Here is a 57,671-nt window from a genome sequence, read left to right on the forward strand (position 1 = left end):
ATGCTTTCGTGAAGCTCTTTAACCTTGCCACTTCTAAGAAATATGTTAAATGTCTAATGTCCACATGCTTCATCCTTCCTATAGACAAAAGGAATAATTACTATTCGATATATGTATTTTACCTATAACTAAACGTGCTGTACACTTTAAAGTAAGCTCATCAATTGGAACGTTGTCATGTTTTTGTGAAATAGTGAACAATTTATATAGAAAAAGGAGTGAACAGAAAGTGAAATTGCTCAAAAAGCCGCTGATTGCTGCCCTTCAGATTATGGTCTTGTTTATTTTTGCGAAATTCATGAATGTGCTGGCGGCCTTTTTGCATTTAAGAATCCCGGGCACGATCTTAGGCATTCTTGTCATTTTCTTATTACTTCATTTTAAGATCATTCAATTAAAATGGATAGAACTTGGCGCCGTATGGCTGCTCGGAGAACTGCTGCTTTTCTTTATTCCATCAGCAGTTGGTGTCATTGATTATGGAAAACTGCTTTCTCAATCTGGCACAAGTATTATCCTTGTCGTCTTAATTAGTACGTTTGTGGTCATGCTCTCAACTGGTATCATGACGCAAATGATTGCGAAACGAAAGGAGCGAAAAAAGCTATGTTAGTTGGCGGACTATTTCTGATCTTAACAGTTCTTTTATATCTCGGATCAAAAGCGGTGTACAAACGGCATCCAAAGGTTTATGTCTCACCATTACTTGTCACTCCGCTTGTTCTTGTCGTCTTGCTGTTAATCGTCAACATTCCTTACGATGCTTACAATCAAGGCGGGAAATGGCTCACGAATATGCTGCAGCCTGCGACTGTTGCTTTTGCCATTCCTTTATATAAGTATTTTCATATCCTGAAGAAGCATGCAGTGGAAATTCTTTTGAATGTGGCTTGCGGCTCTATCATTGCGATTTTATCAACGGCATTTATCGCCAAGTTATTTCATCTGGACACAGGCCTTATTGAGAGCCTTGTCCCAAGATCGGTCACAACACCTGTAGCAATGAGTGTGTCAGAAATGATCGGCGGCATGCCGTCCGTTACGGCTGTCTTTGTCATTTTAACCGCACTGTTTGGATCGATTATCGGTCCAATGGTGATCCGTTACTTCCGCATCGATAATGACATTGCCATGGGCGTCCTGCTTGGAACAGGTGCACACGGTGCAGGAACATCGAAAGCCTTTGAAATGAGCTCCGTCTCAGGGACGATCTCAAGTGTATCGATGATTATTTCAGCCATTATTACATTATGTGCAGCGCCGATCCTCATGTCGTTTGCCTTATAAAAAAAGCTATTTCCCTTATAGGAAATAGCTTTTAGATTGTTGACAAAATGCTAAAATGTTCTTTATTTTAGCACTTTGTCTTCTTTTCAGCATGATAGAAAACCTTTGCAGCCCTAGGAAGGACGAGTACCGGAGCGCAGACCTGCGGGCGAATGCGAGGGTTTGTCTACACGCTGAAAGCCATTTCCCTTATTGGAAAGTGGCTTTTTCTTATGCTTGTATGAAGACAACCTTTAAATAGTTCCCTTCAGGATAATTCTTCGTTGTACGGAAATCCTCAGGAAGAGAATATTCTTCAAGTATCCGATAGCTTTGCCCTGATTCTTTAAAGGCCTGCGCAATAAATCCTTTGAACTTCTTCATGCCAAATGCACTGCTATTCGTTGATGCCACAATGACGCCGTTCTCAGCTGTGATTTGGATGGCTTCTTTTAATAGCTTCTTATAATCCTTTGCCGCACTGAATGTGTGCTTTTTCGTTCGTGCAAAGGATGGCGGATCTAAGATAACGAGATCATAGGTCCAGCCTTTTTTCGCTGCAAACGGAAAATATTTAAAGACATCCATGACTTTGATATCCTGCCCGTCCACATCAATATCATTGACTTCAAACTGCTCAGATGTTTTTTTCAAGCTGCGGTTTGCAACATCCACACTTGTCGTACGGCTCGCTCCACCAAGCGCAGCTGCTACTGAGAAAGCACCTGTGTAAGAAAACGTATTGAGCACAGTCTTTCCCTTTGCATAACGATCTCGAATCGCTTTTCTCACATGACGCTGATCAAGGAAAATGCCCGTCATCGCACCATCATTTAAGTAAACTGCTACGTTCATGCCATTTTCTTTCACGATGAGAGGAAATTCACCTTTCTCTCCCTTCACAAAATCATCATCTTCTATATACTGTCCAGACGTATCAAACCGTTTCTTTTCATAAATACCTTTATAGTCTGGATATACTTGCTCAAGTGCAGCCAATACTTCTGCCTTTAATGTATAGACTCCTTCGCTATACCATTGGATGAGGTAGAATCCGTCATAATGATCAATCGTGACGCCGCCAATTCCATCCCCTTCTCCGTTGAACACACGAAAAGCAGTCGTCTGTGCATCACGAAATAAATGCGTTCTGCTTTTTGCTGCCTGCTCAAGCCTAGAGACAAAAAAAGCTTGATCTATTTTTTCGTTTGCATCAAAGGTTAGTACCCAGCCAATTCCTTTGTTTTGCACACCATAATACCCTTTTCCTAAAAAAGCGCCCCGCTCATCCACCCATTCAATGAGCTCGCCTTCCCGTACACCGTTCACATGCGATACTGCATCTTTGGAAATGAGCGGATATCCCTTTTTCACTTGTTCCGCAAATGTTTGTTTTAATGAGATTTTTTTCATTTGTGTCATCCTTATCCTAAATTGACTCTCTCTATCCTACCATATGAATGTATACGTTACTTCTATTATGATAAGATGAGGAGAAAAATATCAACATGACATAGAGGAGGCACTTCTTTTGACGACATTACGCTTAGATCATACAGGTATTATGGTTTCGAATATTGATCAATCGATTGATTTTTATGAAAAAGTGGTGGGGATGAAATTAAAGGACCGCATCACTCATACAAATGGAGTGATTGAGCTTGCATTTCTCGGTTTTAAAGATGAAGCAGAAACGGAAATTGAGCTCATACAAGGCTACAGCAGTGACCTGCCATCTGAAGGGAAGGTCCATCATCTCGCCTTCACAACAGACAATATTCATGCTGAATTCAATCGTATTCAAAAGCTGCAAATTGAATTAATCGATGAAGAAATCACGACATTACCAAATGGATATTGCTACTTCTTTTTCAGAGGACCAGATCAAGAATGGATCGAATTCTTCCAGCGCTAATATTTCCTAGGAAATCGTGCCGCTAAATCTATCTTCCATTTATTCATAAAGAAAAGAGTAAGAGCATATACATGCCCTTACTCTTTTTTATAACACCTTACTAAGAAATGATTTTGTACGCTCATGCTGTGGGTTTCCAAAGAGGGCTTCCGGTTTGTCTTCCTCAACAATATATCCGCCATCCATAAAGATGACACGGTCTCCCACCTCTCTTGCAAAGCCCATTTCATGTGTCACCACAATCATGGTCATGCCTTCGACAGCTAATTGTTTCATTACAGCTAATACATCCCCTACAACTTCAGGATCAAGAGCTGATGTCGGCTCATCGAATAATAGTACTTTCGGGTCCATTGCCAAGGCTCTTGCAATGGCAACACGCTGTTTTTGTCCACCGGATAATTGGTTAGGGTAGCTTTGGGCTTTGTCTTTTAAGCCGACTTTTTCAAGCAAGTCTAGCGCTTTTTCGGCCGCTGCCTTCTTTTCAATGCCTTTTACCTTTATCGGTGCGATCGTAATGTTTTCTAAAACAGTTTTATGAGGAAATAAATTAAAGTGCTGAAACACCATGCCTACTTCTTGTCGTACTTTATTGATATTCACCTTTGGGTCTGTAATCGTGTGTCCGTGGACAACGACTTCTCCAGCAGTGATATCTTCTAATTTATTGAGGCATCTAAGAAACGTGCTTTTCCCTGATCCAGAAGGACCAATGACACACACTACTTCCTTTTCCTCGATGACTGCATTAATATCCTTTAAGACTTCGTGATCGCCAAAGGATTTCTTTAAGTTTTTTACCGTAATCATACTCATTTGATATCAAATCTCCTTTCTGCGTAGCTAGCCAGTAGAGAAAGTAAATAAATGATCACGAAATAAATGACACCGACAATGAGCCAGACATTCAATGGATCAAATGTAGCCGATGCTTGAACTTGTCCTCGCTGCATAATATCGGCAATCCCGATAATAGATAAGAGAGATGTATCTTTCAAGCTGATGATGGCTTGGTTTGTAATCGCTGGAAGCATGCGGCGGAAGGCTTGCGGAAGGACGATAAAGCGCATGTTTTGTCCCCCTGTAAAGCCTAATGAGCGCGCAGCTTCTGTTTGCCCTTTATCAATGGACTGAATCCCTGCACGAATAATTTCTGAGAAATAAGCCCCTGCATTAATTGCTACTGTTATAATCCCTGCGGGCACTCGATCAAGCGAAATGAATTCCAGTGTATTCAAACCAAAATAAATGAAGAATAGCTGTACGATAAATGGTGTGCCTCGAATGGCATTCACAAAGACGAGTGCGATGAAATTTAAGATTTTAAATGGTGACAGACGGAATAATGCCACAATTAACCCGATGATAAATCCTAAAATGATGGCAACAACAAAGATATATAAAGTGGTTTGCAAACCATCCATTAAATACGGAAATGCATTAATAATTGTATCCATGTTTCTCCCTCCCTAATTCACATACGGCTGACACATAAAGAAAGCGCGCTCGGAGCGCGCCTCGCTTGTGTTATGACTTCAAATATTTATCAATAATTTTGTCATATTCACCGTTTTTCTTTAGGTTCTCCAGACCTTTATTGATTTTCTTCAATAGGTCTTGATTTTTCCCCTTCATGACAGAGATACCATACTGGTCTCCATTCAAGCGGTCTCCAACTGTTTTCAATTTTAAATCTTGTTGTGCGATCGCATACGTAATGACAGGATAATCCTCAATTAAGGCATCTGCATTTCCGTTTGATACTTCCTGGAACATAGATGGGCTGTCATTAAATTGAACGACTTCATACCCATATTTATCTGCGTTATCAGATGCGAACTTTGCACCAGTCGTCCCGTTTTTAACAGCTAGCTTTTTCCCCTTTAAATCATTAATTGATTTGATGCTGCTGTCCTTTTTCACAACAACTGTCAGCCCAGCGTCGAAGTAAGGATCTGAGAAATCTACTTTCTTCTTACGCTCATCTGTAATACTCATCCCGCCCATTCCAACATCAAGCTGTCCTGCCTGCATTGCTGGAATGATACCTGAGAAGTCCATAGCTTCCAGCTTCACTTTGAAACCTTGATCTTTCGCGATTGCATTAATTAAATCAACGTCTATGCCTTCATATTTACCGCCCTTTTCAAATTCAAATGGCGGATACGTTGTATCTATCCCAATTTTATATGTGCCTTTGTCTTCTCCCGAACCACTGTCTGATTTTGATCCACAGGCTGCCATGACAAGCACAACAATTAGTCCCATGATCAATAACATCGATTTCTTCATAAAACACGACCCCCATTGTCAGTTTTGTCTAAATATTCGCAATAACAATAATACTATAACACGCTAAAGCTATAGTGTGTGATGTTTTTTATCAATACCAAAGATCCATACAATTCTAGATCAATAGTCTCTTTAAATTTTACTTTTTTGCGAATAACTCATTTTATTCTAAAAGAAGAGTCATTCACAATTATAATGTAAGATAATCTCACAAAAAAATGAGACAGCACCTTGATAAATGATGTTTCTTTCTAGTATACGAAAGCAAACTCAACAACCGGCTTCCACTCTTTATTGATATTGTAGTATATTTTTTTCAAAACCCTCTTTTTACCTAAAAATATGTAAGCGTATACAAAATGTCTCTTCTCCCTATTTCTTTCACTACTGGTTGAATTTACATCAAAAAACATGTTTTACAAACTGCATGAGAGAGCTTAAAATATAAGAAGATACTGGAATATGGAAAGTTGATTCAAAAGAACGGATTTTGATAGATGAAGAAAGGAGGATAAGAATTGGCAGAAGCAGGTGTTTTGTCGTCCGTTGATGTAGCAAATATGCTCAATGATTGGTATGTCATGATGAAAAAAAGAGAGATACAAGGTGCCATCCAGTTAAAAGAAGACATTCTTCAGGCGTTTGATCGAATGGAAGAAAATCAAGACGTCTTACTTTACTATCAACTGCTAGAGTACCGTTTTAAAGATCTAATAGAAGATACAGCTTCGTTAGATCATAGTCTTTTTGTTGATGAAAATGCCATCCGTACGGATGATATGCTCAGCTATTATTTCTATTTCTTTAAAGGGATGTATGAAATGCGCAGAGGCAATCAGGATACGGCATTTCACCATTTAAAATTGGCCGAGGATAAATTAGATCTCGTACATGATGACATTGAAAAAGCCGAATTTCATTATAAAACAGGGTGTCTTTACTATAATATCAGGTCCACGCTTCTCTCCATCCACCACTTAAAGAAGGCTTCATCTATTTACGACGCAGATCCATGTTATGTGAAAAAATCAATCAGCTGTCAAATGATGCTTGCTTTGAATTATGCGGATCAGTCGAAATATGATGAGGCAGAATCGTTGTTCAAAGAAGTGATTCATTCACTAGAACAGATGGAAGATCCAGATTTGCTTGGACACGCCTATTGTAATGCAGCCTTTATTAAAAGTCTAAGAAATGAATACAGTGAAGCTGTGCCACTCCTAGAAAAGGCTTTAATGATAGAAACATTCGAAACTTCTTCTCCAGGCGGCTATTTACTTGCCATGTACGCCTACACAAAAGCACTATTTAAGCTGAAAAAGCCAGGTTTGTTCCACTATTATGTACAGCTTTCACTTCAAAAAGCAGAAAATTTAAAACAACGAAACATTTCACTTAAATTATCCATTTTAGAAACACTTATGATTCAGCCAGACAACATGATTGAGCAAATCAAGTCTTATTGTGATCAATTAGAATCGATGAATTTCCTTGTTGATCTTGAAGCTATTTGTCAGGATGCAGCTGCTTACTTAATGGATCTTGGACTTCATGAAGAATCCTCTTATTTTAGAAACAAGGCATTATCCTTAAAAACTTGTTAAGAATATGGAGTGATGTATGATGAAGAAATGGCTTATCACAAGTGCGATTTTTACCCTCTTGATAACAGGTGTTTCTATTGGTGCTTCCGTTCAAAAAGACAGCAAATCTGCACAATCTCAAGATATCATTCAAAAGAGGGATCGTGGAACCAACCCTTAATATGAAAAAAGCAGCTGTGATCAAAACAGCTGCTTTTTTATGTGTTAATCAATTTCTCGTTTGATATTTTGCATTTTTTCATCTAAGTAATGGGCAATATCTGCGGCTTCCTTCAGTTCATCAGTCAGTTGATGAGGAACATCGTTTTGCAGTTTATAATAGATTTTATGCTCTAGACTCGCCCAAAAATCCATCGCTATGGTCCGTACCTGAATCTCAACCTTCACATACTCCACACGATTCGTTAAGTAGACAGGAATCTCAACAATTAAGTGAAGGCTTCTGTAGCCATTTGGTTTCGGATGTTGAATGTAGTCCTTCACTTCAAGGATCTTTAAATCCTCTCTTTGCCTCAATACATCCATAATATTATAGATATCTTGAATAAAAGAACAGATGATGCGGACACCTGCGATATCATGGATATGCTCCTTGGCACATTGTGTTGTGATGTCGCATCCTTTTCTTGCTAGTTTATTCACGATGCTTTCAAAGGATTTGATCCGTGATTTTGTATGCTCTATAGGGTTATGTCCATGGATTAAATTATACTCCTGACTGATAATCGAAAACTTTGTATCCATTTCATCTAATGCAAATTTATATACTAATAGTTCATTTTTCCAGTCTTCCATGACATTTTTCAAATCTTCAACATGAGTTGCTGACATATTCATTTTCTTTGTCATCTCCTTTTGGGAAACGGCAGCTGTACCGCTTTCCGTTTACTAGACGGAGAGAGGACTCGAATGGTTTTAAAAAATACGCAGTTAGCCTCTTTGTTTGTAATAGGTCAGCGCCAGTGCAAGAGCCAGCACAGAACCTTTCACAATATCCATTGCATAATAAGGAACAGACATCATCACAAGCCCATTTTGTAAGATTCCGATGAGTACAGCCCCGATAAAAGTACCAAATGCGTTTGGCTTACCTGCTCCCATGACGGAAAAGCCGATAAAAGCAGCCGCTACTCCATCCATTAAATATGGTGCACCAGCATTAATTTCTGCTGTCATCACCCTTGATGCCAGCACGATACCTCCGATCGCTGCAAATAACGCAGAAAGCAGATAGGCCGCAATTTTGTATTTGTTCACATGAATGCCAGACAATCGAGCCGCTTCCTTATTCCCACCGATGATGTACATGAATCTGCCATGCTTTGTGTAGGTCATGAAAACATGCGCAAATAGAACAATGGCAGCCATAATGAGAATGATATATGGCACCTGTCCGATTTTGCTAAAAAAGGCAGGGATCGTTCCCGTTGAAAACGTGCCATCGGGCAGCACCATATTTTCAGAAATGGTCGCCCCTTTCGTATACGTTTGAGCCAGCCCTTGAATGATAAACATCATGGCTAATGTCATGAGCATATCTGGAATTTTCATTTTGACGATCATCCATGCATTTAACAATCCAACAATGATAGAAGCCGCTAGTGCAGAAAGGATGGCAATCAGTGGGTTTTGCGAGAACCATACGAACATAGAAATGACAATGGCATTTGACAGCGTAGCGACTGATCCAACTGATAAATCAAAACCGTTTACTGCCAATGAGATGGTTAAGCCCACCGCAATGATGGTCACAATTGAGATAGACCGTAAAATATTGATGATATTTCCCGATTGCAAAAACGCTGGATTCGCTGCCGCAAATACCACAATCAACACGACAATGGTTAAAATCGTCCCATATCGATAAAAGAAATCAAACAGATGAAAGGGTGGCCGCTGTTTTTTGATTTGCTGCACAGGGGCTGGAATTTGTTGTTCGCTCATGATTGTCCTCCTGTTGAATGATATAAAAGCTCCTCTTCAGTCGTCGGTGCAGTCATTTCCCGGGCAATGCTGCCATCATATAACACGTATACGCGGTCAGCGATACCTGCAATCTCTGATAGCTCACTCGACGCATAAATGACAGATTTTCCGCGGGCGGCAAGCTCTGCGATCAAAGTGAAAATATCTTTTTTCGCTCCAACGTCTACACCTTTAGTTGGTTCATCAAAGAGATACACATCTGCCTCAGCCAGCAGCCATTTTCCGATGGCAACCTTTTGCTGATTTCCACCAGATAGGTGCTTCACCTTTGCTTCAAGAGACGGCGTTTTGACACCAAGTCGTTTGACGATGTCGCCTGCACCCTGCTTTTCCTTCGAACGATGTAAGAAGCTGAATATCCGTGAAAATGAATGAAGACTTGCAGCCGTTAAGTTCCACCCCACGCTCTCTTCGGTCAGAACCCCTTCTTTTCTCCGCTCTTCAGGCACAAGAGCTATTCCAGCTCTCACAGCTTGATGAGGCGATGTGATGTGAATGGTTTGACCATGCAGCTGCACAGTCCCCGTCTTTTTTTCTGAGGCACCGAAAAGGGCTTTGCACAATTCTGTTTTTCCAGCACCGACAAGTCCTGCGATCCCGAGAATTTCTCCTTTTTTGACATAAAAGTGAATGTTGTTTAATTTGTTTTGATCGTTTAGCTCTTTCACTTCAAGCACAATAGGTGCATCTTTCAAAGGTTTGCGAGACGGGAATTGTTCCTCTAATGGCGCACCTAGCATTTCTTCAATGACTTGCTGCGGATTTGTGTCTTTGACAAGGTGGGCTGCCACATCCGTTCCATTTCGCATCACTGTCAGTTCATCACAGATGGTGAAAATTTCAGGCATGCGATGGGAGATAAACACGATCCCTGTCCCATACTGTTTCAGCCGATCAATCATGGAGAATAATTTGCTTGTTTCTGCATGACTAAGCGGAGCTGTTGGTTCATCTAAGATTAAAATGCTGCATTGAATGGAAACGGCCTTAGCAATGAGCACCATCTGTTTTTCAGCAAGGGTCAGATCGCTGACAAGTCGTTTTGTGGAGATGTCGATGTCCATTTCTTTTAATAACTGAGCCGCCTTGCGATGCAGCTCTTTCCAGCTGACAAATGTTTTTTTCTCAATCTCATGCATCATCATATTCTCGCCAACACTTAAGTAGGGAACAAGAGCCATATCCACTTCTTGATGGACCGTCTGCACACCATATGAGGATGCATCCTTTGGGGTTTGAATGGTTGCCGCCTGGCCATTGATGTGGATGGTTCCGTCGAAGTGGGAATGAGCGCCAGAAAGAACTTTCATTAACGTGGACTTCCCAGCACCATTTGCTCCAATTAGTGCATGGACCGTCCCTTTTTTTAATGTGAAATTCACTTGATCTAAAGCTTTGACCCCTGGGAATTCAATTGAAATATTTTTCATACGAACAAGCGGCGCTGTCATGGGTGTCCTCCTTCTCTTGATATCATCTGAAAAACGAAACACCCTCTATGGAAAGAGAGTGCACGTCGCTTATTTTGTATAATGCTTCTTCAAGGTCTTCATCCAATCTTCCTCAAAAGCAGTCGATGAACCGAATCCCTTCACTTCGTCTGCAAGATTGACCATGTTAATGGCTTTTCCTGCTTGTTGAAGCTGCTTTTGCGAGATGAGAGAGGCCTCAAGGTCATAGGAAGATGGTGTTTTCTCACCAGCTATTTTCTTCGCAAGAATCCTCACGTCGACTGCGCCGATGAGCTTCGGATCAACCGCTGCTGTGTACTTCCATGGACTGTCCTTCGCTGTCATTTCTTGAAGATCAGCATTTGACACATCAATCCCATAAATCTTCACTTCTGTTCTTCCTGCTTCCTTTAACGCTCTTGCTGCCCCAATGGCAAAGGCATCCCATGTGGCAAAAATAGCGTCCAGTTTGCCCTTTGGATACTTATTCAGCATGGCTGCTACTGCATTTTGCGTTTGAACAGACGTATCAGAAGAGGCTACACCAAAGCGGTCAAGCTCCTTGATCCCTGAATGTTGTTTAAGCGTTTCTTGATAGACCTTGTTTCGTCTCACCATTGGCGGGAATCCATCTACCCACAGGTACGCAATATTTGCTTTTCCTTTAAAATCAGACACGAGCGCGTCTAATGATTTTTTCGCTAATTGTTCGTCATCTTGAGACGTCACTGTGACTCCTTTGATGTCCTTTAGCTTAGGATTTGAATCAAATGCTACAACTGGAATGCCTTTCGCTGTGATCTTTTTCACATCAGCGACTGTCGCCTCGTCGTCCCCGTGAGAGATGATAAAGCCATCATAATTTTCCTCCAGCGCCTGAGAGATGGCATCATGGAATTTTGCTGTATCACCATTTGCGGTGTAGACATCTACCGTAAAGCCGAGTGCTTCACCTTCTGCCTTCGTTCCAGCTAAAAATTGAGCTGTATGATCGTCTCCTCCAATTTTGCGGATCACTTTAATTTTAGCCCCCTGTCCCTTTGCAAATCGCTTCGGTACATTGTCAAAAGAGACTTTTTCGTTTGCATTTGCCTTTGAGCCTGCACTTGATCCAGTGCCGCAGCCAGATAATAGGACGGTTAATGCCGTTAATAAGACAAGAAATGATGTAAAATGCTTACGCTTCATTGCTGTTCCTCCTCAAGTTGTTTTAAATTTTTCACATCGGAAAACTAGGTAAAAAAGTGGAAATACGCCTGTCAAACAGGCATTTGATTCGAAAAAGAGACGAAAAAAAGCCTCTCTTGGAAAGAGAGGCTTGATCACCGTTGCATGAAACATGTATCGGGAAGTCTTCCTCTCTTATCTGTCAAAGCTGTAACAGCTTTGCAGGAATTAGCACCAATTTCTACAATAGAAACGGTTGCTGGGCGTCATAGGGCCAGTCCCTCTGCCTCTCTTGATAAGAGATCCGTTATGAAATTTGTTTTCGTTGAAATGTCTTCTTTACTTTAATGTGATGTCACATCAATGTCAATGACTTTTTTGAAAATTTCTAAAATATCATTAACTTCCGATGATTTTCTTAGCAGGTGATGATTTCTTCAGACGGAAATCATATTTTTTCTCATTCACAAATTGTGGGTTGAGATGTGCTGATCCTTTATCTTGACCGCTATTAGAGAGATAGGTTTTGTAGCCTTCCATCCATTTCCCGCGCCAAATCCACTGTGATGCTTTCGCACCTTTGCGATCATCATAAACGTTCTTCTGGAAGGTATTCTTTTGGTTCACTTGATAAAGATTCACGACTAAGTAATGCGAGGCGCTAGCCGTCATGATATTATTCGTGATTCGATTGTTCACTGCTTGATACTGCATCAGCAATTGGCCGCCTTCTAAGCCGGCTGTGTCATTTTTGTACAAAATATTATGTGAAATCGTCGTATTGGTTGTACCGCCACGCTTCTTATCATAGCCGCCAATAGAAATGCCTGTATAACGGTTTAAATATACTTGATTGTGTTCGATGCGGATGCGATCTGCCATTTTTCCTTTATGTTCGCTTGTAACTTCAATCCCCAGGTCATTGTGATGTGAGATGTTATGATCGATCACAATGTCTTTTCCGCCATCAACATAAATTCCGCCAGCGGAGATGTCGCTTCCATAGGCTGGGTTCCCTGCACTCGTAATCTCATATACTTTGTTTCTAGAGACGACTCCATTTCTAACTTGATCATACTTTTTAGAGGGTGCTACGTTCTCGAAACCAATTAAATCAATGCCAATATTATCAGTGTTACGGACCGTGTTATGTGTCACACGGAAATTTTTGACGTTTCCATTTAGCACGAGCGCTTCACTAAAGCCCAGTTTTAATTTTTCAACGGTATTTCCTTTGATTTCAATGTCTTCTATGGCTGCAGGAGCTTTTGTCCCATAGACAGCAATTCCATGTGCATTTCCATTTTCATGTTTCGTCTGAATGTCATACACTCGGTTATTGAGCAGTTTTACGCCTTTACCGCTTCCTTTGATGAAAATACCAACTGGTGTTAAATCTTCTTTATTCGTCTTAAGATGTCCTACAGTGAGGCCTTTGAGGGTGATGTAGCTCTTTTGATCGACCGTGACAAGGCCGCCATCGGCTTGATTTCCTTTAAGGGATGCCCCACTAATCACAGGTTTTTCTTTTCCGTAAGCTTGAAAGACAACGGGTGCTTTCTTTGTTCCGGAATAACGGACAATCAATTTCTCTTTGTATGTACCGCCTCTCATGTAAATGGTTGTCCCAGCCTTCGCCATACTTGCTGCTTTTTTCAGCGTGCGGAAAGGTTTTTGCTTTGTTCCCGGGTTTTTGTCGTTTCCGTTTACCGCTACGTAATAAGCTGTGCTTTGCTTAGCACCAGCTTCCTCTGTCATCGCTTGACAGCCAAAGCTGATCATGGACATGAATACAATGAGTAAAATGCTTGGTATCACTCGTTTCATCTTGTTGTTTGCTCCTTTCCCTTCTCTTCTTCCTTTATCGGTTAAAAAAAAGAGGATTAAAATATGACAATGTCCCTTGCAATGTACTAGTCAAAAGGTGTATGGTTGAAAGAATATCTTACAGGAAAACCATTCGTTTTTAAATTGTCAGATTAATCAGTTAATAACGTATTTGGATTTTATTTCTTTTTTAAAAAGGGGGGACATGAGCCAAACTGACAGCAGAGAGAAGGAAAGCGCTTTAACAGATTTTTCTTGTCTGAATTCCAGAAAACCTATTGCTAATATTTTGTGAAGGTATAGAATAGAATCATAATTATTTCATATTATTAGAATTTTCAAATAATCAAACAGCAAGGAGATTTACAATGCCAAAACAACCCATCCGCGTTGAACTTAGTTCAACAAAAAAACCAAAACCTCAATCTGATCAACTTGAATTCGGAAAAATCTTCACAGATCACATGTTTGTGATGGATTATTCAATTGATAAAGGCTGGTATGATCCAAGAATTATTCCTTATCAGGCTATTCCAATGGACCCAGCTTCGATGGTCTACCATTATGGTCAATCTGTTTTTGAAGGATTAAAGGCTTATGTTTCTGAGGATCAAAAAATTCTCTTATTCCGTCCGGAAAAAAACATGGAGCGCTTAAACAGATCCAATGACCGCCTGTGTATTCCGCAAATTGATTCAGAAACAGTATTAGAGGGCTTAAATGAACTCATTCGCATTGATAAGGATTGGGTACCTGATGCAGAGGGCACTTCCTTGTATATTCGTCCATTCATTATTTCCACTGAGCCGTATTTAGGCGTTGCACCGTCTAGCACGTATAATCTGATCATTATCTTATCTCCAGTGGGATCATACTATAAAGAAGGCATTCATCCGGTCAAAATTGCCGTTGAAAATGAGTTTGTCCGTGCCGTTAAGGGTGGAACAGGAAATGCCAAAACAGCTGGAAACTATGCCTCAAGCCTTAAAGCACAGCAAGTGGCTGAAACGAAAGGGTTTTCACAAGTTCTTTGGCTTGATGGGGTCGAGAAAAAATACATTGAAGAAGTCGGCAGCATGAATATCTTCTTTAAAATCAACGGAGAAATCGTGACGCCTGAATTGAACGGCAGCATTTTAGAAGGCATCACACGTAACTCTGTACTTGAGCTGTTAAAGCATTGGGGAATTCCAGTCACAGAGCGCAAAATTTCAATTGATGAGTTAATTGAAGCACATCAATCTGGCGAGCTTGAAGAAATTTTTGGGACTGGAACGGCGGCCGTGATCTCTCCTGTCGGGGAATTAATTTATCATGATCAGCCATATGTGATCCAAAATGGTCAAACAGGCGAAGTATCCAAGAAATTGTATGAAGCCATTACTGGCATCCAAAAAGGAACACAGCCAGACATCTTCGGCTGGACAGTTGAAGTTGACTCGGTCGTCAAGCAAGCATAATCATGTAAAAGAACCTTTCATTCACGAAGGGTTCTTTTTTGTTTATTTACCTCTCCTTTATCCCTTATAATGGTAATAAATTGAGGAGGGATGGTATGTTTTTTACTTATCTATTAGCGTTCATTGGGATCTGTATCGGATCGATGATCGTCGCTACTGGTTTCGACGATTCACCGTTCCTCACCCGGTTTCTATTTAAGGCGCTTGGGATTTCTATCCTTGCTCTTTCCATCTCTTTTGTAAAGGTTAGACGAAAGAAGTTACAGAAACAAAAGGCGAAAAAGGCTTAGTTGACTCGTCTGCTTCCCATCAAATCGTGCACCAAAACAAGACCGATACCCCAACAATCGCCCCAGCGTATATCCACTGTTTTCCCTTGATGCTTCGCTTTCTTTCGATCAGTAAAAAAATCTCAGGCAAAAAGATGATCATGATTTCTAGGATAAAGACAAGATAGTAAACAAGCGGCATCGGCTGGAAATCAAACTTTCTTGCATCTCCTCCAATCGTTGCGAAATACATCAACAGGTTAGTCACTGGAATGGTGAAACAAACAAGCAGGCGGAGAACATAAATCCACACATAGTCCTTATGCCGAATGAGACCAACAAATGAAGCAATAAGGCCATACAAAAACAAGATCACTGTGCCATAACTCATGACAGGCTGTACGACAAATCCGTAAAGCATTAAACCAATTGCAACCATATTCCAACAGTCCTTTCTTTGAAGCCATACATGCTGTTTTTTCTATCATACACTTCTTTCTCCAGTTTCCATATGAAGAAATCATAAAAAATGACCCCATAAAAGGGGTCACTCATTATGTGTTAAGCATTGACTGATTTGAAGAATTGCGGTAAATATTCACGATGCGCTTCAAGCATTTCATCTAAAATTTGCTTTGCAATCTCGTCAGATGGGACGAGCGGGTTGATCGTCATCGCAACAAGAGCCGTCTCGTAATCTCCAGTTACAGCCGCTTCAGCTGCCACACGCTCGAATGATTTGATTTGTTGAACGAGCCCTCTGACAGCTACAGGCAGATCACCTGTCGCGATTGGCTTTGGTCCGTCCTTCGTAATGATACAGTTTACTTCAACAGCTGATTCAGCCGGAATGCTGGCAATCGCCCCTTTGTTCACTGTATTGACTGGTTGAATGTCGTGCTTATCATTATAGATGGAGCTGATTAAGTTACAAGCCGCATCGCTGTAATAGGCTCCGCCTCTTTTTTCGAGCTGCGGTGGTTTAATCGACAAATCAGGATCTTTATAGAGCTCAAATAGTTCCCGCTCGACCTGCTGTACAACCTCCGCTCGTGTTCCTTTTTCTTGAGCCGCCTTTTGTTCTTCTTCCAGCATATCTTTCGTTTTATAGTAATAGCGGTGATACGGACATGGGATGACCCCTAATCCTTTCACAAAAGAAGGCTCCCAGTTTTTCGCTTCAATGTTTTTCATGGACCACTGGCTGTTCGGATTTCCTAGTTCATCAAGCACTTGATCCATAATGCTGACCCCGTCTAAATATACGTCTAATCCATAGACCATGTGATTGAGACCGGCAAACTGTACCTCGATGCGTTCTACATCCACTTCAAGCGCCTTAGCGATTCCCATTTTGATCCCAATCGGCACATTGCATAGACCGACGACTTTTTTTAGATTCGTATAGCGTAAAACAGCTTCTGTGACCATGCCGGCTGGATTCGTAAAGTTCACAAGCCATGCGTCTGGGCAAAGCTCTTCCATATCCTTCACAATGTCTAAAATGACCGGGATGGTCCGAAGGCCTTTAAATAAACCGCCTGGTCCATTCGTTTCCTGACCGATGACGCCATATTTAAGCGGTATTCTTTCATCCTTTGCCCGTGCTTCCAGCAGTCCTACACGAAATTGTGTCGTCACAAAATCTGCGTCCTTTAAGGCTTCCCGGCGGTCAAGAGTCAGGTGTACCTCAATCGGTAGACCTGCTTTTTCGACCATACGTTTCGCCAGAGCGCCCACGATGTTTAACTTTTCCTGACCCGCTTCAATATCCACAAGCCATAATTCCTTTACAGGCAATTCATGATATCGTTTAATAAACCCTTCGACGAGCTCAGGCGTATAGCTCGATCCACCGCCTATTGTGACAATTTTGATTCCTTCTTTCATGAATTGACACCTCCGAGTTGCTTCATTTTTTCATGGAGCTCAATGATTTCTGCTGCGAGCTCCTTAACGGTCATTGCGTTCATGAGATGATCCTGCGCATGAATCATGAGGAGGCTAATATCCGTCTTTTCGCCCCTGATTTCTCCTTGGATCAGCTCTGTCTGTGCGTGATGCGCCTCATTTAACGCGTCTTGTGCTTCCTGCATTTTTTGCTTCGCCTCATCAAAATTACCTTGCTTTGCACACGTAATGGCTTCCATCGCTGAGCTTCTGCCATTTCCGCCGTGCAGGATGAGTTGAAACACAATTTGTTCCATTTCCATCGGCCGCATCCCCCTTGTTCCCTCTATTACATGCTGACGACATTTTCATCAGTTGATGCTTTTGTTTCTAGCTCACTTTCTTCTTTCAATTTCTGCTTATCCCACATTCTAAAGAATGGGTAGTATAGAGCAAATGACAACGCAAGGTTAATCAGCTGCATGACAGCACCAGAGATTTTACCTCCTGTGGCGAGATAGCCTGAAATGATTGGCGGCATGGTCCATGGGACAGCAATCCCTGCCGGTTTTGCCACAAGGCCTGTGCTCATTCCGATATATGTGGTGATGATCATCATGATTGGCGTAAGGATAAACGGAATGAGAAGCATTGGGTTCATCACAATCGGCATTCCAAAAATGATCGGCTCGTTGATGTTAAAGATGGCTGGCCCAATGGCAAGGCGGCCAAGCTGTTTCATTTGTTTACTTCTAGCACGTAAGATCATGGTCAGCACCAAAGCTAGCGTTGCACCGCTTCCGCCGACGTTGATGAAGATTTCAAAGAACTGCGCTGTGAAAATATTCGGCAGCACTTCTCCTGCTTGAAATGCAAGACGGTTCTCATCCATTGCACCGAGCCAAATTGGCCCCATGACGCCCCCGACAATGGTTGCTCCGTGAATACCACATGCCCATAGGAGCATTTGCACACCCATCGCAACGATACTGCCGCCTAAGCTGCCACCAAGAATGGAAAGCGGTGTACCAATTAAGACCGTGATGATATTATGAATACTCTCAAAAGGTGTCATCTCAATCACAAGTCTAGCGACCCAGATCAGCGTGATGACCACAAAACCTGGAATAAGTGCAATAAACGATTTACTGACTGCTGGCGGTACACCATCAGGCATTTTGATAACGATGTTCCGCTGTACAATAAAGCGGTAAATTTCGGTTGAAAGCATGGCAATAATCATGGCAACGAATAAGCCTTTACTGCCCATCAGTGTGACAGGAATTCCCCCGCCCACTAGGATAGCTTCTGTTGAGCCTTCAGGTGTGAAAGGTACTTGATATGGAGTAGCCAACAGGAAAGCCGCAACAGCGATCGCACCAGATGATAGTGCATCAACGGCATACTTTTCAGCTAGCCTGTAAGCAATCCCGAAGGTCGCAACAAGTGCCATAATGTCAAAGGTTGCATTAACAGGATAGGATAGTTTCGTGGCCCATTCTGCTCCGAAGATACTTGCCATAAAATCGCTGTATCCTGGGATCGGAAGGTTGGCTAAAATGAGAAACAGTGAACCGACAATAATGAGAGGCATCGTTAAAACAATTCCGTCACGCAATGCTTGTAAATGTCTTTGAGCGGCAATCTTCCCTGCAAACGGCATGACCTTCTCTTCTAGAAATCGGTTGAATCCATTCATCCCCTCCGCCCCCTTTATCCGTTCACTAGCTGTTCAGCAGATTTTAAAACCTCGGCGCCATTACATACGCCATAATGCACGGTATTAATTACGTCTACTGGTATTCCTTTTTCTTCTCCGAGCTTTTTCATTTGCGGTAATAAATATCGAACCTGAGGTCCTAATAAAAGCACATCGGCTTGATCAATATGATTTTTCGCAGAATCTCCAGATACTGCCCAAATACGATAATCTTTTCCTTGTTCTTGTGCGCTTTTCTCCATTTTTGTGACAAGTAAGCTTGTAGACATACCTGCTGCGCAAACCAATAAGATGTTCATGTGTAAACGCCCCCTTTTCAAAGTGTGAAGCTATTCTTTACACATTCATCATATTATGAAACCGCTTTCATAAACACCCATACTTTTTCCTTTAGGAAGCGGAAAAAGTTAATATCACACAGTTAGTTCTTGTACGAAGGAGCCTTTTTATACATGATATCAAGCATGTCTTCAAATGTATCACAGGCGATCAGGTGCTGAATGAATTTCACATTATGCACAAGCTCCCCCAGCAGGCGGTACATGCCTTTTAAATCTTTGGCATTCTCTTTTTCGACACAAAGCAGACAGACAAATTGAACCTTTTTCTCTCCCCAAATGATTGGTTTTTCTAATGTACATATCGCCCAAAACGTCTCATCTGTCAGCGGCGTCATCGGGTGCGGAATCGCCGTATAATGTCCAAAAGAGGTAGGGGCAGCCTCTTCTCTTTCCATGACAGATGGTGTGAGCTCAGCTGGCGCTAATCCCATTTCGATGACTTTTTGCGTTAAAAAGGTGATGACCTCTTCCTTTGTGTGAAAGGGGCGTTTTGTAAAAACCAATTCCTTTTTCATATATTGCGAGGCCAATGTCACCCTTGTTTCACTCGTCAGGGCTTCTTCAATTTTTAAAAAATCGCCGCCTCCCAAAATGGTGTTCACTTGAATGACTGGAACCGGTAATTCCATATGAATTGGAATGGTTGTAATAATTAAATCCAGTGCATGTAAAGAGACATGCGGAAGCGAATATAGCTCTGCTGTTCCTAAAATGGTCAGTTTTGATCCAAATTGTGAACGCAAACGATCCTGCAGCAGCCTTGCACTCCCTGCACCAGACGCACAGACAATGAGACACCGCTTCGGCGGGATCTCCATTTTCCTCCGCTCTAAAGCCGCACCAAAATGAAGCGCCATATATCCGATTTCATTCTCATGAATACTCAGCCCCTCCTCTTCTTCAAGGACCCTGCTGGCGATAATCCCCGCTTCAAAGGCAAGTGGATACCCCGCTTTTATTTCATCAAGCATCGGATTTCTTAAGTTCATTCCATATTTACATCGGTTGATGGCAGGCTTTAAGTGCAGACTCAATCCAATCATTAGTTCCGTATCGCCGGCTAAATCAAGCTGCAATTTTTGATCAATGGCCTTCAGCATGAGCTGTACAAGCCGACTCGTGTCATCATCGACAATTTGTTTTTGACCGCTCGAGGAAAAGGACTGTACCATTTTGGCTGTTCCTAGTAAATGAATGGTGATATAGACGATTTCCTCTTGTGGAAATGAGACATCCAGCAGCCCTTCAAGACGCTCCACCATTTTTTTAGCGACCTTGTATTCTTTTGCCCGCGGAATTTCGCTGATTTCCTCTGGAAGAACAGATACATAGTTTCCGTGTCTAATTCGTTTGCAGGCAATAGCAACATGAACGATTAAATTATTCATGCAAATGTCTGATAGATTCATGCCTTCCTCATTGATATAATCTATCATTGTTTTCTGAAGCAATTCGAGTTCATGCTTTGGCAAAATGGTGACCGCTGTATTCAGCATCGTTTGATAAGAACGACGTTCATTGAATAAATATTCTGACATGCAATAACGAATTTTCATCTCTGATCCCTTGATCCGGCAGCCTTTGCTCGGCTTCGCTTCCAGCTTCAGATCAAAGGGCTCCAGCTTACGTTTGACCGATTTCACATCGTTGCTCATCGTCGATTTACTAATAAACAGCTGCTCCTGTAAATCCTCCAGCTTCACATAGGATTCTGCCAAAAGAAGCCTTTTTAAAATAAACCGAACTCGCTCCTCTGGCAGCACAGCAAGCGGCTCTTCCTGCTCAACCTCCTCCTTCATAAAACGGCGAAAGGCATTCTCATCGTTGATCAACAGCTCATAGCCAGCTCCTCTTACAGCTGTTACAGCTGCTTGATAAGGGGCAAGACGGTCGTTCAGTTCCTTTATGTCTGTACGAATGGTGCGGCTTGTCACTTGTAAACTGGCAGATAGTGCAGCGCTTGTGAGCGGGGTCTCAGCTGCCATGAGCTGACTTAAGATGTGCGCCAGTCTTTTACTCAGCATCAGATCGGCCTCCTTATGTAGGGGTGGAGAATCTGCCTTGTCTGGACAGGTTGTATACGCTTGCAGTTCTCTTCATTACTCATATTCTACTGAAAAGAAATAAAAATTGCCAACTCATTTATATGACAAATGCCCCTATTTATACAACTAACCATATCTAATGTCCTATGAATCTTTTTGAAAGATACTTGCGAAAACCACGAAAAAAAGGCGTACACCATCGTGTATCCGCCTTGTTTATCAAGAGATCATCTGGGTAAAGACAACCAATCTTTTTTCATGCGTGCCTGCTGCATGATCAAATGTCCCTGTACAAGTAATTAAATTGAGATTCCGTGTAAAAGCGTATCCAAAAAACGCATTGGGCTTCTCCTCACGCGGATAGCTTCTTACTTTTATGACTTCAAAGGTTCGCTTTTTTCCCGATGAGGACGTGACGATCACCTTGTCACCCTTTTTTAGCTCCTTTAATCGATAAAATACCGATGGCCCCCATTTATTATCTACATGGCCATTCATGACGGCATTCCCTTTATCCCCCGGTTTTGGACCATCTTCAAACCAAGCCGTGTTGTCTGTATCCTGAGGGACACCCATACTGCCATCCTTTAATAAAGCTGTTTTCTCCACTTTTGCTTTGACATCAATAGCGGGAATGGCGATTTCAGTTGGTACTATACCAGATGGCTCGTCTTTTAATGTATCGTGCGAGTGGTTCTGTTCCTCAGCTTGATGTGTGGTCATTTCCTTAGAAGCTGATATGTTTTTTGAGGATGACGATTCATCCATTGACTGTGATGAACAGCCTGTGATGATAAGAAATGAAAGAATACTGAGCAGCCAATTCTTCATCTAAGCCGGCCTCCTTTTGAAGAAAGGAACGGCACGATTGTGCACGTTCCCGTCTGTCTTTATGAGTTAGAATTTGATGCCTTACGGCGATTAAGGAAGAATGCACCTGCCACGCCGCCTGCGAGGATCAAACTTGCGATCATTCCCACAAATGCTTCATAGGACATGCCTAAAGGACCGGCTGAGCCTCCCATACCTGTTTTCGGCATTTCATTAGGCATGTTCGATTTGAACAGCTCAGGATGCTGATCAACAATCGCTGCTGCGACATCCTGACCAACCATGAACATATGACCATAAGCCTCTCTCACTGTCGGATAAAGCTGATCATATTCACCATTATGGTAAGACGTATACGTTTTGATCAGCTCATCAATATGTGTTTTCAAACCAGCTTCTAAATCAGCTGCCTTCAAACGTCCATCTGTCGCTTGATCTAGGAATTTCGCTTGCTTCATTCGATACGCATCTAAATCTTTGACAGCCTTTTCTTTTGCTTGATGATCCCCTGATGCATCCGCTTTGACATAATCAACTAAGTAACCGATATGGCTTGACCAAATGTCTTTGAATTGTTTGCCTGCATCCTTACCATAAACAGTTGCAATTGCAGCAGATAAATCATTTGTGTTTTCATTTAAAGCCGCTGCTGCTTGCTTAAAGTCTTTACTGCCATCATTTCCTTTTTGCATGGCAACTACTGCGAGTGCCAAATGCTCTGAAAACAAGTAGTTTAAATCTTCACGTAGATCCGCTGCTGGTGTATCCACTGACTTTTGATCAAATTTCCCAGGAAATTGATCTGTGATGGCCCATGACACGCCTTTTCCTACCTCAAACATATGATGAATGGATTTTCTCACCGTTTCATAGGTCGTATCAAAATCCTCTTCAGTGTAGCTGTCAAACGCTTTTAGCAGTTCATTCACATGCATCTTCAAGCCCTCTTCAAGCTCACTTGCTTTAAGTCTGCCGTCTGTTGCTTGATCGAGCATATCGGCTTGTTTCATTCGATATTGGTCAAGCTGCTTGATCGCTTTCTTTTTACCTGCATCATCTTTTTTCGCTGTGGCTTGTACATAGTCAACAAAGTAGCCGATATGACTTGACCAAATGTCTTTGAATTGTTTGCCTGCTTTTTTACCATACACAGAGGCTATTGCATCTGATAAGTCATTCGTGTTGTCATTTAAAGCCGCCGCTGCTTGATCGAAGTCTTTACTGCCGTCAATTCCTTTTTGCATCGTGATCACCGCTAAATAGGCATGCTCTGAAAACAGCTGATCTAGTGCTGCTCGAAGATCTGTTGCTTTATTTGAAACCTCCTCTTGTGACGAAGACGTCTTCTTCGCCTCCCCATGCATATGTCCTTCATGTGCACTTGCGCTATGAGCCGCTGGGAATAGTAACGCTGCGCTCAGTGGAATGGTTAACATTGCTTTCTTCATGTTCATCTTTTATTTCCTCCTCTTTCCGTTTGTTATGTACTTAACGGAGAGAGGGATGAAATGGATCATTCGATTCTATTATTTTTTTTACAACACAGGATCTGTATGTTTGCATAAAAAAAAAGCCGGATTATCCGGCTGATACGTTACGACGTTTAGATGCTTTTCGCTCTTTATATATTTTCCTCACCACTGGATAAATCACAGGTGCCCATTTGACAATTTGTTTCAGCCATTTTTTCATTTCTCCCGCGCCTCCTTATTGTCATTCTTAAAGGACGATTCCCCATCTTGTCATGAAATAAACAGGTGCGGGAGAGCAGGAGTTAAATCACGCCTTGTGCAATCATGGCATCTGCCACCTTACGAAATCCTGCAATATTTGCTCCAACCATGATGTTCCCTGAGTGTCCATATTCGTCCGCTGTCTCTGTACACTGACGATAAATAGACTGCATCATTTGTTTCAGCTGATCATCTACTTCTTCAAATGTCCAAGACATTCTTGCACTGTTTTGCGCCATTTCCAGTGCTGAGACACCTACTCCACCAGCATTCGCCGCTTTTGCCGGCGCAAACAAAATACGATTCTCTTCAAATACTTTGACTGCCTTAAGAGTGGACGGCATATTGGCTCCTTCTCCAACAGCGATGACACCATTTGCCACAAGCTGCTGTGCATGCGCCTCTGATATTTCATTTTGTGTTGCACATGGCAGCGCAATATCACAAGGAACGGACCAAATTTGTTCGCAATCTTCAATTAATTCAGCATGCGGGTGAATGTCTATGTATGCCCCAATCCGCTGATTCTCGACTTCCTTCAACTGTTTGATGGTCTCAAGTGAAATCCCTTGAGGATCATAAATCGCTCCGCTTGAATCACTGCAAGCCACAACCTTACCGCCTAATTCCATTACTTTTTCCATTGCATAAATAGACACATTTCCTGAGCCCGACACAACAACTGAACGCCCTTCAAATTGGAGCCCATGTGCTTTCAGCATTTCCTCCATGAAGTACACCAGTCCGTAGCCTGTCGCCTCTTTTCTCGCTAAGCTGCCTCCGAATCCAGGGCTTTTCCCCGTGAGTACACCCGCTTCATAAGCACCGCGCATTTTCTTGTACTGTCCGAACATATAGCCAATCTCGCGTGCACCTACACCAATATCACCTGCTGGCACATCTTGATCAGGTCCAATATATCGGCCGAGTTCACTCATAAAGCTTTGAACGAAACGCATGATTTCTCCATCAGACTTTCCTTTAGGATCAAAATCCGATCCACCTTTCCCGCCGCCAATTGGCATACCAGTCAGTGCGTTTTTAAAGATTTGTTCAAACCCTAAAAACTTGATAATGCTTGCATTGACGGTTGGATGGAAACGAATACCTCCTTTATAAGGACCGATGGCACTATTGAATTGAACCCTAAACCCTCGATTGACTTGTACTTTGCCCTCATCGTCTACCCATGGCACTCGAAATACCACAAGCCGCTCAGGCTCAATGAGCCGTTCTAAAATGCCCTGTTTTTCATACTCTGGATGCTTCGCAAAAACTGGGACGAGTGATTCCAGAATTTCTTTTACCGCTTGCTGGAATTCCTCCTCGCCGGGATTTCGTTTTTCCACCTCTTCTAACACACGGTGGATGTAGCTTTGTGCTGTTTGTGCTGCTCGATCTAAGGTCAACATGTCGCATCTGCCTCCTTGTAGATATCTCCACACTTTTAATTGTTAGATTTTCTAACGCATATTGAGATTAATTTAACACCAATTGTAAAATCTGATCAATATTGATAACAGATGAAAATGATGCCGAATTGAGATAGATCAAGCAGCCGCAGCAATTGACTTTAAAAATAAGCGCTCAAGGAATGACTAATGTGCTAGAAACGAACAAGCGGATGTTTCTCGTCCCGTTTTCTTTGACAAATACATGAATCATGATGAATTTCTAGCTTGTTTTCCAACGAAAAAAGGGTCAAAAGTTTGATCGGATGCACTCAATCTTTTCGGAGCTTCCCGCCTCTTTTTCGATCAGGTAGCACGACACAAAGCCAATATAGAATAGAAGACGATGGAAAGTTAATGAGACCGACAATACCCCAGAACCACTTGTAACGACCTCTTTTCTTGGCATCCATAAATAAAAGAAAGCCCTGTGCAAACAATAACGGCAAGACGCACAATAAGATGATCATTTCCGTCTGACTCATAAGGAAGACCCTCCTTTGATATGTTGATATTCCTTGTAGCCAACAATAAAGCAGATGGGTATGCTCACTATTTGGAGAAGAATGAAGATGATAGGCAAATGGGTAATGGCAGCTGCAAAGAGTGCCAGAATGGTCAAACTGATCAAAACGTATGCCAGCACTTCTTGTTTAAAACGCCTTTTCTCTTGTTCCTTCGCCTGTTTCAACATCATCATGACAGCCTGCTCACTTGGCTGTTTCACTTCAATTTGTTCATCTAGCTGCTGCAGCTCTTCTTTTAAACGTTCGGTCAAACGATCTTCCTTCATACATCCCACTCCTTTCGAATTTTCTTTAATCCATGATGAACCCTCGATTTCACAGTGCCTTCTCTCATTCCGAGCATTGAAGCCATTTCTGGGTAGGTAAAGCCATAATAATAGTGCAGAATAATGGGTGCTCGCTCCTGAGCCTTTAATTCATTTAAAGCATCCCACATGTCATGCCATGTGTTCCCCTTTTGCTGAACGTTCCATTTGAAACGGCGTATGGCCTCCTGATTCGCTTTTCCTTCTCTCAATTGTTCACGTTTTCTTTTCTTCTGGTGATCTAAAAATTGCCTAGATGCAATCGAAATGAGCCAGGTTGAAAATAAGGCATCTCCTCTAAATGAAGAAAGTTTCATATACGCTTTCAGCATCGTTTCTTGCATGATTTCCTCTGCCAGCTCTTGTTGAAGGGTCAGCTTCAACATATATCGGTAAAGAAAGGAATAATGATGTCGATAAAGGGCTGTAAACGCAGCATCATCGCCCTGTTTTGCCCGCTGAATCAATAATGTCTCTTCTGTCTGCTCCAAACACGTCCCTCCTTCCTTTTCTTCTCTTACTCATGAGACGACACGAATGACAATACCGTTTAAAATAGACCTTATTTTTTAGCATAACTTCTATGAAACCCATTTTATATGCCATTTTTTCTTATGTAATGATTATGGCATTCCTTCTTCTCTAACAAAATGATGCGTTTTGATTTTCTAGCAAATGAAGAGCCTCCTCTCCATAATCATGATGTCATCCACATACCTATCGACAATGGTCCTTATCTCATGAAGATGAAATAAAATAATCATTGGCTTAGCTTCCTAGAAAATCATGGAATACGCTGCGCCTATCCTTAGCCGATGATACCTTTTTGCATGCTATGCTCTTCCTACATTCCAAATGAGGCGATGCTTGTGAAGGAAGGAGGATTGGGTGAATCACAGCTTATTTTGGAAACGTTTTCATTAAAACAAAATAAAGAATGGAGATGTTGACTTTGAAGAGAAAAGTTCCAATGTTAGCCGGTGTATTAGCTGTTGGTCTCGTCACTTCATTATTTGCACCAAACGGGGAGGCAAAGGCAGCAGCCAAATACCCAGAAAGCCCTTCTATTATGGCCAACTTTAATCAACAAGGCTTCTCCACATTAAATGGCGGCACAACAGGCGGTGAGGGCGGTAAAACCGTCACAGTCAAGACTGGAAATGAATTATTGGCTGCCCTCAAAAACAAAGGAACAAACGAAAAATTAAAAATTGTAGTAGACGGGACGATTACCCCTTCTAATACATCAGCCAATAAAATCGATGTGAAAGATACAAATAATGTTTCGATCGTCGGTAAAGGGACGAACGGCGAATTTAATGGGATTGGCATTAAAGTATGGCGTGCCAATAACATCATCATCCGCAACTTGAAAATCCACCACAGCAAAATCGGTGACAAAGATGCAATCGGGATCGAAGGCGGTTCTAAAAACATATGGGTCGACCATAATGAACTGTACAACACATTGAATTCTGGGAAGGATGACTACGATGGTTTATTTGATGTGAAAAATGACTCTGACTATATTACCTTCTCGTGGAACTATGTACATGACAGCTGGAAAACAATGCTTATGGGCAGCTCCGATAACGATAACTATAATCGAAAAATTACGTTCCACAACAACCGTTTTGAAAACCTGAACTCTCGTGTACCGTCTATGCGCTTCGGGGAAGGCCATGTCTATAACAACTATTATAAAGGCATCTTGGCAACAGCGATTAACTCACGTATGGGCGCAAAGATGAGAATAGAACACAACGTATTTGAAAACACCAATAATGCCATTGGAAGCTGGGACAGCCGTCAAGTTGGAACATGGCATGTCATCAACAACTCTTATATTAACAGCACAGGCAGTCTGCCAACATCTTCAACAGGTACGTATAACCCTCCTTATAACTACTCTTTGCTTAACGTGAACAATGTGAAATCAGAAGTGATCTCAAATGCAGGTGTTGGTAAAGTAAACCCTTAAACCACAAAACGTTCGGGCAGAGATTTCCTGTCCGAACGTTTTTGTCATTTCATTTAGATTGTAGAAAAAGGACGATCCATTTCATACAACTTTTGATAACGCTTGTTTTCTTTTAGTAAAACCTGATGCTGACCCTGCATCTCAATGCGTCCGTCTTCAATAAACATGATGCGGTCACACGCCTCACAGCCAGTCAGATGATGGGTTATCCAAATAACTGTTTTCCCTTTTAACACACGGAAGATGGTTTCAAGCAATTCACGCTCTGTCCGTGGATCAAGCCCGACGGTCGGTTCATCTAATACAACAACCGGCGTGTCCTGCAGCAAAATCCGAGCTAATGCCATACGCTGTCTTTCTCCACCTGAAAATCGAACCCCTGTCTCCTGAACACCTGTGTGATAACCTTCTGGCAAAGACTCGATGTAATCATGCAGCTGCACTTGTCTAGCTGCTTCTTTTACCTGCTCTTCTGTCGCCTCTGGAGATCCTAAACGGATATTGTTTAAAACAGACGTATCAAATAAATAAGGCTGTTGATTGAGCACAGACACATAGGCAGACACATTCTCTTGAATGCTTTGAACCGGTTTTCCTTGAATGCTGACAGCTCCTTGATTTGGAACGACTGCCCCTTCTAACAATTTTAAAATGGTCGATTTGCCTGCACCGCTTTTTCCTAATAGTGCGAGTGATTCCCCTTGCTTCAGAGAAAAGGACAGGTCTTGAAGTACATATTGATGCGTGTCATACCGAAAGGACACCTGATTGAAACAGACAGCTTCATCGTGAGAAAGGGTTGAATGATCCACTGCCTCGCTCTCAGTTTCTCCTTCATATGACTGCTTTTCATAATGATGTAATCTGCTGACAGCATGCTGATAGACAGGGATATCACCTGCTGCATCTGACAGCGGAAGAAAGGCTTCTGTTAATGGAAACAGCACAAGTACAAAGGCTGCAATCAGGGTGTGTGACATGGATCCTGACTGAACAACCGATCCGCTCCAATACACGACAAGCACGACAGCTCCTCCAATGATCAGCTGTGCAAAAAATTGGCGCAGACGGATAAACCGGTGCTTGGCTGCTTCAAGCGCTAACAGCTGCGCTTCTTTTTGTTCATAACCATCAACAAAATCTTTCTGCCTGCCGCTGAACAACCAGTCACTAACGCCCATGACTGCATCTGTTAAATGGCTGTACAGTTCATTTCTGCCTTTTTTCATTTGAATTTGTCTTGCCCGGTTCACAAGCACTGTGACGTATGGGAAGACGAAGACGAGAAGTGCCATATAAAGCAGCATCAGTCCAGCAAAAGGCCATGAGAAAAGGCCAAGTGCTCCAATGGATGCGGCATATAAAAGCAGTGCACCGATGGATGGAAAGATGGTTTTTAAATAGGCATCCTGCAGTCTCTCTACATCATCTGACAAGAGACCAAGCATTTCACCTGTCCCCAGCTTTGTCTGTTTGGCACTTCGTTCAGCCATGTCATACAGACGCACACGCATTTTTTCAATCATTGTCAAAATGAGTTGATGGCTCGCCAGCCTTTCTGCATAGCGTGCAGCAGAGCGCGAAATTCCAAAGGTACGTACAGCCACGATTGGGACGTAGACCATGAGTATATTCTCAGGTCTTGTCGCGGCTTTTGAAATGAGAAAGCCCGACGTGTACATCAGCATAGAAGCAGAGAATACCGCAATGGCTCCTAAAAATAAAACCAAGGCAAACAGCTTTCGATTCTCCTTGATATAAGGTATAAACCAGCCTTTACTGATCATGTGTGACCGCCCCCATTTGCTCCTGTACCAATTGATAATACACGCCTTTTCTTTGCATTAATGATTCATGTGTCCCCATTTCTGCGACGGTTCCTTGATCCATGACAATGATTTCATCCATGTCCGGCATCCAATGGAGTCTGTGTGTCGCTAAGAACACAAGTTTATGTTCAAACAGTGGAAGCATTGTTTTTTTCAATTCATACTCTGTTTCAATATCGAGATGCGCCGTTGGTTCATCTAACAGCATAATCGACCGCTGGCCCAGCACAGTTCGAGCAAGGGCAATTCTTTGCGCCTGTCCGCCGCTTAGCCCTCTTCCCTGTTCTCCAATGACCTCATCCAGGCCATTTGGCAGCTGTGTGACAAGCTGAGTTAAACCAGCCTCATGCACAGCTCTTTCCACTTCTTCATCTGTTGCATTCGGTTCATAAAAACGAATGTTTTCTCTTAATGTCATGTGAAATAAATAGGGGTGCTGCGGCATATAGACAACTTCCTTTTGCCATTCCTTCATCTGTAAATGAACAAGCGGCTGGCCGTTTAGCGTGATTTCACCCGAAGACGGTTCAACAAAGCCGCCAAGGACATCGGTTAACGTCGATTTCCCTGAACCACTGGCACCAATAATGCCGATTTTTTTCTTTCCTTTGACAGTGAGATCTACATCCTGAATGGAATAAGGGGCATGTTCATCATGCTGGACACAAACATCTTGCAGCGTGAGCACGGATTGTGCATCCCACTTGCCTAGCTGCACAGATTGTGTCTCCTGCGTGCGAAAGCCCTTTTCTTCTAAAATGACCTGCATAGCTTCATTCGCTTCTTTTCCATTTAACGTCGCATGATAATCATTTCCTACTTCACGTACCGGCAGGAAATACTCTGGCGCCAGCATAAGCGCCGTCAAAGCCGGCAATAAGAGAAGCTCTCCTTCAATTAATCGCAAGCCAAGAAAAACAGCGACGGTTGCAATCGATAGCATGGAAAAGAAATCGAGCGCAAACGATGACAGAAAGGCGACCTTCAGTGTGCTCATGGTCGCTTTTCGATATCGCTTTGACACCTCTGCAATATTACGGGAGTGCTTTTTGCTGATACCTAAGTAACGAAGCGTCTCAAGGCCGCGGAGAGAGTCAGTAAAATGATTGGATAATTTCTCATACGATCTCCATTGTTTGGCCGCTTTACGCTGAGCAACAAGGCCTAGCAAAATCATAAAAATAATTAAAATAGGCAGCGTCACAATTAAAATGACGGCCGATGTTTCATCTAATGTCCACACATAGATCAGGACCATTGCCGGAATCACTGCCATGTTCACCATTTTCGGCAAAAACAGCTGTAAATACTGACGGTATTGAGCAATTCCTTCCATTGCTAATGTGACAAGCTTACCTGTCCCCTTTTTCTTTGCGAAGGCAGGCCCTAATCGAAAGAGTTGGTCTAGCAGCTGCTTTCTGACGTCTGCTCCAATTCGGGAAGAGTACGTAAACATGACCTTCTCCCGAATCAAGGTGAGACCGTGCCGCACAAGAAAGGCAGCAAGAAATAGCAGGACATATGGCGTTGCCTGCGAGAGGCTTTTCCCGTCAAACAGCGTTGTAATGGCATGTGCCAGCCACTGTGCTTGGAAAATAATACTTGCTCCTTGGATGAGTGACACAATACCTAAGAGGGCAAGAAGCCCTCTCATTCCTTTTAGTTGAAGCAAACGTTTATCCATTAGTAGGTCATTGGCTCCTTACCGCTTACACGTTTACGGAAGACGTAATAGCTCCAAATTTGATACCCAAGCACAAAGGGCAGCAAAGAAATGGCCACAATCGTCATGACCGTCAGTGAATAAGATCCAGATGCAGCGTTTTGAATCGTGAGATCAAATGAATGGCTGATTGAACTAATCATGACGCGCGGGAACAATGCAGTGAACAGCATGGACACCGTCACCATGATGCCTGCGCCTGTGAATAAGAATGTCCAGCCATCACGTTCTTTTCTCATCAAAACAAGAGCAGCTATATAACAAGCCACAATCAGCACAGTTAACGGAATGGTGATGATCGGGCGTACGGTATAAATGTCTGTTTCTATGATGGACACACCGACAAAAATAACAAGAACAGGGAGTGCAATAAGCAGGACACGCTGACCCAGTTTTCTTGCACGATCTCTTAATTCACCCTCTGTACGAAGTGTGACGAAAATCAAGCCATGCAGCAGGCACAGAACTGTCACAGCTACCCCGCCGATCACTGAATAAAGATTCACAAAGTCCGTAAAACCAGCGTACATGTTCATGTCTTGATCAATTGGCATCCCGCGTAAAATACTCGTGAATAATACACCTAGTAAAAATGGCGGAAGCAGACTGCCAAAGAAGATGACCCAGTCCCATGTCTTGATCCAAGAGGCTTTCTCAACCTTCCCTCGGAATTCAAAGGCGACCCCGCGCCCAATGAGCGCTAAGAGGAGAACCGCAAACGGAATATAGTATCCGCTGAACATCGTGGCATACCAGTGAGGAAATGCAGCGAAAATAGCGCCGCCAGCTGTAATCAGCCAGACCTCATTCGCATCCCAGAAAGGACCAATCGTATTGATTAAAATGCGGCGCTCGTGCGCGTCCTTTCCAAGCAGCTGCATGGACATCCCGACACCAAAATCAAATCCTTCTAAGAAGAAAAATCCAACAAACAATACTGCGACAAGAATAAACCAAATCTCGTTAAGATATGCCATGATATGCGCCTCCATCAAATGGATCTGTAGACAGGTCCGTTTCATCCTTTTGATCTGTATCTTCTTCAGAATGTGCACCTTTTTTAATTTCTCGAATGAATAAGTAGGCGAGCACAATAGCAAGAATCAGATACATCGCCGTAAAGCTAATGACTGAGAATAACAGCATGCCATACGATACGTTCGGTGAAATCGATTGAGCCGTCGTCATCATGCCAAAGACGGTCCACGGCTGACGCCCGATCTCAGTCATGATCCAGCCGGCTGAGTTCGCAATAAACGGGAACGCAATCATCCATACCATGAAGCGTAAATACCATTTGTTTGTTTCGAGTTTCTTTCTAAAGCTTAAGTACAAGCCAATCATACTAGCAAAAATCATCAGCATGCCGGCACCGACCATGATTCTAAAGCTCCAGAATGTTGTTTTCACTGGCGGAATGTAGTCTCCAGGGCCAAACTTGGCTTCATATTCTTTTTGAAGCGTCAGCATACCTGGAACGTCTCCACTGAACTTCGAATAAGCCAAATAACTTAAGGCAAACGGAATATTGATCTCCGCAGAGTTTTCTTTTTTATCCGTGTCAATGTTGGCAAATAGTGTCCAAGCCGCTGGATCTCCACTATCCTTCCAAAGGGCTTCACTTGCTGCCATTTTCATTGGCTGTGATTTCATTAAATGCTTCGCTTGATCATGTCCAGAGAACGCCACACCTAAGCCAGAAATTAAAGCGAGGACCATCGCAATCTGGAATGACTTTTTGAAAAAGGCGATTTCTTGTTTTTTAATCATTTTATAGGCACTAACTCCTGCAATAAAGAAAGCTCCTGTTGCCAGTGCACCAAACAGAACGTGCGGGAACTCAACCCAAAGCTGCGGGTTCGTCACAAGAGCGCCAAAATCATTCATTTCTGCACGGCCATTTTTAATGGCAAATCCAACTGGCTCCTGCATAAATGAGTTGGCGAGTAAAATCCAAAACGCCGAAAAGATCGTACCAAGAGAAACAAGCCAAATGCACAATAAATGAATCTTCTTCGGCAGACGATCCCAGCCGAATATCCAAAGTCCAATAAATGTAGATTCAAGGAAAAAGGCCAAAAGCGCTTCAATGGCAAGCGGTGCACCAAAGACATCACCGACAAACCTTGAATAATCTGACCAGTTCATCCCAAACTGGAATTCCTGCAGAATCCCTGTTACCACACCTACTGCAAAGTTAAGTAAGAACAGGTGACCCCAAAACTTCGCCATCTTTTTATAGATGTCTTTTTTCTTGACGACATAAAGGGTCTGCATCAATGCGACGATAAACACCAAACCTATTGACATAGGAACAAAAATAAAATGAAATAATGTCGTTGAAGCAAATTGAAATCTTGCTAAAAACAGCTCACTCACAGCCTTACATCCTCCCTTACTTTCACATGCCGAATGATTCATGCTCACCATTTCACAAAATGTTCACTATTTGTTCAATGATTCACAAATAAAAGTCCATTTGAAATGGTTCACTCGGTGAAATTTTACTCTTGATTTTCATTCGGTTAGTTATTTATACCTGTACTTTACACCCATACGCTTCAAAAATAAAGTAAATTTTACCTAAAAATTGGATGGTATTGTGTCAGTTGTTTGAATACTTTGTCAAAAATATGTGACGGAAAATAAAAAAGCGAAAAAAATAGCGCTGCATGTGGGCCGCAACGCTATGTTTCTTTTTTAGGCTTTTTTCTGTAATGCAGGTCTTGTGACTTGCACTTCATAATACGTAATTTTATTTTTTAAAAGGCCTTCAGGTTTTGCTTTTCCGTGAGCGTGTGCATCTCCAAATGCCTGAGATTTTGTCCAATTCACAAAATCTTCTTTTCGATTCCAGCGGGTATGAATGGTCACTTCATCGTAATCGGTTGTCTGCTGTGTGACCCAGACTTCCATGCCTAAAAATCCTTCCATGAATTCTACTTGTCCCTGCTTGTTAAAACGCTTGACGAGGTGGTCTGCACTGCCTTTTTCTACTCTAACCTGGTTGTTTACAATGATCATGTTTGGTTCATCTCCCTTTTGTTGTTGGATCGAAGCGATTGGGATAATGAGCGGATGCTCTCCATCTAAGTGAACCTCTGCCTGAATCCCAAAGACTTCTTTGAAAAAGTTTTCTGTTAATACTTCGTTTGGTGTCCCTATTTGGTAAACCTGACCACGCTTCATCGCAATCAGGCGGTCACAATATTTTGCTGCCTGCTGCAGGTCATGAAGAACCATTAAAATGGTGATCCCATGTGTTTCATTCAGCTGTTTGAGCAGCTCTAGTAAATCAAGCTGGTGCGCAATATCTAAGTAAGTGGTAGGCTCATCTAAAATAATCGTCTCTGTCTTCTGAGCCAGTGCCATTGCAATATACGCCTTTTGCCTTTCTCCGCCTGACAATGTATGCAGCATCCTGTTTTCATTCACGCGGCTATTGGTCACATCAAGCGCCCACTCTATCGCTTCCTGATCTGTCTGCGAGCTCTTTTTCCAGATCGAACGATGCGGACTGCGTCCAAGTGCAACCAGCTCACGTACTGTCATCGATGGGATGGCAGTTCTCGTCTGCATTAGAACGGCGATTTCCTGTGCAATCTCCTGTGCTGTCATTTCTTTTTGCGGGATATCGTGAATATAAATCATGCCGCTTTCGATCGACGTAAGGCGTGCGGCCGCTTTAATAAACGTCGACTTCCCTGACCCATTCGGTCCAATAATTCCTGTTACACTCCCTTTAGGCACAGCTGCTGAAATAGACGACAGCCGAAAGCCTCCTTGACTGAGGCTCACGTCATCCATCGCAATCACATCCAACTTAACCCCTCCCTTTCTTTTTTAATAAATAGAGGAAGAAAGGTGCACCAATACAGGCAAGCAGAATACCCACAGGCAGTTCAACCGGTGTAAACCATACCCGTGCTGCTGTATCAGCAAAGACCACAAGTACGCCGCCGCCAAGCATTGAGATCGGAAGCAGGTACCGGTAGTCATCTCCAATTAAAAGGCGGATAAAATGAGGGACGACAAGACCGACAAATCCAATTAAACCGCTCACGCTTACCGCTGCACCCGCCAAAAGCGCCGCCAGTGCAATTAAGAAAAAACGGGTTCGCTCGACTCTAAGGCCAAGCAGCTGCGCTGACTCATCACCAAGTAAAAGAAGATTTGCGGGCTTGATCGCAAAAAAACAAAGACACAAACCGGCAAGCGCATAGGGTGACACAAAGCTCAGATGATGCCAGCTCCGTCCATTTAATCCTCCTGATAAAAAAGGCAGAACAGCCTGCACACGCTCACTATAAAGCACCATCAACCCATTCATGACCGCACCAAGCAGGGCATTGACTGCCACTCCCGCCAGAATCAATTTCAGTGGCGAAACCCCTTGGTCAAACGACAGGATATACACAACGAGTGCCGCTAATAAAGCGCCAAGAAAGGCAGCCGCTGGAAGCAGATACGTGAATTGTGGAAACACAATCATGCTGAGTACAGCAGCTAACCCACCGCCAGCAGTCACACCGATGATGCCGGGATCAGCGAGTGGATTTCGGACGACTCCTTGTAAAATCGCTCCTGATGCTGCAAGGCAGGCCCCGACGATGAATCCTATGAGAACGCGCGGCAGGCGTAAATCCATGACGATTTTTTCATGGACAGGCTGGCCTGATCCCGTCAAAGCAGCGATCAAATCTGGCAGCGATAATTGAACAGAACCTAATGCAAGCCCTAGACATATGCCCACACCTAGCGAAAGAAGCAGTCCTGGTATCAGCCACCTTCGTCTTGACTGTCTTTTTTGAAAATCTAACTCTGCATTCACCTTCATGATGACAATCGCTTCAATCTCTTTTCTAGTTCATCAATCGCCTTGATGACGTCTGCGCCTGGATTCGTCCCGAATAAATCACTAGGCAAAATCTCCACGCGGCCATTTTTGACAGCTGATACGTCGTGCCATGCTGCATTCTGTTTCATTTCACTCATAAAGCCCGCTTTCACATCTTCAGGATTGCTGTGTGTCATGAGCAGAATGAGATCAGGATCGGCTTCGATCACCTTTTCAGCATTGATTTGGGCGTATTGAGGGAATTTTTCGAGTGCCGGTTCATTCTCAGCGATGTTTGCACCCCCAGCGATATGCAGTAAATCTCCGCTTAAGGATTGAGGAAGCGCCGCCATATATGTGCCGGGTGCACCGTACACAACGAGTGTTTTTACTTTTTTCTTAGGCTGCTTGACCTGCTTTTTCCGCTCATCAATTTGATCATTGAGTGCTTTAGCCTTTTGCTGCTTCCCAAGCAACTCCCCAAATAACAAAATTTGGCGCTGGATGTCCTTCACTGAATTGGCGCTTGTCAAAAGAAGCTGTGAACCAATTCCTTCTATTGTCGAGATGTCCTTGCTGTTTAATTGTTCATTTCCAAGCACAACATCAGGGTTTAAGCTTGTGATCAGCTCTACATCAAATTGATGCGTTGTGCCAATCGTTTGTACGGACTTTGCCTTTTGTAAGCTGTCTGGTAACTCGGCAGTTGGCCTGCCGACCGCCTCACCGCCTAAAGCATATAGAATACTCAAGTCCCCGGTCGATAAGGCGACAATACGCTGAGGGGATTCATCAAATGACAGCGTTCTTCCGGTAAAATCCTTTATCTTCAGCGCTCCTGCCGCGCTTTCTTTCTCTACAGGTGCTGCCTGACTGCATCCGCCGAGGAGAAGCATTAAGACGAGTCCCGCCAAGATCACATGTGAAAATTTCAACCGTCTGTCTCTCCTTTTCTAGTAAACTTTCTTTAGCTTTGCCTGTACCACGAGACGCCCGTTTTTAGGTGCAAGTACATGATCACAGGTCGATAAGGTGAGGATGAGGTCATCTGTGGACACGTCTGTCTTCGTTTGATAGATTGATTTCTTCCGCACAGCTTGCAAGTAATGTGCATATTCGCCAAGATCCTGAAAATCGGTTTGAATATAATCGAAGTCAACCGTCGTTTCATACACGGCAAAAATCTCCGCTTCATAGCTTTGATACAGCGTATCGTACTGAAATGTCCGGTGCTCATTAAAGAAATCTTTTTTTAGATAGTTTGTGAGTCCAGCAAACATGGATCCATCCCTCATCCGATGGCCGTACACCACCGTATTTGGGCTTTCATGCAGGACATCATTACGATAATCCATAAAGATACTGCCTGCCCGGGTGTCGTTTTTTAAATAATTACGAGTTAAGTAGAACGCATTATCGCGAGATTGAACGATCGGATACTGAATCATCGTATCCTCCATATTGATCCAGCCGACAATGTCCTCATTCACCTTCCGCAACTCATCAAATGACGAACGGATCTTTCCCAACTCCCGTTTTTCATTCATTTCTTCATGTCCATACATCGTCTGAGCCTTTGCAAGCACCTGGCGATTTTGATAATAACCGAAAAGTTCGAAGCCGATGGCTGTACCGCTATAAATCAATACTCCTAAACAAACGATCGTCAGCATCCGCTGCCAAAGCCGTTTTCCTCGTTTCACACTGTCTCACCTGCTTTTTGCCCAGCTTATATACCAACAGGCACGATGTACATCCCTGTTTCTGCATCCTGTCGAATCGTGACGGACACATCATAAATGTGCCGCACGTTTTCCTCTGTTAACACATCGTTTGGCTGTCCTTCACTGATAATCTGTCCATCCTTCATCGCTATGATGATATCGCTGTAGCGGACAGCCTGATTCATATCGTGGAGCACCATGACAATGGTTAATCCATGCCTGGCATTCAGCTCACGAATCAGCTCAAGAATGTCAAATTGATAGTAGATATCCAAATAAGTTGTCGGTTCATCTAAGAAAAGGATCGGTGTTTTTTGCGCAAGTGCCATCGCAATCCATACACGCTGCCGCTCTCCACCTGACAGTGAGGCGAGCGGCACCTTTCGTTTGTCCGTTAGCTTTGTACTGGACAGCGCCCACTCTATCGCTCTCTCATCCTCTTCCTTGTCTCCTCCGCGCATTGTCTGGTACGGCGTTCTGCCGAATGCCACGACCCGTTCGATCGTTAAATCAAGAGGTGCTTCATTTTGCTGATGGACGACAGCCAGCTTTTTTGCCAGCTCCTTTGGCTTGAACGCATTCAGCGCTTGCCCGTCTAAGTGAATCTGCCCTTTATTTGGACAATGATTATTTGCCATTAAGGAAAGCAGTGTGGATTTTCCCGATCCATTTGGACCGATAATGGTTGTGATTTTCCCCTTTTCAATCTGTGTTGTGACCGATTGAACGATGTCCTTCTGCTGGTCATATGAGAATGACACCTCACGAATGTCCATGGAGACGGTCCCCCCTTCTTAATAAAAAGATCAGAAACGGCCCGCCAATCACGGCCATGATCGTAGAAGCAGGAATCTCATTTGGCGCCACAAGCGTCCTGCCAAGCGTATCAGCCGTCAAAATAAGCAAAGCCCCGCTTAACGCAGAAAATGGAATCAGTACTCGGTGATCCGAGCCGACAAGCCTTCTTGAAATGTGCGGAATGAGCAAGCCGACAAAGGCTATCACGCCCGCTACTGCAGCTGTCACTGCCGCAAGTAAAACGGCTGTGATGGAAATCAAAAGGCGCATTCTGGTCACACGCAAGCCTAAGTTTTTCGCTGTCTTGTCTTGAAGGGCCAGGAGATTGCACCATCTGCTGAAGAAGAGTGCAACGACAAGACCGACGACACCATAGACACCGATTAAACGGACATCTCCCCACGTTTTCATCGTGAGATTCGACTGTCCTGACTGATTAATTGTGATATTGAAATAGCTGCAAATGGTCACAAATGCTTCAGCCATTCCAGTAAACATGGCATTGATGGCGATCCCAACTAAGATCATGCGGATCGGGCTTAAACCACCCTTCCAAGATAGAACGTATACGAGGAAACACGCAATCGCCCCGCCTAATACCGAAAATAAAGGTGAGTAGAAATAAAATTGAGGAAGCGCTGTAATCGCCATTAATGAAAAGAAGCTGGCTCCTGATGAAATCCCAATGACGCCGGCATCAGCTAACGGATTCCTCATGACCGACTGCAGCAGTACACCGGAGACAGATAAGGCGGCCCCTGTAAACATCGCGATGAGCACGCGGGGGATTCTCAAATCTTTAATGATTTCTACCTGTGCATGTTGACCGGTGATGAGCCCTTCTATTAATTCAATGGGGGTGACATGAATGCTCCCAGTAATGGCTGAATAAATAAACACGCAGACCAGTAAGAGACTGACTATCAGAAATAAAAATCCTGTTTTTTTCATCTTGAACGTCCTTTTATCATTAAGATTCGCAAACTTATGACGGATACAACATACGAGTCAATTCATCTAATGCCTCTGCTGCCTTTAAATTACCTGTTGTCCCGAATAAGCTTTCTTCGAGGTCATACACCCGGTCTTGTTTGACCGCATTAAAATGTTTCCAGATGTCATTTGTTTTAAATTCTTGATCAAACATTTTGACGACTTCATCCGGCATCCCATGTGCGGCTCGGAGTATGATATCTGGATTCGCTTTTTGTAAATACTCCGTATTGGATTCCAAATACTCCATTTTCTCGCCTTCCACAATGTTCTTTCCTCCTGCGATACGTACAAGATCACCAATATATGAATTTTCTGTCGCCACCAAATAACTTCCTGGCACACCAAGCAAAATCAGAACGGACGGCTTGCGTTTTCCTTTTGTCTTCTCTTGTATGTCTTTCTTTTTTTGCTCAAACGCAGACACAATGCGCTCAGCCTGCTTCTTCCTGTCATACTTATCCCCAAGCTTCGTGATGGCCTTCTCCATGTTGGCCATACTCTCGAGATTTAAGTATGTGGCAGGGACACCTGCTTGCTGAAAGGGTTTCTCTAAATCATATTGAAGGGTTGTGACAGACAGGACATCTGTCGGTTGAAGTGATTGGATGATTTCCATGTCCGGGCTCATGGGATTGCCGACTTCTGGCAGTCCTTTGTAACGAGCTGGCAAGGATTTTTGACTTGTTGGCACCCCGACAAGATCAACCTCTAAAGCATCCATGATCTCCGCGGCTGCTACAGTCGTTGCTACAATACGCTCACTTGATTCAGCGCTTTTTTTGCCTTTTGCTGAGCTTTCAGCTGACTGTGAGCAGCCCGATAAGATCATGCACACACTGAAGGCAGCGATCAAGGTACATAACATTCGATGCTTCAAAAACAGAAGCCTCCTTTCGAAAAAAGAGAGTGGATGCGCCGAGGTAAAAGGCGCATCTCACTTAAAATAAAACGAACTATCTTGTCCGTGTTTGATATTTTCTGACGAGTACGAATAACGAACCGCCGAATAAAAGAATATACACCCAAAGAAGAGAGGCATCTCCCGTTTTCGGATTCAGCTGTCCAGACTCAGATTTGGTTTGGTCATCTGATGGCGTAAATGTCATCTGCTCCGCACCCGTTTCCTCTGGTGCTACATTCTCAAGTTGAGTTGTTTGAGAATCGTGATCATTTGGATTTTTGACAAATCCGATACTCTCATCGTCTCCAATGACCGTTGAAATTCCGCTTCCCTCACCGAGAGCGATTCCTTTTGTGTCATAGACAAGTTTGACATCGTACTGCTCATGATAGTTCGCAGCTGGAATATCAATTTTTACGCGTGCAGCCTGAGCACTGCTTAAACTTTTTGCTTCATATTGAATGACACGTGTATCTGCTTTTTGATCTGTTTTCGCGACAAGTGTCTCTTCAAATTTTCCGCCTGTTCCTACTTGGAATGACGTGATGGCTGAGCTGTTTTTCACTTTATATGAAACGAAATGGCGGCCATTTTTCACAACCAGTGTCGCAGGGCTCACGACGTAATCGTTCATGCGGGAAAGCTCATCCTTGTCTGCTTTCTTCATTGAGAAAGGAAGCTTGTATACACCATCTTTTAGCTGAGTAGTCTCTTGATCAGCTCCGCTGTTATTTGTTTCTGGTGATGGTGTAGCTGGTGTTTCTTCCTCTACCACCTGCCCGTCCTTCACTGGAGCGATACTCTTTGAATCAAATTGAAAACGAATATCGTAGGTTTGGTCATAGTTAGCGGCTGCTACTACAATGTGTACTTTTCCTTTCACCGCTTTTTTCAAATCAGCAGCATCAAATGAAACCACTCTTGTATTCTTCGCTTCATCTGTGCTCACTGTCTTTGCTTCTTGATAAGAACCGTTTTTCTCTGTTTTCAAAGAAGCGACAGACTTATGATCCTTCACTGTAAAGGAAATGGTCTGCTTTCCATTTTTGACGGTTAAGGATGCGGGATGTGAGAAGTATTGATTCATTCGAGATGCTTCATCCGTATCCCCTTTTAACACACTGTAATTGATACGATATACGCCATCTTTTAATTGATTTTGCGCAGAATCATCTGGCTTTGTGCCATTGTTATTGCCTGGTGTTGTCGGTTGATCGTCTGGTTTTGTGCCATTCTGGTCATCCGGTTTAGTTTCATTGTCGTCTGGCTTTGTACCGTTTTGATCATCCGGCTTTGTTTCGTTATCGTCTGGCTTTGTACCGTTTTGGTCATCCGGTTTAGTTTCATTGTCGTCTGGCTTTGTACCGTTTTGATCATCTGGTTTTGTTTCGTTATCGTCTGGTTTTGCAGGCGTAACGAGTGTTAAGCTGCTTTGATCGAATGCAAGCTGTACGTCATATGCTTCGTCATAAATAAAGCCGCCTAAATCCCAGTAAATTTTCACCCAGCCGTTTAATTTCGCTGATAAGTCGGCGACATCAAATTTGATCACACGTGTATTGGCTGTTTCGTCCTCACTGACCGTTTCAGTGGTAACGAGAGCACCATTTTGTTCAACCTTGAAATCTGTTATTTCTTTGCTTTGCTTCAGTGTGACATAAGCTGTTGTCTTGCCATTTTCCATAATCAGCTTAGCTGGCTTTTCTGTATAGGTATCCATCATAGACGCTTCTGAGGTACCATCTTTTAAAATGGTGAATCCGACTGTGTATTCCCCATCAACGAATGATGCCGCTTGAGCTGTTCCTTGAGGAATCTGAAACGCAGTCAACAAACTGAATAAAACAAGCAGAATGGCTGCCTTTAGATGAAAAAGACGTTTCAAATGGTGACACTTCCTTCCGTTAATGCTTGATGATCCACTTTCTTGCTAAAAACCCGCCAGAACATAAGACAAACACAAGGAGCCATCCTATCTGGCTTGTATCACCAGTTTGAGGGTTGTCTTCTTGTTGTTTCGTTGTGGATGTATCAGCTTTGTTTGTTGATTCTTTTGATGGCTGCTGACTTTCTTGTGCACCCGTTGATTTATTTTCACTGGTAGACGATAGCGATTTCATACTGCTTTCATCAAATTTCAGCTGAATGGTGTAATCATGATCATAATCAGCAGATTTCACAGTGACATGAATTTTGGACTTGATCGGTTTAGACAAGCTTTGAGCTTGGAACTGAACGAGCCTTGTATTGGCTTTTTTATTTGTTGAGAGAACGGTTGTATCGACATAGCCGCCATTTCCCGGCACTTTAAATTCCGTTACCCAGCTGCTATTTTTAATCGTCATTTGTACTGTCAGGTTCCCATTTTTCGCTATCACTTTTGCTGGCTTCAGCCAGTAATCATTTGCCATTGAGACCGCATTTCCTTCAGCTTTTAGCACTGTATAATTGACGGAGTATGTACCATCCTTTAATGCGGCAGCCTGTGCGTTTGAAAAAGGCAGCATAAGTGCCAGTAAAAAAACCGCCATGAAGACTGACAGCTTCATTCTTTTTTTCATCAAGCGAATTTCCTCCCTTTCTATTGAACAGTTGCCGCATCAAACTTGAGGCGAATGTCGTAATTGCCTGTATATCCGATGACCGGTACAGTCACACTCACTTTTGCTGGTAAGACCTCAGTCAGGCTGTTCACATTGAATTCTACGGTTCTCTTATTCGCAGCTGTATTTGTACTGATCACCTTCGCATCTTTGTAGACACCTTGATCGAGCGTTTTAAAGCTTGTGATCCAAGAGCTGTTCGTTAACGTGACTTGTGCTTTGATTTTTCCATCCTTTACGACAAGCTTGGCTGGTTTTTCAAAATACGTATTCGCTGTTGAAGTCGAATCGCTATCAGCCTTCCATACCACATATTGCGCTGAATATTGACCATCTGCTAAGCCAGCTGCTGAGGCCGAGCTAACAGGTGCTAGAGCAAATAATAGAACAAAACTAAGGAATAATAATACGGGTGATGTTGAACGAATGACTTTCATGTGAACCCTCCTAAATGATATTGATAATTATTCTCAATAGATAATAAAAAAAATAACCTTCACAAGTGCTGGAACACACTTATAGATGATTATGATAATCATTATCAATTGAGTTAAAAAAATAAATCTTTGCTTCCTAAAAGTCAAAGATGTCTGCTTCTAAATGATGGATTGATACGAGTTTTAGGCAATCTGTCCCATTTATAATACCATGGCATAACCTCCATTCCATTACAGGGAAAAGAACCCTCTTCTCCTTGATATTATATAATGCATGAAATGATTGTCAACATCATTTTTCATACTATTGTCTTAGTTTTCTGGAAAATCACACAAAAAAATTTCGATCAGACACACTGATCGAAATGGATTAAGATGAAACATGTTCCTCTATTTTGCTGTGTTTACGATCTAAAGACCAAGCATACATTTCACGAATAATCGGTTCAATTTTCTTCCCTTGAACTGTTAATTCGTATTCAATCCGTACTGGAATATCGGGGTATACTTTTTTCTCAACAAGTCCCTCAGCTTCTAAATCCTTCAGCCTTTCTGATAGTAATCTTCCGCTGATGTTCATTTCATTTTCAAGCTGACAAAAACGCTTAGGCCCTGTCAGAAGCTGATTGATGATGAGAATGACCCACTTCTTGCCTAGAATCTCCATGGCATCTGTAATTGGACAGCCACCTACTTGAGCCATATCTTACTCCCTCCTGCTTTTTTCTCTTTTTTTTTATTATAACACAATTAATTACTTGAAATAAGTCACTAACTATTATATAGTTTAGTTACTAAAAGTAACAAGGTATTCATTTTTTATAGATTTTCAAAAACATTTGAACATGCCGATGCATATATCATGAAGGAGATGACCGAGCTTGAAGACAATTGAGCAGCTAAGGCTGGGTGTAACAGAATTACATGTGTCCAGCTTTGATCGTTCTTTACCTTTTTATACAGACATTTTAGGATTTTCTATATTAGAAAAGACAGATTCCACGGTGACACTTGGCAGCAATGCAAAGGAACCGATTCTTTTGTTAAAAGAAGATGCACAACTGAAAGAAAAGCCTGATCATGAGCCAGGACTTTATCATTTTGCTGTTTTATTACCTACCAGAAAAAACCTGGGCACATGGCTGGCACATGTAATCAAAAAAGGCTATCCTTTAATTGGAGCAAGCGATCACTTTTTCAGTGAAGCCATTTATTTAAGTGATCCTGACGGCATTGGCGTAGAAATTTATGCTGACCGTCCTCAGGACATTTGGGTCGGTGAGCATGGAGAACTGAAAGGTGGCGGAAATGCACCGCTTGATGGAGATGGCCTCCTGCAAGAAGCTGCTGATACCACATGGGAAGGACTCCCTGCCGGTACAGTGATGGGACACTTGCATTTCCATCTCAACCCAGAAGAAGCGGATTCATTTTATGTCAATACGCTCGGTTTTCATATCCGAATGGCTCCCCCAGCAAGCGTATTTATCGCCGCTGGTGTGTACCACCACCACCTTGCCTTTAATGCATGGGGACGCGGACGAAAAGGAGCCATTGATCCACGTTTTTCAGGAATTAGAAGCTATACACTGGTTTTCCCAGAAGAAGCAGACAGACAATCCGTCGTCGAACGTCTGACAAAAGCAGGCACTCAAGTCAACACGACAGGAAAAAGCAGCGAATTTGTTGATCCATTTGGCGTTCTCGTTCGTTTACAGATTGAAGAAACAGACTAAAAAGAAGGTGCAGAATATGGACAAACACACAGAGCTTAAAACAGCCATATTAAAAGATAAAATCAAACGAGTACAGCAAGAAGACGGGTATATCTATATCACTGGACCCATTAAACTGCCAGTGAATTTAGACGGCAGAACCGTGATGTTTAACTGGTATTCATGGTTAAAAGACGATGGAAAAGAGCCACTGTCAGATGAAGCTTTAATTGAAAGCCTTTCGTCGCGCCAGCTGGCTGATCATCAGCAGTCAAGCGTTCTTGTGTATGGGGATTTCGAGCACGCTGACGAAGCTCTTATCCGTATGCATTCCATTTGCCACACTGGCGATATTTTCGGAAGCAAGCGCTGCGACTGTGGATTCCAATTGAAGCAGTCTATGCGAATGATTGAGGACAATGGAGCAGGAGCCCTGTTTTACTTAGCCAATCATGAAGGCCGCGGCATTGGTCTATTCAGTAAAGCCATGGCTTATATTCTTCAAGAAAACGGCTATGATACAGTAGAAGCGAACGAAGCACTTGGTTTTGAAGATGACACACGTCAATACGAAGAAGCCATTGCCGTTCTTCAAACACTTCGTACAAAGCCGGTCAGACTCATTACCAATAACCCGAAAAAGACAGATGCGATCAGCCATGCAGGTTTATCTCTTTCTGGACGCATTCCGCTTTGGGGAGATGTCTCTGAATTTAACGAGAAATACTTGCAGACAAAAATCAACCGCTCAGGTCACATGAAGGCGGAGCAAGAGGTGCGTACGATTGCCACATCATGAGCGATATATGAAGCTAGCCCTTGATAATGCACGGGCAATGAAAGGTCAGACATCTCCGAATCCGCTCGTCGGGGCTGTGATTGTGCGAGAGAATGAGATTGTTGGAGTCGGCGCTCATATGAAAGCCGGTGAACCGCATGCTGAAATTCATGCACTTAACATGGCTGGAGACAAGGCAAAAGGAGCCACGATTTATGTGACCCTTGAGCCTTGTTCCCACCATGGGCGCACAGGCCCTTGTGCCGAAGCACTTGTGAAAGCCGGCGTCGAAACCGTTGTCGTCGCGGCTCTTGATCCGAATCCACTTGTCGCTGGCCGCGGGATTGCCATTTTACAAGACGCGGGCATCCAAGTTATCACGGGCGTACTTGAACAAGAATCCATACTGATGAATGAAGTATTTAATCACTTTATTACGAAAAAAACACCTTTCGTGACGCTCAAAGCGGGCATTACCTTAGATGGGAAAATCGCCTCTGCCACGTCTGACAGCAAGTGGATTACATCTGAGACATCCCGTTATGATGCTCACCATATCCGCAGTATCAATGATGCGATTTTGGTCGGTGCTCAAACTGTCATTCACGATGATCCTTCATTAACTGCGCGGATTCCAAATGGAAACAATCCGATTCGAATTGTCTTAGACTCTAAGCTGTCTACACCACTGACAGCAAAGATCGTCACAGATCAGATGGCACCTACATGGATTTTTACAACAAAGCAAGCCGATGAGGAAAAACGAGCGGCTTTAGAAGAAGCTGGCGTCCGTGTCTTTATGACTGACAGCGACACGCGGGTTCCCCTGCAGGAAGTGCTTCAAGTACTGGGAGAAAAAAATATCTCCTCCCTCATGATTGAAGGCGGCGGCCAGATTAACGCCTCTTTCTTAGAACAGCAGCTTGTAGATAAATTGGTCATCTATATGGCGCCTAAACTCATTGGCGGACGACTTTCCCCTTCCTTTTTCGGAGGCGAAGGCATACGCCTCATGAGTGATGCCATTGAACTGGATCAACTCACCGTGGAACCACTCGGAAAAGATATCAAAATGACGGGCTATCCCGTTTATCAATAACAAGTAGGCTGTCGAGGAAATCTCGACAGCCTTATTTTTGTCTTCTAGTCTCTTCTCTCTAAAAACTCAATTCGATTCCCAAATGGATCTTCTACATAAAACCGATTGGCTCCCTCCAATGGCTCATCTTCTTTTATACTAATCTGATGCTTCAATAATACCTCTTTTAATTCTGATAGGCTCTTTACAAGAAAAGCTGGATGAGCTTTCTTTGCAGCTTGAAAATGTTCCTGAATGCCAATGTGAAGCTGATGATGACCGCATTGGAACCAGACACCTCCTCGTTTAGCTAAATTGCTAGGCTTAGGTATTTCTTTCATCCCTAAAATTTCACCAAAAAACAAGCGAGCTTTCTCTTCACTGCCTTTTGGGGCAGCTAGTTGAACATGGTCGATTCCCAAAAAGTTTGACATATTTCCCTCTCCCTTTCTGTTCTCAATTGGTTTTTCAAAGTAGTGTTTCTTCAGTTTTTATGATGCTGAACAAATTTGATTGTTACCTCATTGGTGGGCTTGATACTTGAAGATTTTCTTTGAGGTGTTTCATAAGATGTAGTGTTTGAATGCAGTATTTTTTTCAAAAACAGAACTCCCATGGTCATGAAAGTTCTGTCCATCTAAGTGTCTCTTGTCATGACATTTGAAACCTAGATATATCATGATTCATTTTGATGAAACTTGTCGTAAAATGTTTCATGTGAAACATTGATCGTTACTTCCCTTCGACCAGCCTGCCAAAGCTTTCTGGTGAAAGTCCCGGTGAAATGCGGATGCGGTGCAAGGACATCATGCCTTGTTCCTTCTTCGCATGTCCTGGTTCAGTGGTAACAGCCATTTGGTATCCGGCTTCCTTCGCCAGCTTCAACGTCTCTTCATTATAGCGCCCGACAGGATAGCTGACCATTCTCGTACGCTGAGAAAATCGCTGATCAAAGAATGTCTTTGATCCTTTTAACTCCTCTTCCTGCTGCTGCTTTGATAATTGATTGAGCTCTAAATGATGAATCGTATGACTCTCAATCGAGATCCCATGTGCCATCATCTCATCCATTTGCTCATCCGTTAAGTGATTCGGACGGCCAATGGATTGCTCAATCATGAAAATCGTTGCTTTCATTCCATACTGCTTTAAAATCGGAAATGCCTTTGTATAGTTATCCGTATATCCATCATCAAATGTAATGAGGACACTCTTCTTACTTGGCATCGAATTTGTTGTGAAAACGCGGTACACCTCTTCTGGCGACAGTGTGACATAGTCGTTGTCCTTCAGCCATTTCATATGAGATGCAAATTCGCTCTTTGGCACACGTAACGAGTTACCGCTTGAGATGCTGTGATACATCAAAATTGGAAGCTCGACCGGCTCCTTTTGCTTCATCCAGTTTTGTGTCTTTATCACTGCCGTTTCTTTTTTCTGATGCATATCTTTTGTTTGTAATGGACCCTTTTCCTCTTTGACGACTTGCTGGCTTCCTTCCGCCTGCTCCTTCATTCCCATACAGCCCGAAATGAGCAGCAGCATAAGACCAACCGTCATCAGCATACATGTTTTCTTCATTCACCAATCCTGCTTTCTGTTTATCTACCGAATGATTATAACAGAAATTGGTTATTCATTGATATCTATTTTGACAGGGTATTCATTTTTTTACACATTTCGATCATCTCGATGGCGAGCAGATGAATGGTCTCTGTTGTGAGCATTTGATCTTCTGCGTGTATCAGCAGTAAAGAAAACGGAAGCTGTTCACCTGCCGCTTCTTTTTGAATCAGCGACAAGTGCAGGTTGTGGATGCTTCGAAACGCTTCCTCCCCTTTTTCGATCAACTGCTGCGCTTTTTCAAAATCATCAGCTCTTGCTAGACGAATCGCTTCTACATAATGACTTCTTGCCTCGCCTGCATGGGCAATGATTTGAAAGGCTGCTCCCTGCATTTCCTCTAATACCGTCATCTGCTTCTCCTCCAATTACTCAAGATTCATTTGCTAGTTTCAGTGCATGATCTAGGATTTTTTCTCCGTTTGCTGTTCCGTATAATCTCACATTGACGACATCGACAGGGATTTGATAAGGTGCCGCTGTTTTTTCTGCTGCTTTTTTCATAAAACTTACTTGCGGTCCAAGTAAAATCGCCTTTACAACCTCACCATGCTCTTCTAGTTCATCCGCAATGGCTCCTTCAGGTATAGCATAAATATAGTAATCCAGCCCTTTAGCTTCTGCGGCGGCCTTCATTTTCGACACCACAATGGACGTCGACATTCCTGCTGCACAAGCGAGAATGATTCGTTTCATATCCCATCACTCCTATTGATAAATGACTTCTGTTTCAACTGTCAGTTCCCTAGTTTTGATTAATGTCTGGTACCAATACGCAGATGCTTTCAGCTGTCGATTTCGTTCATTTTCCAGCTGGATTTCGACTAAGCCGTAGCGGTTTTTAAAGGCATTCATCGGTGAGACATTGTCTGTAAATGCCCAAAGCATATAGCCCGTGCAATTTGATCCTTCTGCTTTCGCTTGAAGTGCCCGCTTCAAATGCTGGCTGATAAATGAAATGCGATACTGGTCATCAATGATTCCATCTTCTTTTTTAAACCGTTCTTCCTTTTCTACACCCATGCCATTTTCGGCCACAAACCACTCAATATTTCCGTATTCTTCTTTTATCCTCATCCCCATATCGTAGACAATCTTCGGGTAGATTTCCCAGCCTCTAAAAGGATTCATTTTTCTCCCTGGAAGCTCAAACATATCGTAATAATAGGATGGGTGAAAAGGCGTCCCTTCGTTCCAAGCCTTACTCGGCGCCTTGACACGATGCGGATAGTACAAGTTAAGTCCGACGACATCTACCGTATGATTCTTGATGATTTGAAGCTCTTCCTCTGTGGAATCGAAAAGAATATCATGCTTTTTCAACACATCGATCAGTTCCTCTGGATACTCCCCTTTGATGGAAGGATCTAAGAACACTCGATTAAAAAACAAATCATACATACGTGCCGCTTCTTGGTCATGCGGAGCAGACGATCTTGCATACGTCACTTCTGGATTGAGAATCACCCCGATTTTGGCTCCTGTCGATTCCTTCAAACCCATCTCCTGAAACAGCTTCACCACTTTTGCTGTTGCCAGTGCTTTATGATAGTTCCACTGCATCCATTTCTTCGTATTTTGCTCATACGGATATCGGATGGCATCTAGATAAACACGTGTCTGGACAACAATCGGTTCATTAAAACTAAACCAATGTTTGACCCGGTCCCCGTAGCGCTCAAACACTTTTTCTGCATAGAGAACAAACAGATCGACGACATGCTTTGATGACCATCCGCCGTACTTCTCAAGCAAAACGGCAGGAAGCTCATAATGCTCTAAGCAAAACATCGGTTCTACACCTGCTGCGATTAATTCATTGATCAGATCATCAATGTAACGAGCGTAGGCCTCATCCACTATCCCATTCTCGTAATCTATGAGAAATCTCGACCAATTGATCGATGTCCTGTAATGTGTCAGTCCAATCTCTTTCATTAAGGCTACATCTTCATGATAGCGCTCGTAAAAGTTCGTCGCACCAGCTGGCCCATAGCCTTCGTGCCACACGTGATACCCTTCCTTATACCATAAATCGATGTACGAGTCCTGATGCGCCCTCTTTCCCTTCCAGCCCTCCGTCTGCCATGCAGAAGCCGCAGCACCTAGGATAAAATCTCTTGGAATCTCAATGCTGTTCATGTCGCCGCCTCCCTTTTCTTCTTCTGAATGTTTATTCTGAATCTGGTGCTGCTTCTGGCTTGCGATTAGACAAGAGAACAAACGGTAAATAGATGAAAACAGCAACCACAATACAGATAAGCTGTGTGATGACGGCTCCCATGCTGCCAGCGGTGGACAGCCATGCATTCACAAGCGGCGGTGTCGTCCACGGCACCATCACGACCGCTTTTCCAGCGAATCCTGTAGCCGTCGCAATATAACCAATCGTACCTGTCACAAGCGGTGTGACGATAAATGGGATCGCCATCACAGGGTTTAGCATGACGGGTAATCCAAAAATAACGGGTTCATTGATGTTGAATAGTCCGGGTCCTGATGAGAGCTTGGCAATGCTTCGCATCTCTTCCCTTCTCCCAGCAATAAAAATCGCAATCAAAAGACCAATGGTCACACCTGAACCACCGATGCTCATATACACATCCCAAAACGGCATCGTGATAATATTCGGGATCTCTTTTCCCTCTTGAAATGCAGTCATATTCACTGCAATTGATCCTAATAAGAGCGGCTCCCGGATCGGCTTAATCATCTGGTTGCCATGGATGCCGATCACCCAGAAAAATTGTGCCACAAACATCAACGTTAAAATCCCTGGCAGCCCCTGCACAACACTTTCTAGCGGACGCTGCACAACGTTATACACTGCTTCATGCAAATAAATGCCTGTCACACGATGAAATGCAAACCCGAATGAACTAATGATCGTAATTGTAATGATAGAAGGAAAAAGTGATGAAAAAGACGTTGCCACATTCGACGGAACCGAATCTGGCATCTTGATTTGCAGCCATTTCACCTCAGTCAGCTTACAAAAGATTTCCACAGATACGATCGCAATGATCATCCCTAAAAATAAGCTTTTTGGATCGGAAAATTGTCTTGCCAACACGTCTACAACCTCACGCATCGATCCATCAACTTCAAGAAGAAGTGTCGTTGGAATAACGGATATAAATGAAATCAACGCCATCAATCCTGGGAACAGCGACTTGTGCCCGTTGATTTTCCCAAGCTCAATCCCAATGAGGAACACAGCCCCAATGGTTAAAAAGTTCAGAGTGGCATAATTGATTGCCTTCATAATAGGCTGAAGCTCTGCTAAAAACCTGAATATCTCAAAATGAGCAAGCCCTGTTTCCGGGCTCATGATCATATTTGCCACCAGTACAGCAAAAGCTCCTGTAATGATGATCGGCATCAGTGTGACAAATGCCTGTTTAATCGCCATAATATATTTCTGATTGGTGATGCGATAAGCCACATGCCCCATGACATCTGCCGCTTTCTCCTTGAAGCTCATGATCCGTCTCCCCCTTTGCACAAACTCGTGATCATCCTCCTTTTTGATGTTATTTTAAAAGCGCTTTCATTAACATCTATTCTTTTTCCTCACAGATGCGGAAATGGGTGTCGCGTTTTTTCATTTGGCTGCTCCAATACTTGAAGTGCTGCTGTCAGTTCTTCAAATGAAGAGGCTTTGATGAGCTGTTCCACCACTTCCTTCCGTTCTGTCAGCCGCACAAGAAATTGATAAAGCGACTGTAATTCTTTTTGATACGTCTTCTGGATGCTTAATAAGCAAACGACTTGTACTCGATCTTCTCCCCACAACACCGGCTTTTTTAACGTACAGATTGCACAAAACGTATCGTCTGTTGCCGGCTTAATTGGATGAGGAATCGCAACCAAATGACCGAAAGAGGTGGGTGACACTTGCTCTCTTTCTAACAATAATTGTTCAAACTCGTCTGGGATTCGATGCTGCTCCTTTAACACGTTCACGAAAAATTGAAGAACCTCTTCCCTTGATTGAAGGTCTTGCTGAAAAAATGTCAGCGCCGGACTCACATACCGTAAAACCCCTGTATCCTGTGAATTTTGCACAAATCGTTTCAGCCGGACAATATCATCGTCACTTAGAATCGTATGTACATCAATTACTGGTACCGGCAATGTATTCTGTAGCGGAATGGTACTAATAATAAAATCAATGCTTCTCAAATCATATGAAGGAAGTTCCCCGACACTTGCAGTTCCAGCGATCTCCAGTCTTCCGCTAAATGCCGCCGTGAGCTTATGAAGAAGAAGCTGACTGCTGGCCACACCCGTCGCACACACAATAAGACATGTCTTTCTCACATGCTGTGTTTTTGTCCGCTCGATTGCAGCTCCAATATGAAGTGCCAAATATCCGATTTCATCCTCAGGAATCTCAACACCCTCTTTTTCCTTCAGCCACCTGCCCATATAAACACCCGCCTCAAACGCAATGGGATAGTGCCTTTTAATGTCTGGTAAATAGGGATTTCGAATATTCATATCGTATCTAAAACGATGAATGGCGGAACGCAAATGAAGACTTAAACCAACGATCAGCTCCTTATCAAACTGAATATCAAGTGACATATGCTCCTCCACATAAGCAAGCAATTGGTGAGTGAAACAAAAATGATCTTCGTCCAGCAGATGAAATAGCGTATGGCCAGCCTCTCCATATGCCATCATCTTTGCCCCCATTAAATGAATTGCGATGTACGCCATTTCAGATAACGGAAAATCAATCGCTAATATGCGGCGAATATCTTCTGCCATTTGTTGAGCTATCTGGAAAACTGGCTGCACTTGAATTTCTTTCAATTCCGCTTCTGGCATCTTAACCAGCTTTTTTTCTTCTATTCGTTTGCATGCGATGGCAATATGGGTCCCTAAATTACTTAAACCGATTTCCGATAAATGAAGCCCGGTGGCTTTTGTACGTGAACGCACGATGTCCTGAATCAGTTGATACGTTTCTTCAGGTAACAGTGCAGAGTGCGCTTGACCCTGCTGAAATACATGCTCTGCCATACAATATCTTAATTTCATTTCATTGCCTGTCAGACGCAGTCCATATTTAGGGCGATGCGATATAGAAAGTCCATGCAATGAAAACAAATGCCTGACAGCTTTTAAATCATTTTTCACTGTGGATTCACTCACAAATAATTCCTCTGCCAATCCCTCTAATTTGATATAGTCTTCTGACAGAAGCAGCCTTTTCAATAGATAAGCCACGCGGTCCTCAGGCTGATTGGGAATGGACTGTTCCTTTTTCTCATTTCTTTCTCTCAGTGATTTTTTCAAAAATGTACGAAATGCCCCATAATCTTCAACGCTCAATGTATAGCCTGCCCCGCGTTTAATATGTAGTGCGGCACCATGTTCTTCTAAGATTTTTTTAAGCGCTTTCATATCTGTGCGGATGGTTCGTGATGTGACTCCGATCACACGGGCAATTTCTTCACTTGTCAGTTCCTGCTCCGCTTGCATCAATCGTTTCAGAAGCTCCTCCTGACGTAGAGATAGCATGGGCTCTCCTCCCTTGGCATTTACTTTTGCCTATCATCATAAACGAAAATAGAACTCTTTGCCCAGTTTTTCTTTCAAATCGGGAACCTGGATATGGCTCATTCGTATGAATATGAAACTAGAGGAGGGATGCATTATGGGTACTTTTATGTTTTTTGTCATTATCGTATTAGCTTCTTTAGGAGCCATCGTTGCCAGCTTGTTCACACCAAAGGATAAACGTGCATCTGCTAAGCGTTCTGCACATCATAATTCAACGACAAGTACATATACTGATTCGTATACCCATCACGCTTCTGATGCCTCCTGCGGGAGTGATTCAGGTGATAGCGGCGGTGGTGGATGTGACTAAACAAAAAAACAGCCGCCCTTTTATGAGACGGCTGTTTCGTTTATGGTTTTAAAGAGCTTTCCAGCCCCGTTCAATCAAATGTTTAACGTCCTTTGCAAAATCCTCGCCCTTTTCCATCACGTCCTGAGCTCTTCCTGCAAAATTACTGGCAACGGCCAGCTCCATTTTTTTCAATTCAAAGTGTAAGATTTTTTGGTCAATCTCTGTTATATATTTTTCATATTCATCGTTGACGATGTCGTGCATCACGCTGTAAGCGTCTTTCCGGTGGCGATGAAAGTCGGTTCCTCTCTCGCCTTTCCATGACGAATCTAGAGCAGGCTTCTTGATTTCTTTGATATCTGACTGGGCAAGATCTTGTTCTGTTCGAATATTGCTTTTGGCTGTCTTTAACCGAGAGATCATTTCGTCAAATTCTGCACGTTTGTTCTCAATTCCCATATGCAGATGGTGCAGCATCTCGGATAAACTCATGTCATCCACCTCTATCTGACCTCATACGAAAGCACGGCGTGAGCACCTTTGGAAACCGTCGACTCACTTGATTTTTCCAATCCTGACATTTCTATCGTTCTGCTTTCATTAAGTATAGTATAAGGTGAAAAGCCTCAGGCTTAAATAGGGAAAAGGTGTCCTTTTAGCGACGCGTTTGGAAGAAAAACGGAATAATACAAGGTCTTAAACCCTGGATTTTATATGAGTCTTTGTAACTATAATTACTTCATGTAAATGATATCCATAAATAAAAGCGATTGTGCTGATTATTTTGCAGCAATCGCTTCGTCTTGTTCTTTTAATGTTTTCACGTTAGAACGTGTATCCTGAACGTTTTTGATTAGAGCTTCTTTAAAGCTTGAAACCATTTCGCTCACCTCTGCTTCACGTGCCGTCCACTTGCTTACAAATTCAAGACTGTTTTCACCCGCTTTATCTGCTGCTTTTTTCATCGCTAAAGCTTCGACTGCTTGGGAGACTTCATCTAGTTTATCCATGACTGTTTGGTAGTTTAACTTAATTTGTCCCATTGTGATATCCTCCAGATTTGTTCAGCATGAAGCTTGCTTACAAGCTGCTCCATGCTTTTGAGATCAAGCGTTTTGCGTCCTCTACTGCGTCTTCTCCTTTTTCAGCAAGGCGTGCGGCGTCTCCAGCTAAGGAACTGGCAAAGGATAACGCAGCTTGTTCTGCTTCTAATGTACTGATTTTGAATTCGATACGGCTCACATAGCGTGGGTATTTATCGTTCACGATCGTTTGCAGCGCATCATGTGCTTCATTTCGGTCTGTTTTGAAATCCTGGCTTCGCTCACCTTTCCAAGAGGTCCCAAGCTTTGGCTGCTTGATTTGCTTTAAATCTGTTTCTGCCGCATCTTGTTCACGTTCAACTTTGCTTTTCGCCTTTTTGAGCCGAGCGATTTTCTCTTCAATTTCTGCTTTTTTATTTGAAATGCCACCGTTAAGGGCAGACAGCATATCCGATAAGCTCATATGGGTTCCTCCTCCTGTCAAAAAATAAAAACGCTGCTTAGAGTCCCTCTAAACGAGCGTAAGGTGAATAGCACTTTTTCCAATATTGTTATTATAAGGTTCAAAGACTCATGTTTGAATAGGGATTTGTGCCCTTTTTATGGGATAAATATGCTTTCACTCTGCTTCTCACTCCCTCTTTTGACCTCTTTTATAGGAGGTCTAAATTCCTGTTCGTTTGCTATATGTCACATATAGTCTCTCGGTCCTAGGACAAACAAAGCCGCCCCGTGCAGGAGCGGCTTTTGCAAAGGCTTATGAGGCCGATTCTTCTCTTTCTTGTTGATCTTTCACGTACCAAATGAATTTGCCCGTATATCCGTAAATGATCGCAAGACCAATGGCGACAAAGCTCAACCACATAAATGGTAAATAAGAGAATGTCGATACGCCAAGAATTCCTGCCATGTAAATACCGTTATCTGACCATGGAACCATACCAGAAGTAAGCGTACCACCGACCTCAGAGTTTCTGGATAAAACTCGTCTGTCTAACTTTAATTTATCGTAGCTCTTTTCCATAATTTTTGGTGTAAGGATTAACGATACATACATCGCACAGCCAAAGATATTGGCGAAGAACGCAACAACGAGTGTAGACAGCGTTACATTCCCTGCATTATGTAATTTTTTCTCAAATGTCGCAACGATGACTTTTAATACGCCTAAATATTCTAATACTCCACCGAAACCAAGTCCGAGAATAATGACCACTAAAGATCCAAGCATATTCACAATACCGCCACGGTTTAACAGCGTATTTAAGAATTCTACATCTGAATTAATAGAGAAACCATTATAAGCTGTACCAAGTGCATCGGCTGGATTCATCCCTTGGAATGCCATTGCCCAAACTGCGCCAAGAAGCGCACCAATCGCAATAACAGGCATTGAAGGTTTTTTCAAGACAAGTAATAGCACAACAATAAGCGCCGGAATGATCATCCAAATATTAATCGTGAATGTATCTTGCAGTGCTTGTTTCAAAAACTCTACTTTTCCTTGATCAATATTTTTTCCGCCATACATAAACCCGGTAATGGTAAACATAATGGCAGTTATGACAAAGGCAGGTATGGATAAGACCATCATCGCTCGAACATGTGCGAGCACGTCCACTTTTGAAAGTGAGGAAGCAAGGACAGTACTATCAGATA

Annotated in this window: 61 protein-coding genes and 1 riboswitch (2 of these 62 running past the window's edge); of the genes, 12 read left to right on the forward strand and 49 right to left on the reverse strand. The window is 42.9% G+C overall.

The genetic code is table 11. From position 1 onward, the window contains the following. Positions 1-64, reverse strand: partial view of a cidABC operon transcriptional activator CidR gene (cidR, locus tag NST59_RS17825; RefSeq protein WP_039182411.1) — the beginning only. The gene continues 824 nt to the left of window position 1, outside the view; only the first 64 of its 888 coding nucleotides appear in the window; it begins with the start codon at positions 62-64; its stop codon lies beyond the left edge, outside the window. Between the two features lie 165 nt (positions 65-229). On the opposite strand from cidR, the gene NST59_RS17830 reads away from it, so the two are divergent. Both NST59_RS17830 and NST59_RS17835 read left to right on the forward strand, forming a co-directional pair. Continuing rightward, positions 230-613: a CidA/LrgA family holin-like protein gene (locus NST59_RS17830; RefSeq protein ID WP_081258486.1), complete on the forward strand. Its 384-nt coding sequence runs from the start codon at positions 230-232 to the stop codon at positions 611-613. After that, positions 607-1,287: a CidB/LrgB family autolysis modulator gene (locus tag NST59_RS17835; RefSeq protein ID WP_039182414.1), complete on the forward strand. Its 681-nt coding sequence runs from the start codon at positions 607-609 to the stop codon at positions 1,285-1,287. The genes NST59_RS17830 and NST59_RS17835 overlap by 7 nt, the downstream gene beginning before the upstream one ends. A gap of 210 nt (positions 1,288-1,497) precedes the next feature. Here NST59_RS17835 and NST59_RS17840 read toward each other — a convergent pair whose 3' ends face one another. Continuing rightward, positions 1,498-2,679: a class I SAM-dependent rRNA methyltransferase gene (locus NST59_RS17840; RefSeq protein WP_126682478.1), complete on the reverse strand. Its 1,182-nt coding sequence runs from the start codon at positions 2,677-2,679 to the stop codon at positions 1,498-1,500. A gap of 118 nt (positions 2,680-2,797) precedes the next feature. On the opposite strand from NST59_RS17840, the gene NST59_RS17845 reads away from it, so the two are divergent. Continuing rightward, on the forward strand, positions 2,798-3,181 hold the full coding sequence (locus NST59_RS17845) for a VOC family protein (protein ID WP_039182421.1): 384 nt from the start codon (positions 2,798-2,800) through the stop codon (positions 3,179-3,181). An 87-nt stretch (positions 3,182-3,268) separates the two neighbouring features. Here NST59_RS17845 and NST59_RS17850 read toward each other — a convergent pair whose 3' ends face one another. The 3 genes from NST59_RS17850 to NST59_RS17860 form a co-directional block, all read right to left on the reverse strand. Then, a complete protein-coding gene (locus NST59_RS17850) occupies positions 3,269-3,997 on the reverse strand; it encodes an amino acid ABC transporter ATP-binding protein (protein WP_039182423.1) in 729 nt (242 codons plus the stop codon). Continuing rightward, the gene (locus NST59_RS17855) at positions 3,994-4,638 is read right to left on the reverse strand and encodes an amino acid ABC transporter permease (RefSeq protein WP_024423856.1); all 645 of its coding nucleotides are present in this window, start codon (positions 4,636-4,638) and stop codon (positions 3,994-3,996) included. The genes NST59_RS17850 and NST59_RS17855 overlap by 4 nt, the downstream gene beginning before the upstream one ends. A 70-nt stretch (positions 4,639-4,708) precedes the next feature. Then, positions 4,709-5,473 carry a transporter substrate-binding domain-containing protein gene (locus tag NST59_RS17860; protein WP_064498820.1) on the reverse strand — a complete coding sequence of 255 codons (765 nt, stop codon included), beginning with the start codon at positions 5,471-5,473 and terminating at the stop codon, positions 4,709-4,711. A 518-nt stretch (positions 5,474-5,991) separates the two neighbouring features. Between NST59_RS17860 and NST59_RS17865 the strand changes: the two genes are divergently transcribed. Next, a complete protein-coding gene (locus NST59_RS17865; protein ID WP_058838469.1) occupies positions 5,992-7,077 on the forward strand; it encodes a Rap family tetratricopeptide repeat protein in 1,086 nt (361 codons plus the stop codon). A 19-nt stretch (positions 7,078-7,096) separates the two neighbouring features. Then, entirely contained in the window at positions 7,097-7,237 is a 141-nt protein-coding gene (locus NST59_RS17870; RefSeq protein ID WP_180272453.1) for a hypothetical protein, read from the forward strand. A gap of 44 nt (positions 7,238-7,281) precedes the next feature. Here NST59_RS17870 and NST59_RS17875 read toward each other — a convergent pair whose 3' ends face one another. The 5 genes from NST59_RS17875 to NST59_RS17895 all read right to left on the reverse strand — a co-directional run bounded on the left by NST59_RS17875 (position 7,282) and on the right by NST59_RS17895 (position 13,508). Further along, entirely contained in the window at positions 7,282-7,914 is a 633-nt protein-coding gene (locus NST59_RS17875) for a GTP pyrophosphokinase (RefSeq protein ID WP_039182427.1), read from the reverse strand. A gap of 93 nt (positions 7,915-8,007) precedes the next feature. Further along, the gene (locus NST59_RS17880; protein ID WP_144489848.1) at positions 8,008-9,021 is read right to left on the reverse strand and encodes an ABC transporter permease; all 1,014 of its coding nucleotides are present in this window, start codon (positions 9,019-9,021) and stop codon (positions 8,008-8,010) included. After that, positions 9,018-10,514, reverse strand: a complete 1,497-nt coding sequence (locus tag NST59_RS17885; RefSeq protein WP_247543922.1) for a sugar ABC transporter ATP-binding protein — start codon at positions 10,512-10,514, stop codon at positions 9,018-9,020. Before NST59_RS17885 ends, NST59_RS17880 begins: the two co-directional genes overlap by 4 nt. 69 nt (positions 10,515-10,583) lie before the next feature. Next, complete coding sequence (locus tag NST59_RS17890; RefSeq protein WP_041087658.1) at positions 10,584-11,702, reverse strand: sugar ABC transporter substrate-binding protein; 1,119 nt, start codon at positions 11,700-11,702, stop codon at positions 10,584-10,586. Positions 11,703-11,873: 171 nt separating this feature from the next. Beyond that, a riboswitch (SAM riboswitch) is annotated at positions 11,874-11,983 on the reverse strand. A 97-nt stretch (positions 11,984-12,080) separates the two neighbouring features. Then, positions 12,081-13,508 (reverse strand): right-handed parallel beta-helix repeat-containing protein, encoded by a 1,428-nt coding sequence (locus tag NST59_RS17895; RefSeq protein WP_341040878.1) that lies wholly within the window; start codon positions 13,506-13,508, stop codon positions 12,081-12,083. A gap of 368 nt (positions 13,509-13,876) precedes the next feature. Here NST59_RS17895 and NST59_RS17900 point away from each other — a divergent pair, with 368 nt between their 5' ends. Then, the gene (locus tag NST59_RS17900; RefSeq protein WP_341040879.1) at positions 13,877-14,968 is read left to right on the forward strand and encodes a branched-chain amino acid aminotransferase; all 1,092 of its coding nucleotides are present in this window, start codon (positions 13,877-13,879) and stop codon (positions 14,966-14,968) included. Positions 14,969-15,063: 95 nt separating this feature from the next. After that, the gene (locus NST59_RS17905; protein WP_099663799.1) at positions 15,064-15,258 is read left to right on the forward strand and encodes a hypothetical protein; all 195 of its coding nucleotides are present in this window, start codon (positions 15,064-15,066) and stop codon (positions 15,256-15,258) included. 19 nt (positions 15,259-15,277) lie between these two features. On the opposite strand, the gene NST59_RS17910 is transcribed toward NST59_RS17905, so the two are convergent. The 13 genes from NST59_RS17910 to sigY form a co-directional block, all read right to left on the reverse strand. Then, positions 15,278-15,676 carry a hypothetical protein gene (locus NST59_RS17910; protein ID WP_099663800.1) on the reverse strand — a complete coding sequence of 133 codons (399 nt, stop codon included), beginning with the start codon at positions 15,674-15,676 and terminating at the stop codon, positions 15,278-15,280. 122 nt (positions 15,677-15,798) lie between these two features. Then, the gene (locus NST59_RS17915) at positions 15,799-17,127 is read right to left on the reverse strand and encodes a 6-phospho-beta-glucosidase (protein ID WP_251180939.1); all 1,329 of its coding nucleotides are present in this window, start codon (positions 17,125-17,127) and stop codon (positions 15,799-15,801) included. Beyond that, positions 17,124-17,450: a PTS lactose/cellobiose transporter subunit IIA gene (locus NST59_RS17920; RefSeq protein WP_039182451.1), complete on the reverse strand. Its 327-nt coding sequence runs from the start codon at positions 17,448-17,450 to the stop codon at positions 17,124-17,126. Before NST59_RS17920 ends, NST59_RS17915 begins: the two co-directional genes overlap by 4 nt. Positions 17,451-17,476: 26 nt before the next feature. After that, positions 17,477-18,826, reverse strand: a complete 1,350-nt coding sequence (gene celB, locus NST59_RS17925; RefSeq protein WP_024423868.1) for a PTS cellobiose transporter subunit IIC — start codon at positions 18,824-18,826, stop codon at positions 17,477-17,479. Between the two features lie 14 nt (positions 18,827-18,840). Beyond that, complete coding sequence (locus NST59_RS17930) at positions 18,841-19,146, reverse strand: PTS sugar transporter subunit IIB (protein ID WP_003214824.1); 306 nt, start codon at positions 19,144-19,146, stop codon at positions 18,841-18,843. A 122-nt stretch (positions 19,147-19,268) separates the two neighbouring features. Next, positions 19,269-21,212 carry a BglG family transcription antiterminator gene (locus NST59_RS17935; RefSeq protein ID WP_151284915.1) on the reverse strand — a complete coding sequence of 648 codons (1,944 nt, stop codon included), beginning with the start codon at positions 21,210-21,212 and terminating at the stop codon, positions 19,269-19,271. Between the two features lie 240 nt (positions 21,213-21,452). Beyond that, a complete protein-coding gene (locus NST59_RS17940) occupies positions 21,453-22,064 on the reverse strand; it encodes a class F sortase (RefSeq protein ID WP_144468080.1) in 612 nt (203 codons plus the stop codon). Between the two features lie 59 nt (positions 22,065-22,123). Next, positions 22,124-23,518 (reverse strand): copper amine oxidase, encoded by a 1,395-nt coding sequence (locus NST59_RS17945; RefSeq protein WP_341040880.1) that lies wholly within the window; start codon positions 23,516-23,518, stop codon positions 22,124-22,126. A gap of 124 nt (positions 23,519-23,642) precedes the next feature. Then, positions 23,643-23,756, reverse strand: coding sequence for a hypothetical protein (locus NST59_RS17950; protein WP_223250414.1), 114 nt, complete (start codon positions 23,754-23,756; stop codon positions 23,643-23,645). Between the two features lie 82 nt (positions 23,757-23,838). Next, a complete protein-coding gene (gene gdhA, locus NST59_RS17955; RefSeq protein ID WP_041087641.1) occupies positions 23,839-25,209 on the reverse strand; it encodes an NADP-specific glutamate dehydrogenase in 1,371 nt (456 codons plus the stop codon). A gap of 311 nt (positions 25,210-25,520) precedes the next feature. Further along, the gene (locus NST59_RS17960) at positions 25,521-25,733 is read right to left on the reverse strand and encodes a hypothetical protein (protein WP_039182469.1); all 213 of its coding nucleotides are present in this window, start codon (positions 25,731-25,733) and stop codon (positions 25,521-25,523) included. Beyond that, complete coding sequence (locus NST59_RS17965) at positions 25,730-26,041, reverse strand: YxlC family protein (RefSeq protein ID WP_144491624.1); 312 nt, start codon at positions 26,039-26,041, stop codon at positions 25,730-25,732. Before NST59_RS17965 ends, NST59_RS17960 begins: the two co-directional genes overlap by 4 nt. Next, complete coding sequence (sigY, locus tag NST59_RS17970; protein WP_058838458.1) at positions 26,038-26,571, reverse strand: RNA polymerase sigma factor SigY; 534 nt, start codon at positions 26,569-26,571, stop codon at positions 26,038-26,040. Before sigY ends, NST59_RS17965 begins: the two co-directional genes overlap by 4 nt. Before the next feature lie 452 nt (positions 26,572-27,023). Here sigY and NST59_RS17975 point away from each other — a divergent pair, with 452 nt between their 5' ends. After that, positions 27,024-28,061 carry a pectate lyase family protein gene (locus NST59_RS17975; RefSeq protein ID WP_064498828.1) on the forward strand — a complete coding sequence of 346 codons (1,038 nt, stop codon included), beginning with the start codon at positions 27,024-27,026 and terminating at the stop codon, positions 28,059-28,061. Between the two features lie 53 nt (positions 28,062-28,114). Here the strand turns inward: NST59_RS17975 and cydC are convergent, their stop codons facing one another. From cydC to NST59_RS18050, 15 genes are all read right to left on the reverse strand, one after another. Continuing rightward, positions 28,115-29,848 carry a thiol reductant ABC exporter subunit CydC gene (gene cydC / locus NST59_RS17980; RefSeq protein ID WP_341040881.1) on the reverse strand — a complete coding sequence of 578 codons (1,734 nt, stop codon included), beginning with the start codon at positions 29,846-29,848 and terminating at the stop codon, positions 28,115-28,117. After that, positions 29,838-31,574, reverse strand: a complete 1,737-nt coding sequence (gene cydD, locus NST59_RS17985) for a thiol reductant ABC exporter subunit CydD (RefSeq protein WP_144489829.1) — start codon at positions 31,572-31,574, stop codon at positions 29,838-29,840. Before cydD ends, cydC begins: the two co-directional genes overlap by 11 nt. After that, positions 31,574-32,590 (reverse strand): cytochrome d ubiquinol oxidase subunit II, encoded by a 1,017-nt coding sequence (gene cydB / locus NST59_RS17990; protein ID WP_059377256.1) that lies wholly within the window; start codon positions 32,588-32,590, stop codon positions 31,574-31,576. Before cydB ends, cydD begins: the two co-directional genes overlap by 1 nt. After that, positions 32,577-33,992: a cytochrome ubiquinol oxidase subunit I gene (locus NST59_RS17995; protein WP_039182485.1), complete on the reverse strand. Its 1,416-nt coding sequence runs from the start codon at positions 33,990-33,992 to the stop codon at positions 32,577-32,579. The genes cydB and NST59_RS17995 overlap by 14 nt, the downstream gene beginning before the upstream one ends. Positions 33,993-34,313: 321 nt before the next feature. Then, positions 34,314-35,429, reverse strand: a complete 1,116-nt coding sequence (gene isdG / locus NST59_RS18000) for a heme oxygenase (protein ID WP_305960582.1) — start codon at positions 35,427-35,429, stop codon at positions 34,314-34,316. Positions 35,430-35,436: 7 nt separating this feature from the next. After that, positions 35,437-36,450, reverse strand: a complete 1,014-nt coding sequence (locus NST59_RS18005) for a FecCD family ABC transporter permease (protein WP_047202949.1) — start codon at positions 36,448-36,450, stop codon at positions 35,437-35,439. Further along, positions 36,447-37,385 (reverse strand): ABC transporter substrate-binding protein, encoded by a 939-nt coding sequence (locus NST59_RS18010; protein ID WP_144489825.1) that lies wholly within the window; start codon positions 37,383-37,385, stop codon positions 36,447-36,449. The genes NST59_RS18005 and NST59_RS18010 overlap by 4 nt, the downstream gene beginning before the upstream one ends. A gap of 18 nt (positions 37,386-37,403) precedes the next feature. Next, on the reverse strand, positions 37,404-38,153 hold the full coding sequence (gene srtB, locus NST59_RS18015; RefSeq protein WP_059377264.1) for a class B sortase: 750 nt from the start codon (positions 38,151-38,153) through the stop codon (positions 37,404-37,406). Between the two features lie 26 nt (positions 38,154-38,179). Further along, positions 38,180-38,950 carry an ABC transporter ATP-binding protein gene (locus NST59_RS18020; protein ID WP_064498835.1) on the reverse strand — a complete coding sequence of 257 codons (771 nt, stop codon included), beginning with the start codon at positions 38,948-38,950 and terminating at the stop codon, positions 38,180-38,182. Continuing rightward, positions 38,937-39,923 (reverse strand): FecCD family ABC transporter permease, encoded by a 987-nt coding sequence (locus NST59_RS18025; protein WP_058838449.1) that lies wholly within the window; start codon positions 39,921-39,923, stop codon positions 38,937-38,939. The genes NST59_RS18020 and NST59_RS18025 overlap by 14 nt, the downstream gene beginning before the upstream one ends. Before the next feature lie 34 nt (positions 39,924-39,957). Then, entirely contained in the window at positions 39,958-40,845 is an 888-nt protein-coding gene (gene isdE, locus NST59_RS18030; protein WP_059377273.1) for a heme ABC transporter substrate-binding protein IsdE, read from the reverse strand. Positions 40,846-40,921: 76 nt separating this feature from the next. Next, positions 40,922-42,754, reverse strand: coding sequence for an NEAT domain-containing protein (locus NST59_RS18035; RefSeq protein WP_144489821.1), 1,833 nt, complete (start codon positions 42,752-42,754; stop codon positions 40,922-40,924). A gap of 19 nt (positions 42,755-42,773) precedes the next feature. After that, on the reverse strand, positions 42,774-43,430 hold the full coding sequence (isdC, locus tag NST59_RS18040) for a heme uptake protein IsdC (protein ID WP_058838446.1): 657 nt from the start codon (positions 43,428-43,430) through the stop codon (positions 42,774-42,776). Between the two features lie 20 nt (positions 43,431-43,450). Beyond that, positions 43,451-43,909, reverse strand: a complete 459-nt coding sequence (locus tag NST59_RS18045) for an NEAT domain-containing protein (protein ID WP_144489819.1) — start codon at positions 43,907-43,909, stop codon at positions 43,451-43,453. A 370-nt stretch (positions 43,910-44,279) separates the two neighbouring features. Then, a complete protein-coding gene (locus NST59_RS18050) occupies positions 44,280-44,612 on the reverse strand; it encodes a winged helix-turn-helix transcriptional regulator (RefSeq protein ID WP_144489817.1) in 333 nt (110 codons plus the stop codon). A 178-nt stretch (positions 44,613-44,790) separates the two neighbouring features. On the opposite strand from NST59_RS18050, the gene NST59_RS18055 reads away from it, so the two are divergent. From NST59_RS18055 to ribD, 3 genes are read left to right on the forward strand one after another with little or no spacing between them, the layout of a single operon-like run. Then, positions 44,791-45,645 carry a VOC family protein gene (locus NST59_RS18055; protein ID WP_047202941.1) on the forward strand — a complete coding sequence of 285 codons (855 nt, stop codon included), beginning with the start codon at positions 44,791-44,793 and terminating at the stop codon, positions 45,643-45,645. 16 nt (positions 45,646-45,661) lie between these two features. Continuing rightward, complete coding sequence (locus NST59_RS18060) at positions 45,662-46,423, forward strand: GTP cyclohydrolase II (protein WP_024427515.1); 762 nt, start codon at positions 45,662-45,664, stop codon at positions 46,421-46,423. Then, the gene (ribD, locus tag NST59_RS18065; RefSeq protein WP_047202940.1) at positions 46,410-47,501 is read left to right on the forward strand and encodes a bifunctional diaminohydroxyphosphoribosylaminopyrimidine deaminase/5-amino-6-(5-phosphoribosylamino)uracil reductase RibD; all 1,092 of its coding nucleotides are present in this window, start codon (positions 46,410-46,412) and stop codon (positions 47,499-47,501) included. Before NST59_RS18060 ends, ribD begins: the two co-directional genes overlap by 14 nt. 44 nt (positions 47,502-47,545) lie before the next feature. Here the strand turns inward: ribD and NST59_RS18070 are convergent, their stop codons facing one another. The 7 genes from NST59_RS18070 to NST59_RS18100 all read right to left on the reverse strand — a co-directional run bounded on the left by NST59_RS18070 (position 47,546) and on the right by NST59_RS18100 (position 54,635). After that, positions 47,546-47,914 (reverse strand): VOC family protein, encoded by a 369-nt coding sequence (locus NST59_RS18070; RefSeq protein ID WP_047202939.1) that lies wholly within the window; start codon positions 47,912-47,914, stop codon positions 47,546-47,548. 298 nt (positions 47,915-48,212) lie between these two features. Next, the gene (locus tag NST59_RS18075) at positions 48,213-49,061 is read right to left on the reverse strand and encodes a polysaccharide deacetylase family protein (RefSeq protein ID WP_047202938.1); all 849 of its coding nucleotides are present in this window, start codon (positions 49,059-49,061) and stop codon (positions 48,213-48,215) included. A 65-nt stretch (positions 49,062-49,126) separates the two neighbouring features. Then, positions 49,127-49,456 carry a PTS lactose/cellobiose transporter subunit IIA gene (locus NST59_RS18080; RefSeq protein WP_024423898.1) on the reverse strand — a complete coding sequence of 110 codons (330 nt, stop codon included), beginning with the start codon at positions 49,454-49,456 and terminating at the stop codon, positions 49,127-49,129. Positions 49,457-49,475: 19 nt separating this feature from the next. Next, positions 49,476-49,799: a PTS sugar transporter subunit IIB gene (locus tag NST59_RS18085; RefSeq protein ID WP_064498839.1), complete on the reverse strand. Its 324-nt coding sequence runs from the start codon at positions 49,797-49,799 to the stop codon at positions 49,476-49,478. A gap of 12 nt (positions 49,800-49,811) precedes the next feature. Further along, positions 49,812-51,245, reverse strand: a complete 1,434-nt coding sequence (locus tag NST59_RS18090; RefSeq protein ID WP_064498840.1) for a glycoside hydrolase family 1 protein — start codon at positions 51,243-51,245, stop codon at positions 49,812-49,814. Between the two features lie 31 nt (positions 51,246-51,276). Then, the gene (locus NST59_RS18095) at positions 51,277-52,587 is read right to left on the reverse strand and encodes a PTS sugar transporter subunit IIC (protein WP_039182533.1); all 1,311 of its coding nucleotides are present in this window, start codon (positions 52,585-52,587) and stop codon (positions 51,277-51,279) included. An 89-nt stretch (positions 52,588-52,676) separates the two neighbouring features. Next, a complete protein-coding gene (locus NST59_RS18100) occupies positions 52,677-54,635 on the reverse strand; it encodes a PRD domain-containing protein (protein WP_064498841.1) in 1,959 nt (652 codons plus the stop codon). Between the two features lie 136 nt (positions 54,636-54,771). On the opposite strand from NST59_RS18100, the gene NST59_RS18105 reads away from it, so the two are divergent. Beyond that, entirely contained in the window at positions 54,772-54,987 is a 216-nt protein-coding gene (locus NST59_RS18105) for a hypothetical protein (protein WP_239690749.1), read from the forward strand. 48 nt (positions 54,988-55,035) lie between these two features. Here the strand turns inward: NST59_RS18105 and NST59_RS18110 are convergent, their stop codons facing one another. The 4 genes from NST59_RS18110 to nhaC form a co-directional block, all read right to left on the reverse strand. Next, on the reverse strand, positions 55,036-55,461 hold the full coding sequence (locus NST59_RS18110) for a YwqH-like family protein (protein WP_039182541.1): 426 nt from the start codon (positions 55,459-55,461) through the stop codon (positions 55,036-55,038). 287 nt (positions 55,462-55,748) lie between these two features. Continuing rightward, entirely contained in the window at positions 55,749-56,012 is a 264-nt protein-coding gene (locus tag NST59_RS18115; RefSeq protein WP_039182545.1) for a YwqI/YxiC family protein, read from the reverse strand. Positions 56,013-56,049: 37 nt separating this feature from the next. Next, positions 56,050-56,475, reverse strand: coding sequence for a YwqH-like family protein (locus NST59_RS18120; protein WP_041118256.1), 426 nt, complete (start codon positions 56,473-56,475; stop codon positions 56,050-56,052). A 294-nt stretch (positions 56,476-56,769) separates the two neighbouring features. Continuing rightward, positions 56,770-57,671 carry the 3' portion of a Na+/H+ antiporter NhaC gene (nhaC, locus tag NST59_RS18125; RefSeq protein WP_058838438.1) on the reverse strand. 505 nt of this gene lie beyond the right edge of the window, so the window shows 902 of its 1,407 coding nt (coding positions 506-1,407); the start codon falls outside the window, past its right edge; the stop codon is at positions 56,770-56,772.

The organism is Bacillus sp. FSL R5-0439, assembly GCF_038008805.1.
In the GTDB taxonomy this organism is placed as follows: domain Bacteria; phylum Bacillota; class Bacilli; order Bacillales; family Bacillaceae; genus Bacillus; species Bacillus safensis.

Coding starts and splice junctions, on each gene's coding strand:
- NST59_RS17835 (WP_039182414.1), top strand. CDS start 607: ATGTTAGTTGGCGGACTATTTCTGATCTTAACAGTTCTTTTATATCTC.
- NST59_RS17840 (WP_126682478.1), bottom strand. CDS start 2,679: ATGAAAAAAATCTCATTAAAACAAACATTTGCGGAACAAGTGAAAAAG.
- NST59_RS17850 (WP_039182423.1), bottom strand. CDS start 3,997: ATGAGTATGATTACGGTAAAAAACTTAAAGAAATCCTTTGGCGATCAC.
- NST59_RS17855 (WP_024423856.1), bottom strand. CDS start 4,638: ATGGATACAATTATTAATGCATTTCCGTATTTAATGGATGGTTTGCAA.
- NST59_RS17860 (WP_064498820.1), bottom strand. CDS start 5,473: ATGAAGAAATCGATGTTATTGATCATGGGACTAATTGTTGTGCTTGTC.
- NST59_RS17870 (WP_180272453.1), top strand. CDS start 7,097: ATGAAGAAATGGCTTATCACAAGTGCGATTTTTACCCTCTTGATAACA.
- NST59_RS17875 (WP_039182427.1), bottom strand. CDS start 7,914: ATGAATATGTCAGCAACTCATGTTGAAGATTTGAAAAATGTCATGGAA.
- NST59_RS17880 (WP_144489848.1), bottom strand. CDS start 9,021: ATGAGCGAACAACAAATTCCAGCCCCTGTGCAGCAAATCAAAAAACAG.
- NST59_RS17885 (WP_247543922.1), bottom strand. CDS start 10,514: ATGACAGCGCCGCTTGTTCGTATGAAAAATATTTCAATTGAATTCCCA.
- NST59_RS17890 (WP_041087658.1), bottom strand. CDS start 11,702: ATGAAGCGTAAGCATTTTACATCATTTCTTGTCTTATTAACGGCATTA.
- NST59_RS17895 (WP_341040878.1), bottom strand. CDS start 13,508: ATGAAACGAGTGATACCAAGCATTTTACTCATTGTATTCATGTCCATG.
- NST59_RS17900 (WP_341040879.1), top strand. CDS start 13,877: ATGCCAAAACAACCCATCCGCGTTGAACTTAGTTCAACAAAAAAACCA.
- NST59_RS17905 (WP_099663799.1), top strand. CDS start 15,064: ATGTTTTTTACTTATCTATTAGCGTTCATTGGGATCTGTATCGGATCG.
- NST59_RS17910 (WP_099663800.1), bottom strand. CDS start 15,676: ATGGTTGCAATTGGTTTAATGCTTTACGGATTTGTCGTACAGCCTGTC.
- NST59_RS17915 (WP_251180939.1), bottom strand. CDS start 17,127: ATGAAAGAAGGAATCAAAATTGTCACAATAGGCGGTGGATCGAGCTAT.
- NST59_RS17920 (WP_039182451.1), bottom strand. CDS start 17,450: ATGGAAATGGAACAAATTGTGTTTCAACTCATCCTGCACGGCGGAAAT.
- celB (WP_024423868.1), bottom strand. CDS start 18,826: ATGAATGGATTCAACCGATTTCTAGAAGAGAAGGTCATGCCGTTTGCA.
- NST59_RS17930 (WP_003214824.1), bottom strand. CDS start 19,146: ATGAACATCTTATTGGTTTGCGCAGCAGGTATGTCTACAAGCTTACTT.
- NST59_RS17935 (WP_151284915.1), bottom strand. CDS start 21,212: ATGCTGAGTAAAAGACTGGCGCACATCTTAAGTCAGCTCATGGCAGCT.
- NST59_RS17940 (WP_144468080.1), bottom strand. CDS start 22,064: ATGAAGAATTGGCTGCTCAGTATTCTTTCATTTCTTATCATCACAGGC.
- NST59_RS17945 (WP_341040880.1), bottom strand. CDS start 23,518: ATGAACATGAAGAAAGCAATGTTAACCATTCCACTGAGCGCAGCGTTA.
- NST59_RS17950 (WP_223250414.1), bottom strand. CDS start 23,756: ATGAAAAAATGGCTGAAACAAATTGTCAAATGGGCACCTGTGATTTAT.
- gdhA (WP_041087641.1), bottom strand. CDS start 25,209: ATGTTGACCTTAGATCGAGCAGCACAAACAGCACAAAGCTACATCCAC.
- NST59_RS17960 (WP_039182469.1), bottom strand. CDS start 25,733: ATGAGTCAGACGGAAATGATCATCTTATTGTGCGTCTTGCCGTTATTG.
- NST59_RS17965 (WP_144491624.1), bottom strand. CDS start 26,041: ATGAAGGAAGATCGTTTGACCGAACGTTTAAAAGAAGAGCTGCAGCAG.
- NST59_RS17975 (WP_064498828.1), top strand. CDS start 27,024: ATGTTGACTTTGAAGAGAAAAGTTCCAATGTTAGCCGGTGTATTAGCT.
- cydC (WP_341040881.1), bottom strand. CDS start 29,848: ATGATCAGTAAAGGCTGGTTTATACCTTATATCAAGGAGAATCGAAAG.
- cydD (WP_144489829.1), bottom strand. CDS start 31,574: ATGGATAAACGTTTGCTTCAACTAAAAGGAATGAGAGGGCTTCTTGCC.
- cydB (WP_059377256.1), bottom strand. CDS start 32,590: ATGGCATATCTTAACGAGATTTGGTTTATTCTTGTCGCAGTATTGTTT.
- NST59_RS18005 (WP_047202949.1), bottom strand. CDS start 36,450: ATGAAGGTGAATGCAGAGTTAGATTTTCAAAAAAGACAGTCAAGACGA.
- NST59_RS18020 (WP_064498835.1), bottom strand. CDS start 38,950: ATGGACATTCGTGAGGTGTCATTCTCATATGACCAGCAGAAGGACATC.
- NST59_RS18025 (WP_058838449.1), bottom strand. CDS start 39,923: ATGAAAAAAACAGGATTTTTATTTCTGATAGTCAGTCTCTTACTGGTC.
- isdC (WP_058838446.1), bottom strand. CDS start 43,430: ATGAAAAAAAGAATGAAGCTGTCAGTCTTCATGGCGGTTTTTTTACTG.
- NST59_RS18045 (WP_144489819.1), bottom strand. CDS start 43,909: ATGAAAGTCATTCGTTCAACATCACCCGTATTATTATTCCTTAGTTTT.
- NST59_RS18050 (WP_144489817.1), bottom strand. CDS start 44,612: ATGGCTCAAGTAGGTGGCTGTCCAATTACAGATGCCATGGAGATTCTA.
- NST59_RS18060 (WP_024427515.1), top strand. CDS start 45,662: ATGGACAAACACACAGAGCTTAAAACAGCCATATTAAAAGATAAAATC.
- NST59_RS18070 (WP_047202939.1), bottom strand. CDS start 47,914: ATGTCAAACTTTTTGGGAATCGACCATGTTCAACTAGCTGCCCCAAAA.
- NST59_RS18075 (WP_047202938.1), bottom strand. CDS start 49,061: ATGAAGAAAACATGTATGCTGATGACGGTTGGTCTTATGCTGCTGCTC.
- NST59_RS18080 (WP_024423898.1), bottom strand. CDS start 49,456: ATGACGGTATTAGAGGAAATGCAGGGAGCAGCCTTTCAAATCATTGCC.
- NST59_RS18085 (WP_064498839.1), bottom strand. CDS start 49,799: ATGAAACGAATCATTCTCGCTTGTGCAGCAGGAATGTCGACGTCCATT.
- NST59_RS18090 (WP_064498840.1), bottom strand. CDS start 51,245: ATGAACAGCATTGAGATTCCAAGAGATTTTATCCTAGGTGCTGCGGCT.
- NST59_RS18095 (WP_039182533.1), bottom strand. CDS start 52,587: ATGAGCTTCAAGGAGAAAGCGGCAGATGTCATGGGGCATGTGGCTTAT.
- NST59_RS18100 (WP_064498841.1), bottom strand. CDS start 54,635: ATGCTATCTCTACGTCAGGAGGAGCTTCTGAAACGATTGATGCAAGCG.
- NST59_RS18105 (WP_239690749.1), top strand. CDS start 54,772: ATGGGTACTTTTATGTTTTTTGTCATTATCGTATTAGCTTCTTTAGGA.
- NST59_RS18110 (WP_039182541.1), bottom strand. CDS start 55,461: ATGAGTTTATCCGAGATGCTGCACCATCTGCATATGGGAATTGAGAAC.
- NST59_RS18115 (WP_039182545.1), bottom strand. CDS start 56,012: ATGGGACAAATTAAGTTAAACTACCAAACAGTCATGGATAAACTAGAT.
- NST59_RS18120 (WP_041118256.1), bottom strand. CDS start 56,475: ATGAGCTTATCGGATATGCTGTCTGCCCTTAACGGTGGCATTTCAAAT.